Source organism: Modestobacter sp. I12A-02662 (genome assembly GCF_041028325.1).
Classification (GTDB): Bacteria; Actinomycetota; Actinomycetes; order Mycobacteriales; family Geodermatophilaceae; genus Modestobacter.
This window is the reverse complement of the sequence record NZ_JABGDE010000003.1, coordinates 228,733-285,829: the sequence shown is the minus strand read 5'-3', so window position 1 is coordinate 285,829 and position 57,097 is coordinate 228,733. Positions and strand designations below refer to the sequence as shown.

The window sequence follows — 57,097 nt, the reverse complement described above, 5'->3', positions numbered from 1 at the left end:
GAGCTCGTAGCGCCCGCCGGCCAGGTACCGCAGCACCAGCGCCAGCCCGGCGACGAGGCCGCCGGCGAAGCCACCGCCGGGCTCGTTGTGCCCGCTGAACAGCAGGTAGAGGGAGAAGACGAGGATCGAGTGGAACAGCAGCCGGGTGATGACCTCGAGCACTACCGAGCGGCGCTGCGGGTCCAGCGTGGCGGTGGCGGCGAGCCAGCGGCGCCGAGGAGCCCGACGGGGGCTGACGCCGTCGGGCCGCAGCTGGAGGTCCTCGGCCCGGTCGACCCCGCCGGTGCGGTGCCGCAGGAACACCAGGCTGGCAACCCCCGTCGCGGCGACGACCAGCAGCGAGATCTCCCCGAGGGTGTCCCAGGCGCGGATGTCGACCAGGGTCACGTTGACCACGTTCTGCCCGCCGCCGTACTCGTAGGCCTCCTCGGGGTAGTCGACGGAGACCGGCGTGGCCGTCCGGACGGCCATCGCCACCGCCCCGATCACGCCCATGAGCGCCCCGACCGCGACCGCGATCGCCCCGCGGGCGGCGCGTTCCCGCCCCCGGTGCCGCTCGGCGATGTCCTTGGGCAGCTTGCGCAGCACCAGCACGAAGACGACCAGGGTGAGGGTCTCCACCAGGAACTGGGTGAGCGCCAGGTCGGGTGCCCCCTGCAGCGCGAACAGCAGCGCGAGACCGTAGCCGGTGATCCCGACGACCAGCACCGCCGACAGCCGCTGCCGGATGCGCAGGGCCAGGGCCGCGGCGATGAGCATCACCGCCCCGACGAGCGCCTGCGCGGGGGTGTCCCAGGCCCGCCACTCCGCCGGCCAGGGCGCGCGGGTGACCAGGAGCGTGCCGGGCAGGGCCAGCAGGACGACGAGGATCGTGCCCAGGTAGGCCGGCAGCGAGCCCCGCTGGGTGGTGCCGGTGACCAGGACGGCGAGCCGGTCCAGGCCCTGCAGCACGTTCCAGTAGCCCTCGTCGGCGGAGGCGCCCACCGCCAGCCGCTCCTGCACCCGGGAGACCCGGGCCCGGACGGCGAACAGCCCGAGCCCCCCGAGCAGGGTCACCGCGGACAGCAGCAGCGCCGGCTGCCAGCCGTGCCACAGGCCCAGCTGCTCGGGCTCCGGGGCGAGCAGCGGGAGCGTGTCGGCGTAGCCGGCGACCAGCGGCTCCAGCGCCGGGCTGGCCGGGCCGGCGACGAGCCCGGCGAGCGCCAGCACGGCCGGGGCGGTGAGGAACAGCGGTCCGGGCGGGTGCGCGACCTCGGCCGGCGGGGTGCCGGGCTTGCGGGCGAAGGCACCCCAGAGGAAGCGGGCGCTGTAGGCCACGGTGAACGTCGACCCGAGGACCAGCCCGGCCAGCACGAGGGCGGCCGTGGTGCGGTCGGGCAGCCCGCCGTCCCACAGCGCCGCGAAGGCGGCCTCCTTGCCGACGAACCCCAGCAGCGGCGGGAGCCCGGCCATCGAGGCCGCAGCCGCCGTCGCGATCACGGCGAGGGCCGGCAGCTGCCGGCCCAGACCGGACACCCGGCGCAGGTCGCGGGTGCCGGTGGCGTGGTCGATGACGCCGACGGAGAGGAACAGGGTGGACTTGAACAGCGCGTGGGCGCAGGTCATCGCCAGCCCGGCGGCCGCGAGCTCCCGGCTGCCGCCGCCCAGCAGGACCATCAGGAAGCCCAGCTGGCTCACCGTGCCGAACGCGAGCAGCAGCTTCAGGTCGGTCTGCCGCAGCGCCCGCCAGCCGCCCACGAGCATCGTGGCCAGCCCCAGGCCGATCAGCACCGGCCGCCACCCGGGCACCTCGGCCAGCCCGGGGGCCAGCCGGGCGACCAGGTAGATGCCGGCCTTCACCATCGCGGCGGCGTGCAGGTAGGCGCTGACCGGGGTGGGGGCCTCCATCGCGGCGGGCAGCCAGAAGTGGAAGGGCACGAGGGCGGACTTCGTGACCGCACCGGCCAGCACCAGCAGCATCCCGGCGGTGACCGCCGGGCCCGTGCCCGGGTCCGCGACCACCTCCGACAGCAGCCAGGAGCCACTGGCCTGGCCGAGCAGCAGCAGACCGACCAGCATCGCCAGCCCGCCCGCGGTGGTCAGCACCAGCGCCTGCGTGGCGGCGCGCCGGCCGGCCAGTCGGGCGCCGTCCCCGCCGATGAGCAGGAAGCTCAGGACCGTGGTGAGCTCCCAGAAGACGTAGAGGAGCAGCAGGTCGTCGGCCAGGACGAGGCCGAGCATGGCCCCGGCGAAGCCGGTCAGGCAGGCGGCGAACCGGGCGGTGCCCTCCTCGTCACGGCCCACGTACCGCGCGCAGTAGAGGAGGACCAGGGCCCCCACGCCGGTGACCAGCGCCGCGATGGTGAGCGAGAGCGCGTCCAGCCGCAGGGTCACCGCCAGGTCCAGCGCGGGGATCCAGGACGTCGTCTCCTCGACCACTCCCCCGGCGAGCACGACCGACAGCTGGACGAGGAGCCAGGCCAGCGCCGCGCCGGGCACCAGGGCGAGCACGAGGAACGCAGCGCGCCCCCACCACCGGACCAGCAGCGGCGCCCCCAGGGCGGCGATCAGGTGGAGGAGCAGCAGTGCGGTCACGGGTCTCCCGGAGGTGGGGCGGCGTGGCGGTGGGCCCATCCTACCAAGGCCGTTCGAATTGTTCGATTTGGACGGATCGTGCGTACGATGCCGGAGTGCGCCACAGCCCTTCGGGTGAGCACACCGTGCACCCACCGAGTGATCCCCGCGAGGCGGCCCTGCTCCGCGCGCTGGCCGCCGAGCTGGCCGGCGACGGCGCCCCCACCGCCGCCGACCCCGGCGGGGCGCTGCCGGGCCCGCTGCGGGAGGTGCTGGGCCTCGCCGCCGCCGCCCTGGCGGCGGGACGGCCGGTCACCCTGGCCTGCCACGAGCCGACGCTGTCCACCCAGGAAGCGGCGGACCTGCTGGGCATCAGCAGGCCCACGCTGGTGCGCCTGCTGGACGCGGGGGTGATCCCCTACGACCGCCCCGGCCGGCACCGCCGGGTCCAGCTGGCCGACCTGCTCGTCCACCAGCAGCGTTGCCACCACGCCGAGCGCGGCGGGGAAGCGGTCACCGACCGCCCGGGGTGACCGGCCCGCTCTCGTAGCCGGAACGCCACCGCCTCCACCCGTTCCCGCAGGCTCAACTTCAGCCGGCTGACCGGACCCTTTCCCCCGAATGCTTGTGCTCTGAGTCACCAGGCGACTCAGAGCACAAGCGTCCGCAGGTCATCCCTCGACCACCTCGGCGGCGGTCAGCCACTCGCTCTCCACCTGGTCCTTCTCCGCGACCAGCTCGCGCAGCCGGGCGTCCAGCTCGGCGACCTTCGCGTAGTCGGTGGCCGCCGCGGCGAGCTGGGCGTGCAGCCGCTCCTCCTCGGCGGTCAGCTTCTCCAGCCGGCGCTCCAGGCGGGCCACCTCCTTGCGGGCGGCGCGTACGTCCGCGGCGCTGTGCGCCGGGGCACCTCCCGCCGGCGGGACCGCGGAACCCCCCGGCGGAGCCAACCGGCCGACCGACGGCAGCGAGGCCTCCCCCGCCGCCCGCCGGGCCAGGTACTCCTCCACCCCACCGGGCAGCGCGGCCAGCGAGCCGTCGCCCATCAGGGCGACCACCGAGTCGCACACCCGGTCGATGAAGTACCGGTCGTGGCTCACCACCAGCACCGTGCCGGCGAAGCCGTCCAGCAGGTCCTCGAGCTGGGTGAGGGTGTCGATGTCCAGGTCGTTGGTCGGCTCGTCGAGGATCAGCACGTTCGGCTCGCCCATCAGCAGCCGCAGCAGCTGCAGCCGGCGGCGTTCACCGCCGGAGAGGTCACCGACCGGCGTCCACTGCCGGTTCGCGGCGAACCCGAACCGCTCGGCCAGCGAGGAGGCGGAGATTTCCTGCTTGCCGATCCGGGCGATCCGGGCGACGTCCTGCACCGCCTCGAGCACCCGGAGCCGGGGGTCGAGCTCGGTCACGTGCTGGGACAGGTACGCCGGCGCCACGGTCTGCCCGACCACCACCCGGCCGGAGTCCGGCTGGGACTCCCCGACGAGCAGCCTGAGCAGCGAGGTCTTCCCCGCGCCGTTCACGCCGACGATGCCGATCCGGTCGCCGGGACCGACGTGCCACGTCAGGTCGCGGAACAGCGTCCGCTCCCCGACCGCCTGCGGGTCGGCGGGACCGGCCGGGTCCCCGTCGTCGGACACCAGGTCGGCGCCGCGCACGGTGTACGTGACGTCCTCGACGTCGTACACGGTGCGGCCGAGCCGACGGGCGGCGAAGCCGGCCAGCTCCATCGCGGAGCGGGGCGGTGGTTCGTCGGCGATGAGCGCCTCCGCCGCCTCGATCCGGAACCGGGGCTTGCTCGTACGCGCGGGCGGGCCGCGGCGCAGCCAGGCCAGCTCCTTGCGCACCAGGTTTAGCCGGCGCTCTTCGGTGACCGCCGCGATCCGGGCGCGCTCGGCCCGGGCCAGCGTGTAGGCCGCGTAGCCGCCCTCGTAGGCGTGCACCGCCCCGTCGGCGACCTCCCACGTGGTCGTGCAGACCTCGTCGAGGAACCAGCGGTCGTGCGTGACGACGACGAGCGCCCCGACCCGGTTCTTCACGTACCCGGCCAGCCAGGCGACCCCCTCGACGTCGAGGTGGTTGGTGGGCTCGTCGAGCACCAGCAGGTCCAGCGGGCGGATGAGCTGGGCCGCCAGCGCCACCCGGCGGCGCTCTCCCCCGGACATCGTGTCGACCGGGGCGTCCAACCCCATCCGGTCCAGCTCCAGACCGGTCAGGACCGAGCGGACGGCGGGATCCGCGGCCCACTCGTGCTCGGCGGCGAACGTCGACACCGGGAGGACGACGTCGCGCACCGTCGTCCCGGGCGGCAGCGTGCCCAGCTGGTCGAGCACGCCCATCGCCAGGTCGCCGCGGCGGGTGACCCGGCCGTCGTCCGGGTCCTCGGTGCCGGTGAGCACGCGCAGCAGCGTCGACTTCCCGCCGCCGTTGCGACCGACCACGCCGATCCGCTCGCCGGCGGCGACACCCAGGGAGACGTCGTCGAGGACGACCGTCGTCCCGTGGGCCTTGGACACCCGCTCGAGGTTGACCAGGTTCAGCGGAGCGCTCATGAGGTCGCCCAGTCTTTCATGGCCCCCTTGCAGGGCCCCGCCGCGAGCCTGCGAGCGGTGGGGGGCAAGGGGGTCCTTCGTCAGGCCAGGCGGGTGACCTCGACCGTCACCGAGGAGCCCTCGCTCCTCGGGCCCGAGAAGATCCCCTTCAGCGGCGGGACGTCGGAGTAGTCCCGGCCGCGGGCCAGCGTCACGTGCCGGGGGCCGATCTCCACCACGTTGGTCGGGTCGTAGCCGGACCAACCGCCGTCCCACCACTCCACCCAGGCGTGGCTCTCCCCGGTGACCGCCTCCCCGATGCCGGCGTCCCGCCGGGGGTGCAGGTACCCGGAGACGTACCGGGCCGGCAGGCCGATCGCCCGCAGCAGCCCGATCGAGACGTGCGAGATGTCCTGGCAGACGCCCTTGCCGTGCTCCCATGCCTGCATCGCGTTGGTCTTCACGTTGGTCGAGCCGGTCAGGTACTCGATCCGGTCGTGCACGAACCGGCAGACCTGCCGACCGGCCTCCCGGGGTCCGGCGTCCCCGACGAACTCCCGCACCTCCTGCACGACCGGTGCGTCCATCGTGGTGAGCCGGGTCGGGCGCAGAATCTCCCCGAACCGGTCCTGGACGTCGGGCACCGCGAGCTCGGCCCAGCTCAGCGGGTCGGCGACGTGCACCTCCGGCCCGGCCTCCACCACCGAGGTCGCCTTCACCACGAGCTCGGTGTGCGGGCCGTGGGTGTCGAAGGCGGTGACCGTGGAACCCCAGTAGTCCCGGTAGGCGAGCACGGTCGCGGTCGGCTCGATCTCGACCCGGGAGCGAAGCGTCGTCTGCCGGCTGCTGTTCTCCGGCGTCATCCGGGCCTCGTTGTAGGAGGAGCGGACCGGACCGCCGTACCGGAACTGCGTGCGGTGCACGATCTGCAGCCGCCAGCGGTCGCTGGGCACCCGCACCCTGCTGGGCTGGAACTGGTTCTGGGACTGCGGCACGGCCGTCACCCCACGCTCTCCGGCACCCAGATCTGCGGTGCCTGCTCGGTGAAGAAACGACTGGTGACCGCCTCGCTGGCCAGCGAGCAGGTGCGCTGGAGCTCATCCAGCCGCACCGGCAGCGACGCCAGGATCTCGTCGGTCTGCATGAACTCGAGCATCGTGCGGGCCCGGCCGACGATCCGGTGCGCCTCGCCGGCGACGCCGATCCGGTGCCCCTCCCGCACGTTCGCCCGCTCCAGCTCGGCCAGGCACGCCTCGGCCTGCTCCAGCGCGGCGAACACCGAGCGGGGGAACAACCGGTCCAGCAGCAGGAACTCCGCCGCCCGGCTGGAGTTGACCGCACCCCGGTAGGTGCGCAGGTAGGGCTCGTAGGCGCCGGTGGAGCGCAGCACCAGGGTCCAGGACGGCGCGGCGTCGCCGGCCAGCACCCGGGTGGAGAGCATCCGGGCGGTCATGTCCACCCGCTCCAGCGACCGGCCGAGGATGAGGAACAGCCAGCTCTCGTCCCGGCTCATGGTGGCGTCGGCCAGCCCGAACACCATCGCCGACCGCTCGCGGACGAACCGGAACAGCGAGTGCGGCCCGTAGCGGCGGGCCATCGTGCGTTGCTGCGGCAGCGCGTTGTGGGTGACGTTCAGCGACTCCCAGATCTCCGCGGAGAGCACCTCCCGGGCGCCGCGGGCGTTCTCCCGGGCGGCCGACAACGCCCCGACGATGGAGCTGGGGCTGCTCCGGTCGAAGGCCAGCGTGGCCAGCACCCGCTCGGTGTCGGCCGCACCGTCGGCACTCGGGTGGCCCATCAGCCCGAGCAGGTTGGCGCAGGCCCGCCGCTCGTCGATCCACGGGTCCTCGACCAGCCGCTGGGTGTGCACGTCGAGGATGCGTGCGGTGTCGTCGGCCCGCTCCACGTAGCGGCCGATCCAGAACAGCGACTCCGCGATCCGGCTCAGCACGGCGCGCCTTCGGGTGCGGCCATGTTGGCCAACATGGCCCCTTGCTGCTGTTGCTGGGACTGGGCAAGGGCGTTGTCGTTGGGCGGCCCCGGATCCTGCGCCGGCGGCTCCACCGGCAGGTCGGCGGTGGTGAACTCGATCCGGGTCACGTCGTGCTCGGGCGCCGCCTCGGCCGGCCGCGGCGGGCTGATCACCCAGGTGTCCTTCGAGCCGCCGCCCTGGCTGCTGTTGACCACCAGCTCGCCCTCCGGCAGCGCGACCCGGGTCAGCCCACCGGGCAGCACCCACACGTCGGACCCGTCGTGCACGGCGAACGGTCGCAGGTCGACGTGGCGGGGGGCGATCCGGCCGTTGATCAGCGTCGGGGACGTCGACAGGCCGATCGGCTTCTGCGCGATCCAGTCCCGCGGCGCGGCCCGCACCTTGACCCCGAGCTCGGCGAGCGTCCGCTCGTCGGCCCGGGGCCCGATGACGATGCCCTTGCCACCGGACCCGTCGACCGGCTTGAGCACCAGCTGGTCCAGGTTGGCCAGCACCCACTCGACGGTGCCGGGCTCGTCGAGCCGGTGCGTCTCGGCGTTCTGCAGCACGGGCTCCTCGGCCAGGTAGTAGCGGATCAGGTCGGGCACCCAGGTGTAGAGCAGCTTGTCGTCGGCGACGCCGTTGCCCACCGCGTTGGCGATGGTGACCCGGCCGGCCCGCGCCGCGTTCAGCACCCCGGCGCAGCCGATCACCGAGTCGGAGCGGAAGTGCACGGGGTCCAGGAAGTCGTCGTCGATGCGGCGGTAGATGACGTCGACGCGCTGCTGGCCGGTCGTCGTCCGCATGCTCACCTGACCGCCGGAGCACACCAGGTCGCGGCCCTCGACCAGCTCGACGCCCATCTGCCGGGCGAGCAGCGCGTGCTCGAAGTAGGCCGAGTTGTAGACCCCCGGCGTCAGCAGCACGACGGTCGGGTCGCCCACGCCGCTCGGTGCCGACGCCTTGAGCGCGGCCAGCAGCCGGCTCGGGTAGTCCGCCACCGGCTGCACCCGGTGGTCGCCGAACAGCTCGGGCAGCACCTGGCTCATTGCCGCCCGGTTGGTGATCACGTAGCTGACCCCGGACGGCGAACGGAGGTTGTCCTCGAGCACCCGGAAGTCGCCTGCCTCGTCGCGGACGAGGTCGATGCCGGACACGTGCACCCGCACGCCGTTGGGCGGGACGAGCCCGTGGGCGGCGCGGTGGAAGTGCGCGCTGGTGGTGACCACGCTGCGCGGCACCACCCGGTCGGTGAACACCTCCCCCGCGCCGTAGACGTCGGCCAGGAACGCCTCCAGGGCCAGCACGCGCTGCGCCACCCCGCGCTCGATCACCGCCCACTCCTCGTGCCCGATGACCCGCGGCACGATGTCGAGCGGGAACGGCTGCTCCTCGCCGGCGTGGGCGAACGTCACCCCGGCGTCCCGGTAGGTCTGCGAGAGGACGTCGGCGCGGGCGGCGAGCTCCTCCCCCGACATCGGCTGCAGCGAGCTGAACAGACCGGTGTAGGGGGCGCGGGGCCGGCCGGGTGCCGCGAACATCTCGTCCCACTGCTGCCCGAGGGGGTAGCCGTCGAAGAGGTCCGCCATGCGACGAACCTAGACACGCCGTGTGTCCCGCGCGTTTCGGCGCGGCCGGCCCGCGACCTCGCCGTGACCTGGCCCGCGCCCGACCCCGGCGGGACGCGGGTCAGGCGTCGGCGCGCAGGGCCTGCCAGCGGGCGCGGCGGGCGGCCTGCTCGTCCGGGTCGGGGACCGGCAGGGAGGCCAGCAGCCGCTGCGTGTACGGGTGCTGCGGCGCGCCGAGCACCTCGGCGCCGGTGCCCTCCTCGACCAGCTTCCCGCGGTAGAGCACCGCGATCCGGTCGGCGAGCAGGTCGACGACGGCCAGGTCGTGGCTGATGAACAGCGCCGCGAAGCCCTTTTCCCGCTGCAGCTCGGCGAACAGCTCCAGCACCCGGGCCTGCACCGACACGTCGAGCGCGGAGGTCGGCTCGTCGGCGATGAGCAGCTCCGGGTCCAGCGCCAGGCCACGGGCGAGGCTGGCCCGCTGCCGCTGGCCGCCGGAGAGCTCGTGCGGGTACCTGTCGCCGAACGACCTGGGCAGCTGGACCGCCTCGAGCAGCTCGTCGACCCGGGCGCGCGCCGCGCGCGGGTCCCGGGCCCGCTTGTGCACCACCAGCGGCTCGGCGACCGCCTCGGCGATGGTGAGCAGCGGGTTGAAGCTGGACGCCGGGTCCTGGAACACGAACCCGATCCGCTCGCGCACCGGGCGGAAGGCCTTCTCCTTCATCCCGACCATCTCGGTGTCCAGCACCTGCAACGAGCCGCCGCTGACCTTGGTCAGCCCCGCGATGGCCCGCCCGATCGTCGTCTTGCCGCTGCCCGACTCGCCCACCAGCCCCAGGACCTCGCCGGGGCGGATGTCGAAGCTGACCCCGTCGACGGCCACGAAGTCCGGCTGGCGCAGCCGGCCGGGATAGACGATGCGCAGGTCCCGCGCGGTGACGGCCGGGGCCGAGGCGGCCCAGCCGGGCTCCCGCCGCGCGGCCCGCTCGCGGGCGCGCTCCAGACCACTGCCCAGCTTGGGGACGGCGGCCAGCAGCTGCTGGGTGTAGGGCTCCCGCGGGGCGCTGAACAGCGTCCGGACGTCGGCCTGCTCGACGACCTCGCCCTGGTACATGACCGCGACCCGGTCGGCCAGGTCGGCGACCACGCCCATGTTGTGGGTGATCAGCACGATGGCGGCGCTGAAGTCGTCCCGGCACCGGCGCAGCAGGTCGAGGATCTCCGCCTGCACCGTGACGTCGAGGGCGGTGGTCGGCTCGTCGGCGATGATCACGCCGGGGTCGAGCACCAGCGCCTGGGCGATGACGATGCGCTGCTTCTGCCCGCCGGAGAACTGGTGCGGGTAGTGGTCGACGCGGGTCTCCGGCTCCGGGATGCCGACCCGGCGGAGCACGTCGATGGCCTTGGCCCGGGCCTCCTTCTTGCTGAGCTTGCCGTGCGCGCGCAGCCCCTCGGCGATCTGCCAGCCCACCGGGTAGACCGGGTTGAGCACGGTCGAGGGCTCCTGGAAGACCATCGCGGCGTCCTGGCCGCGGACCTCCCGCAGCTGCGCCCCGGTCAGCGGGACGACGTCCCGCGCCTGCGTGCCGTCCTTGCTGGTGAGGACGACGGCGCCGCGGATGGCCGCGGTCTCGGGCAGCAGGCCGAGGATGGTGCGCGCGGTGACGGTCTTGCCGCTGCCGCTCTCCCCGACCACGGCGAGCACCTCGCCGGCGCCGACCTGCAGGTCCACGCCCTTGACCGCCGTCACCGGACCGGCGTCGGTGGCGAAGGTGACGCGCAGGTCCTCGATCTCGACGACGTTCCTCATCGGGCTCCTCCGCCGCTCTCCAGGTCGTCGACCCCGCCCGGGGCGTTGAGCGTGCCGCCGGGCACCACGGCCACCTCCGCCATCCCGACCGGGGCGCCCTGCGCCGACACCCGGCGGCGGGTGCGCAGCCGCGGGTCGGCGAGGTCGTTGAGGCTCTCGCCGACCAGGGTCAGCCCGAGCACGACGAGCACGATGCCCAGGCCGGGGAACAGCGAGGTCCACCAGATGCCGCTGCTGACGTCGGCGATGGACCGGTTGAGGTCGAAGCCCCACTCCGCCCCCGAGGTCGGCTCGATGCCGAAGCCGAGGAAGCCCAGCCCGGCCAGGGTGAGGATCGCCTCCGACGCGTTGAGCGTCAGGATCAGCGGCAGCGTGCGAGTGGCGTTGCGCAGCACGTGCCGGAGCATGATCCGCCGGTTGCTGGCGCCGATCACCCGCGCCGACTCGACGAAGGCCTCGGACTTGATCCGCACCGTCTCCGCCCGGATCACCCGGAAGTACTGCGGGATGAACACGACGGTGATGGAGATCGCCGCGGCGAGGATGCCGCCCCACAGGCTGGACTGCCCACCGCTGATCACGATCGCGACGATGATGGCCAGCAGCAGCGTCGGGAAGGCGTAGACGGCGTCGGCCACGACCACCAGGACCCGGTCCAGCCAGCCACCGAAGTAGCCGGAGACCAGCCCGAGCAGCACCCCGGCCACGATCGACAGCGCGACGGCGACCACGATCACGTACAGCGCCGTCCGGGAGCCCCAGATGACCCGGGACAGCACGTCGTAGCCGCCGACCGTCGTCCCGAGCAGGTGGTCCCCCGACGGGGGCAGCTGGGCGCCGAACGGCCCCTCGGCGTCCCGCAGCTGGCCGTACTCGTAGGGCGCGAGCAGCGGCGCGAAGACAGCGGTGAGCACGAAGACGCCGGTGAGCACGAGGCCGGCGACGAGCATGCCGCGCTGCAGGCCGACGCTCTGCCGCAGCTGCTGCACGACCGGCAGCTGGCGCCAGGTGCGCCGGCGCGCGGCGGGCGCCGCGGTGGTGGCGGTCGCCATGTCAGTACCTCACCCGGGGGTCGATCAGCGCCGCGATGACGTCGACGATGAAGTTGGTGACGGCGACGATCACGGCCAGCAGCGCCACGATCCCCTGCACGGCCACGAAGTCACGGGCCTGCAGGTACTCCGACAGCTGGAAGCCCAGCCCCTTCCACTCGAAGGTCGTCTCGGTGAGCACCGCGCCGACGAGCAGCATGGCGATCTGCATGCCGATGACCGTGATGATCGGGATCAGCGCCGGCCGGTAGGCGTGCTTGCGCAGCAGGCGGTACTCCCCCACCCCGCGGGAGCGGGCCGCCTCGACGTAGCCGCTGCCGAGGGTGCCGATCACGTTGGTGCGCACCAGCCGCAGGAAGACCCCGGCGGTGAGCAGCCCGAGCGCGATGGACGGGAGGACGGCGTGCTGCAGGACGTCGCTCACCACCTCGCCGTTGCCGGTGCGGAGGGCATCGATCAGGTAGATGCCCGTCGAGCTGTCCAGCTGCTGGAGCTCGATCTCCGACCGGGTGGACGCCCGGCCGGCGACCGGCAGCCAGTCCAGCTGCACGGCGAACACCAGCTTGAGCAGCAGTCCGGCGAAGAAGACCGGGGTGGCGTAGCAGAGGATCGCGAAGACCCGCAGCGCGGCGTCGGGCAGCCGGTCGCGCAGGTAGGCGGCGAGCTGGCCGAGCGGGATGCCGATCAGGAACGCCACGACCAGCGCGTAGACCGTCAGCTCCAGGGTCGCGGTGCCGAAGGTGGTGAGCACCTCGGTGACCGGGCGCCGGTCGCTGAGCGTCGTCCCGAAGTCCCCCCGCACGACGCCGCCGAGGTAGTCCAGGTACTGGCTGAGCAGCGGCCGGTCGTAGCCGGCCTCGCGGATGCGTTCCTGCAGCTGGTCGGCGGGCAGCCGGCCGCCGAGCGCCGCGGTGATCGGGTCACCGGTGGCCCGCATCAGGAAGAAGACGGTCGTCACCAGGATGAAGATCGTCGGGAAGATCAGCAGGAAGCGGACCAGGAGGTAGCTGCCCAGCCCGCCGCCGCGGCGTCGCCGGGCCGGCGTACCCAGGCCCGCCGGCTCGGTGGAGCTCGCGGTGAGCTCCGTGGTCGTGGTGGTCATCTCTCCCAGTCCATCACCGGTGGCCCGCCGGGGGCAGGCCGGGACGTGCGGAGCCCCGGGTGACCCGCTGCGCGCAGGTCACCCGGGGCCGTGTGCGAGTGGTGCCGTCAGCCCTTGGCGAGGGCCCCGTAGCGGAACTTGAACGACGGGTCGAGGGTGTCCTCGGCCCCGGTGACGTCGGTCCCGGTGACGGCGACCTGGGCGCCCTGCAGGTAGGGCACCGTCGACAGGTCGTCGGCGACGAGCTCCTGGATCTGCTCGATCAGGGCCTGGCGCGCGGCGGGGTCGGCAGTGGTCGCCTGCTGCAGGATCAGGTCGTTCACCTGCTGGTTGCTGTAGTGGTTGCCGAGGAAGTTCTCCCTGAGGAAGAACGGCGTCAGGTAGTTGTCGGCGTCGGAGTAGTCCGGGAACCAGCCGAGCTGGTAGGCCGGGTAGACGTCGGCGGTGCGCTGCTCGGAGTACTGGGTCCACTCCGTCGTCTGCAGGTTGACCGCGAACAGCCCGGTGGACTCCAGCTGGTCCTTGATCAGCGCGTACTCGTCACCCGACGACGGGCCGTAGTGGTCGTTGGAGTACTGCAGGTTCAGCTCCACCGGGGTCTGCACGCCGGCGGCCTGCAGCCGCTGGGCGGCCTTGTCGGCGTCGGGCCCGCCGTTCCCGTCGCCGTACTTCTCCTGCAGCGGCGAGATCGCTCCGGTCAGGCCCTCGGGGACGAAGGAGTACAGCGGGGTGAAGGTGCCCTTGTAGACCTGGTCGGCCAGCTCCTGCCGGTCGATCAGGTCCGCGACGGCCTGCCGGACGGCCTGCGCCTTGACCGGGTCGGCCTCGGGCGTGGTGCCGCCGAACGGCTGGGTGTTGAAGTTGAAGACGATGTAGCGGATCTCGCCGCCGGGGCCGTCGACGACCTTGACCTGGTCGTTGCCGCGCAGGTCCTCGACGTCGGTGGCGGTGAGGCTCCGGAAGGCGACGTCGATGTTGCCCTCCTGCACGTCCAGCTTCAGGTTCGAGGCCTCGGCGTAGTACCGGACGTTGACCTCGGCGGTCTTCGGCGCGCCCAGCAGCCCCTGGTAGTCGGGGTTGGCCTCGTAGCTGACCAGGTTGTTCAGGTCGTAGCTGGTGATCGTGTACGGGCCGGCGAACGCCTGGCCGTCGACGATCTCCTGGTCCGGCGTCAGGGCGTCCGCGGCGAAGACGTCCTCGTCCACGATCGGGCCGGCCGGGCTGGAGAGGATCTGCGGGAAGACCTGGTCGTCGGGCGACGTCAGGTTGAACACCACGGTGGTGTCGTCCGGGGCGTCGACGCTGGCCAGGTTGTACAGCAGCGAGGCCGGGCCGTTCTCGTCGTTGATCGCGACCATGCGGTCGAAGGAGAACTTGACGTCCGACGCGGTCAGCTCGTTGCCGTTGGCGAAGGTCAATCCGGGCTTCAGGGTGACCGTGTACTGCGTGGGCGAGGTGAACTCGGCCGACTCGGCGATGTCCGGCTCGACGTCCGGGCTGCCCAGCGGGGTGTTCATCAGGAACGGGTAGACCTGGTTCATCACGGCGAAGGAGCCGTTGTCGTACGAACCGGCCGGGTCGATCGTGGTGACCTTGTCGCTGGTGCCGATGACGAGCGAGCCGCCACCGCCCCCGCTCTCCCCGCCGCCGCCGGAGCCGCCCTCGTCGCTGCCACCACCGCACGCCGACAGCGCCAGCGCCGTCGCCGTGATGCCGGCCGTCGCGGCCAGCAGTCGCCGGCCGTTCCTGGACCCGGAGTTCATCCGCCACCTCGTTCTCGTACAGGCGGCAGGCGGGCGCACAGGGCCCCGTCGCAGCAGCCGCCTGTGGCCATTGGGTGATCGACAGCTAACACCAGGGTTCCCACCAGGTGAGAACCCGGGCGGTGACCGTGACTGACTTGTGATCGGTGGGTGGCCGAACTCCCCCGCGCCGGGTCAGAACCGCCCGCCGCCGCCACGTCGGCCGCGGCTGCCGGACCCGCCGAAGCTGCCGCCGCCGCCCCGCCGGCCTCCGCCGCCACCACCGAAGCTCCCACCACCGAAGCCCCCGCCGCCGTAGCTCCCTCCGCCGAAGCCGCCCCGGCCCACCGACCCGCGCGGCCCGCCGAGCAGGATCCCGCCGAGCACCAGGCTGCCGAGGTCGACGCCCGGCCGGCCGCCGTAGCCGCCCCCGTAGCCGGGCGGGACCGGGCCGGGGCCCCAGCCGGCACCGCCGGACCAGCGGTCGACGTCCTCCCGGGCCAGGTCCAGGGCCTGCTGGGCGAGGGTGACCGCCGTCTGCGCCTCACGCAGCGCGGCCTCCGGCTCGGCCGGGCCGGTGGCGACGGCGGCGTCCAGCCGGCGCTGCGCCTCGGCGAGCCGGGTGCGCGCCTCCGGGCCGACGGCGCCCCGCCGGGTGCCGATGAAGTCGCCCGCGGCATCGATGGCCGCCCGGGCGGTGAGCAGGGTCTGGTCCAGCGCGGCGGCGGCCCGGCGGGCGCGGGTCTGGGCGTCGCGCGCGCCGGCCAGGGCGGTGTCCAGCGCGGCGTCGGCCTCCTCCAGCCGGCGGAGCGCGGCGAGGGGGTCGGGGCGCTGGTCGGCCGCCGGCTCGGCGGTGGCGGCCAGCGCCGCCTCGGCGCGGGCGACGAGCGGGGCCAGTCCGGCGGTGTCACCGGCGGCCTGGCCGAGCAGCGACCGGGCCTCGGCGAGGTCCTGGTCGGTCTCCGCCCGGACGGCGTCGATGCGCTGCGCGGCGCCGTCCAGCTCGGCGGCCAGCCGGCCGATGGCGTCCAGCAGGGTGCGGCTCTGGGCGACGGCGTCCTCGGCGACGCGCAGCGAGCCGACCGCCTTACCGGCCTGCCCTGCCTGCACGTCGGACCGCGCGTCCGCGATCTCCTGCTCGGCGGCCGCGAGCCGCGCCCGGGCCTGCTCGACGTTGTCGGCCACCGGCGCGAGCGCGGAGTCCGCCCAGCGCTCGCGCAGCGCCGCCAGCCGCCGCTCCTCCTCCGGCACCCGGGCCTGCAGCGCGTCCACCTCCGGGGCCAGCCGGTCCAGCGCCTGGGGCGCGGTGCGCTCGAGGTCGCGGAGCTCGTCGAACGCCGCCGCCTGAGCGTCGAGCCGGGCGTCGGCGGACTCGGTGAGCCGCAGCGCCTCGGCGAGCATCCGACGTTGGGTGGCCTCGTCCTCGGGGATCTCGTCGTCCAGCTGCTGGCGGAGGGTGAAGGCCTGGTGCAGCTCGGCCTGGGACTGGGCCAGCGCCTCGGCGAACCCGGCGACCTGCTCCTCGCCGTACTGCGCACGGGCGAAGTCCAGCTCGAGCTGGCTGGTGCGGCTGGCCTCGTCGAGGTCGAGCAGCGCCTGGCTGGTGCGGAAGGTGAGCTGCTCGGTGGTCTCGTCGGGGAAGGGGTCCGCCGCCCGGGCCGCGGCGACCTGCTGCTCCGCGGCCTGCTTGCGGCGCTTCCGACTGCGGACGAGTGCGTACCCGCCGCCGCCGACCAGCGCGATGGTCGCGAGCACCCCGAGCGCCGCGCCACCGCCCTCGGAGCCGTTCCCGGCACCGCCGGCGGGGTTCCCGCCCAGCCCGTCGGCGAGGGCGACCACCGAGGCGTCCCAATCCCCCGCGGCGAGCTCGGGTTCCACCTGGGAGCTGATCACGTCGGCGATCTCGTCGTCGGTGGGACCGACGGCGGCGCCGGGGTCCCAGCCGTAGGCCCGGTCCTCGATCGCCACGGCGAACAGCAGGTCGTTGCCACCGAGCCCGGACAGCTCGGCCGTCTCCTGGGCCCACGTGGTGCCGTCGGTCCCGTCGAAGCTGTCGACGAAGACGACGAACAGCTGGACGTCCCCCTCGGCCTGCAGCTCCTCGATCTGCTGCTCGTGGCTGCTCTCGTCGTCCAGGGCCCCGGCCGTGTCGGTGACCGGCCCGGTGAGCGCGAAGGGCTCGTCGGCGGCGGCCGTGCCGGTGAGGAGCAGCGGCACGGCGAACGCGGACAGGACGGCGGACGACCGGACGAGGCGGGACATGCCGCCCATCGTCGCCGATCAGGCCGGAGCCGGGGCGGTCGGTGCTGCCACGGCGTGCAGCCGCCGCTTGGCGACCGCGATCGGCACCTGCCCGACCAGGGCCGGGATCAGCCAGAAGACCGGGTTGCCCGTCTCGGCGATCAGCACCCCGGTCACCAGGGCGATGTACGAGCCGCCGAGCAGGTGCGGCTGCCAGCTCCGCCATCCGGACCAGCTCCGCCGGCGGGCCAGCGCACCGGTGACCGCCAGCGCCTCGGTCGCCACCGCGACCGGGACCAGCCACGTCAGCCCCGGTCCGGTGACGGCGAGGAAGCCGGCGGAGAGCGCGACCGACCCGACCGCTGCCTGGTAGGCGCCCGCCAGGCCGCGCGCCGGCAGGCCGCGCCGGCGGGCCACCAGCCAGGCCGGCCCGAGGAGCAGGCCGGCCGTGCCGAGCAGGACGTGCAGGGACAGGACGGTGCCGCGCACGGCGACCACTCCCTCCGGCGGGGCCGCGGACCGGCCAGGTGCAGGAGCCGGGCCGTGGAGACCCCGTCCGCCCGGCGGGTGCACCGAGCCTGTCCCCGGCCGGTCACCGGCGACAGGTGCCGGATGTCAGCAGCCGGCGGGCCGGATGTCAGGCCGGGGCTCAGCCGTCCTGCGGCTGCATCACCGAGAACGACGCGCCCCACGGGTCGGCGACCACGGCGAACCGGCCGAAGGGCGTGTCCTCGGCGGCCATCAGCACCTTGCCGCCGCCGGTCTCGACGGTCCGGACCGCCTCGTCGGTGCTCGCCACGGAGAAGCAGGCCCCCCAGCCGCGCGGCAGACCCGGGGACAGCCCGCCGAGGCCACCCAGGGGGCGGTCCTCGGTGGCGAACACGGAGTAGCCCTCGGCGTCGGGGATCTCCTCCCAGCTGAACCCGAAGACCGCGGAGTAGAACTCGCGGGCTGCGGCCTGGTCGTCGACGGCGGCCTCGTTCCAGACCAGCGATCCCGGCTCGTTGTAGATCTCCACGCCGGTGGTGAGGCCGGCCTGCCAGAGGCCGAACGGGTTGCCCTGCGGATCGGCGGCGATCGCCATCCGGCCCATCGGCCCGACGTCCATCGGTGGCGTGATCACCGACCCCCCGGCTCCGGTGATCCGGGCGGCGGTGGCGTCGGCGTCGTCCGTGGCGAAGTACGTGGTCCAGCGGGGCGGGTCGTCCGGGTCCATCTGCGGCCCGAGCCCGGCCGCCTTCCGGCCGCCGGACAGCGCCATCAGGTAACCGCCGTACTCGGGGTCGCCGCCCTCGTACGTCCAGCCGAGCAACGAGCTGTAGAAGTGGCGTGCCGCCTCGATGTCGGGCACACCCAGGTCGACCCAGCAGGGGGTGCCGGCCGGCCAGGCGGTGTCTCGGGTGGGCATGTGTCCTCCTCGTCGAGGATGTGCACTCGGCCGGACGGCCGAGGGAGCGACCGTGCCACCGGCCACCGACGGTTCCGGCCGCCGGGCGACACGACGTCTGCACGCCGTGCCGCTGGGTAGGCCACCGTGCACCGACCGCACTCCCCACCCAGGAGCAGCCCGTGCCCGAGCCCGATCGTGTCCGCGCCAGCGACCTGCCACCGGGCGCCGTCCGGCCTGCCGGGCCCTGGGCGGTGGCCAACGCCGACGGCCGGCTGGTCGCGGTCTCCCGTCGCTGCCGCCACCAGCTCGCCGACCTCGCCCAGGGCAGCGTCGACGCGGAGAACTGCCTGGTCTGCCCCTGGCACCAGAGCCGCTACGACCTGCACACCGGCGAGATGGTGTCCGGGCCGCGCGGCTTCCTCGGCTACCACGGCCCGGCTCCGGGCTACTCCGGCCTGGTCAAGCTGTTCGGCCAGGTGGTCCGGCTGCGCGTCCGCCGCGCCCTGCGCCGCGGCGACGACGTCGTCGTGGAGGAGTGAGACGAGCTCCCTGGTCCCGGCCGGAGCGGCCTCCCTGCAGGGGCCCGACCGCGAGCGTGCGAGCGGTTGGGGGTAGGGAGGTCCTCAGGCGATGCGGCGGCGGCCCTCGAACGCCCGGCCGAGGGTGACCTCGTCGGCGTACTCCAGGTCACCACCCACCGGCAGCCCGCTGGCCAGCCGGGAGACCGCCATCCCCAGCGGGCCGACGAGCCGCGCCAGGTAGGCGGCGGTCGCCTCGCCCTCCAGGTTGGGGTCGGTGGCGATGATCAGCTCGGTGACCGTGCCGTCCATCAGCCGGGTCATGAGCTCCTTGACCCGCAGGTCGTCGGGGCCGATGCCCTCGATGGGGCTGATCGCCCCACCGAGCACGTGGTACCGGCCGCGGAACTCCCGGGTCCGCTCGATCGCGACGACGTCCTTGGGCTCCTCGACGACGCAGATGACGTCGGTGGCCCGCCGCGGGTCACGGCAGATGCGGCACTGCTCGCCCTCGGCGACGTTGAAGCAGGTCACGCAGAAGCGGACCTCCGCCTGCACCCGCTGGAGCGCGGCGACCAGCCGGCCCACGTCGGCCGACTCGGCGGCCAGCAGGTGGAAGGCGATGCGCTGCGCGCTCTTGGGACCGACGCCGGGCAGTCGCCCGAGCTCGTCGATGAGGTCCTGGACAGCGCCCTCGTACACGGTGCTCCTACGGCTGGGCGGGGCACGGGGCCCCGCGTGGTCAGAGGCCGGGCAGGCCCAGCCCGCCACCGAGGCCGCCGGCGAGCGGGCCCATGGTGCGGGAGGCGAGGTCGTTGACACCGCGCTGGGCGTCCCGGATGGCGGCGATGACGAGGTCCTGCAGGGTCTCGACGTCGTCGGGGTCGACCGCGGCGGGCGCGATGGTCAGCGCGGTGATCTCACCGCTGCCGGTCATCGTGGCGCTGACCAGCCCGCCACCGGCGGTGCCGGTGACCTCCGCCGAGGCCAGCTCCTCCTGCGCGGCGGCGAGCTGCTGCTGCATCTTCTGGGCCTGCTTCATCAGCTGCTGCATGTCGGGCTGGCGTCCGGGTCCGGGCATGTACCGAGAGTAGGCGCTCGGGACGACGCCCTGCCCGGGACGCGACGTGCCGGGCGTGGGTCAGCTGTCGATCGGGCGGGCGCCCAGCTGCGCGCGCAGCAGCGCCAGGGCCGCCTGCTCGGCGTCCACCACGGGCGCGGCGTCCTCGGCGCCGGGCGCGGCGTCGCGCTCGGCGAGCAGCTCGGCCGCCTCGGCCCGCTCGGCCTTCTCGACCGCCGCCCGCGCCGCCTCCGGCGTGACGGTCGGGCCGGCGGCCGGCTGGCCGGGCTGGTCGACGACGACCTGCACCTTCCACCGGACGCCGAGGAGCTCCTCCAGCGACTGGCGGACGACGTCCTTGTTCAGGTCGTCACCCAGCATCTTGGCCAGCGCCGGGGACGTGGCCGCCAGGGTGAGCACGCCGTTGGTGACGTCGTGCACCTGCGCGCTCTTGAGCAGCGCCTCGGTGGTGCGCTTGTGCCCGCGCACCACCTTCATCAGCTCCGGCCAGATCCGCCGGACGTCGGCCGTGGTCAGCTGCCCGTCGCCCGCGGCCGGCTCGGGGGTGGCCGAGACGACCGGCGTGGGTTCCCCGCCCCGCGGCTGCGGCGCGCTCTCCGCCGCGGCCCGAGGCGCGGCCGGCGCCGACCGGGGTGCGGGGGCACTGGCGGGCGCGGAGGGCCGGGCGGGCTGCGGCCAGTCCTCCTCCTCGTCGCTCGGCTCGGGCGGCAGGGGGATGTCCGGCTCGTCGGCGGCCACCCGGGGACGGCGCTGCTCGGGGGCGGGCGCGGGCTCAGCGGCCGCCGCGCCCGCCGCGGCGGGGGCCGGGCGGGCGGGCTCGGCCGGAGCGACCGGGCGGGCGGGCGGGCCCGAGCCCGGGCGCACGGTGACCGGCCAGCCGTCGTCACCCTCGGGTGCCGGAGGCGACGCCGGCGTCCCGGGTCCGGTGGGCCGGCCCTCCTGCTGGGGTGCCGGAGCAGCCGCCGGGGCGGGCGCCGGAGCCGGCCCGGCCGCCGGGGCCGTGGCTGGGGTCTGGCCGCGCTGCGAGGGCCGCACGTACGCCCCGCGCGAGCCGGACGGCGCCGGCGCAGCGGGTTCGGCAGCCACCGCGGGGGCCACCGCGGTGGCCGGCTCGCGCACCGGCTCCCGGACCGGCGCGGCCACCGGCGCGGGCTCCGGCCGGCCGGCGTGCTCGCCGGCGATCGACATCCGGCGCTCGAGCCGCTCGAGGCGCTGCAGCGTCGCCGCCGCCGAGCCGTCCACCGCGGGCAGCAGCATCCGCGCGCAGACGAGCTCCAGCAGCAGCCGCGGCGCCGTCGTCCCGCGCATCTCGGTGAGGCCCTCGTGCACGGTGTCGGCCAGCCGGGACAGCGTGGCCGCGCCCAGCGCGGAGGCTTGGCGGGTCATCAGGTCCAGCCGGTCCGGCGGGCAGTCGAGCAGCCCGTTGCCGCCCGCCTCCGGCACGGCGTTGAGCACGATCAGGTCGCGCAGCCGGTCGAGCAGGTCGGTGGCGAAGCGCCGCGGGTCGTGCCCGGCCTCGACCACCCGGTCGACCGCCTGGAACACCCCGGGGGCGTCGGAGGCGGCGAGCGCGTCGACCGTCTCGTCGAGCAGCGCGTCGTCGGTGACGCCCAGCAGGCCCACCGCATCGGCGTAGGTGACGCCCGCGGACCCGGCGCCGGCCAGCAACTGGTCGAGGATGGACAGCGAGTCCCGCACCGAGCCGCCGCCGGCCCGCACGACCAGCGGGAACACGGTCGGCTCGACCTGCACGCCCTCGGCGGCGCAGGTCTTCTCCAGCAGCCCGCGCAGCGTGCTCGGGGGCACCAGCCGGAACGGGTAGTGGTGGGTGCGCGACCGGATGGTCGGCAGCACCTTCTCCGGCTCCGTCGTCGCGAAGACGAAGACCAGGAACTCCGGCGGCTCCTCGACCACCTTGAGCAGGGCGTTGAAGCCCTGCGTGGTGACCATGTGCGCCTCGTCGACGATGTAGACCTTGTAGCGGCTGTGCACCGGCGCGAAGAACGCCTTCTCGCGCAGGTCGCGGGCGTCGTCGACACCACCGTGGCTGGCCGCGTCGATCTCCATGACGTCGATCGAACCGGGCCCGTCGGGGGCGAGCGAGACGCAGGACCCGCAGACCCCGCAGGGGGTCGACGTCGGGCCCTGCTCGCAGTTCAGCGAGCGGGCCAGGATCCGCGCCGAGGACGTCTTGCCGCAGCCCCGCGGGCCGCTGAACAGGTAGGCGTGGTTGATCCGCCCGCTGTCGACCGCGTTCATCAGCGGGGCGGTGACGTGCTCCTGCCCGACCACCTGGGCGAAGGTCGCCGGGCGGTACTTCCGGTAGAGCGCCAGAGCCACGCAGCGAGGTTACTCAACCGGGCTCGGCCCCCGTCCCGCGCGGAGGCGCGCGGCGAGCCTCGGGACGAGGCCGGGGGGAGGATGAGGGACCCCCCGCACACCCGCCAGAGCCCGCTTATCCTTGCTGCCTTCCGGCCCTGGGGAGGTTCACAGGATGACGCCGTACGAGGGGTCGGCCTCCACTGTAGAGGACGCCGGCAGCCGGGAAGTCGGGTGCCGTCCGCGGACGGCCTCGCTAGGCTCCTCCGCCATGACCGGGTGCCTCCTCGTCCTGCCCCCGCCGCGCTCCTGACCGGAGCACCGCCGGGCTGACCGCCTCCCGCCGACCGGCGGGGGCTCCTGCGCCGTGTTCCGGACCGCGTCCCCTCTTCCGGAACCACCCAGGAGCGTCATGTCCACCCGCACGACCCCCACGCCCACCACGTCCGCCCGTGGCTTCATCCTCGTCGTCCTCGCCGCGCTGTGCTGGGGCACGTCCGGCGTCTGTGCCGACGTCGTCGCGCGGCGCACCGGCCTGGACCCCCTCGACATCGCCTGGCACCGCATGGCCGTCGGCGCAGCCGTGCTGCTCGCCGCCCACCTGGCGGTCCGCCGCCGCGCCGCGGCCGCGGTGCTGCTCCCCCGCGCGGCCCGCGGCCGGCTGCTGCTGGTGGGCGCCGGGCTGGCCACCTACCAGTGCGCCTACTTCGCCGCCGTCCCCGCCGCCGGGGTGAGCATCGCGACACTCGTCGCCCTCGGCCTGGCTCCTCTGCTGGTGGCCGTGGGCACCACCGTCCTCGGCCACGGGCGGCCGGACCGCGCCACCACCGCCGCGCTGGGCGTGGCGCTGGCCGGGCTGGTGCTGCTGGTCGGCGTCTCCGCGGGCGGGGACGCCGGTGACGCCGTCCTGCTGGGGGCGCTGTCGGCGGCCGGCTGCGCGATCGCCTACGCGGGGGTGGTGATCGCCTCCTCCGGCGTGCCGGACGGCGTGCCGACGACGACCGCCGGGTTCGTGATCGGCGCGGTGCTGCTGACCGGGGTGGCGCTGGTGGCGGGGCTGGACCTGACCGGCGACCCGCTGAGCCTGGCGCTGCTGCTCTACCTGGGGACGGTGCCCAGCGCGCTGGCCTACGGGCTGTTCTTCGCCGGGGTGCGGGTGGTGCCGGCCGCGGTGGCCTCGATCGTGACGCTGCTCGAGCCGCTCACGGCCACCGCCCTGGCCACCGTGCTGCTGGGCGAGCGGCTCTCCCCGGCCGCGCTGGCCGGGGGGGCCCTGATGCTCGGCGCCGTGACGGCGCTCTACCTGCGGAGGATGGGAGATTCGAACTCCCGAGGGCTTGCACCCAACCCGCTTTCCAAGCGAGCGCCATAGGCCACTAGGCGAATCCTCCAGTGCGGGGCAGTCTACCGGGCAGACCCGCACGAGTCAGCCGCGCCCCCGGGCCTCGCCCGGCCCGGACGTCGCGGTGGTGGTTGAGTGACCGGGGACGGCGACCGCCGAAGAGACCCAGCGACCGGGAGGACGGACATGAGCGAGCCCGAACAGGTGCGCCCCGAGGTCGTCGCGGCGATCGTCGCGGCGCTGCGCGAGACCGACCCGAGCAACCTCCCCGCCGACGCCACGCGCGCGGAGAAGGACGCCGCGAAGGACGCGTACCTGTCGGCCATGGTCGCGGACCGCGCGCAGCGGGACCGGCAGAGCCGCGCATGGGAGCTCCTGCTCACCCGCGGGCACGAGGACCCGCCGAGCTGGGCGCAGCTGTTCGACGAGCTGCCGGACAGCTCCATCCCCGAGCTGGGCGAGCTGTACGACGCGCTGCCCGAGGGGGCCCAGGCCGAGTACGCGCGCCGGTTCGGGGCGCCCGTCAACGCCTGACCCAGCGGCGCGCCGGTGCAGAGGGGACGACGCCGGTGACGGTGCCTGGCGACCGGGTGGCCGACCGCTACCTGCTGCGCTCCCGCCTGGGCGGAGGGGCGATGGGTGCGGTGTGGCTGGCCCGCGACGAGCTGCTGGGCCGCGACGTCGCGGTGAAGCAGGTCCTCATCCCGGCGGGCAGCGACGCGGAGGTGACCGCGGGGCACCGCGAGGCGGCGATGCGCGAGGGGCGGATCGCCGCCCGGCTCAGCCATCCGCACGCCGTCTCGGTGTTCGACATGGTCGACGACGCCGGCACCCCGTGGCTGGTCATGGAGTACCTGCCCTCCCGCAGCCTGGCCACGGTGCTGCAGGAGGGGGGCACCCTGCCGGTCCCCCAGGTGGCGCAGATCGGCGCCCAGGTGGCCGACGCGCTGGTCGCCGTCCACGCGGCCGGCGTCGTCCACCGGGACGTGAAGCCGGGCAACATCCTCATCGGCGAGGGGCCGCGCAGCCAGGGCCTGGTGAAGATCACCGACTTCGGCATCAGCCGGGCAACCGGCGACGTCTCGCTGACCCAGACCGGCGTGGTCAAGGGGACGCCGGCCTTCCTCGCCCCCGAGGTGGCGCGCGGCCAGGACCCGGACGCGGCCAGCGACGTCTTCTCCCTCGGCGCCACGCTGTACGCCTGCCTCGAGGGCTCACCGCCGTTCGGCATGAGCGAGAACCCGCTGGAGATGCTCTACCGGGTCGCCGGGGGCGACTTCCAGCGGCCGCGGAACGCCGGCGTCCTCACCCGGCCGCTGATGAGGATGCTCAACTCCGACCCGGCGAAGCGCCCGACGATGCCCGAGGCCCGGGACCAGCTGGCGCGGCTGGCCGCCGGCCGGGACGGGGACGTCACCGAGGTGCTCAACGCGCGCACCGCCCTGCCACCGACCGTCACCGACCTCCGGTCCGTCTCCGGTGACGCGCCGCCCCCCACCACCACGCCCGCCGGTGGTCCGCCGACCGCCGTCGGGTCGCTCTCCCCCGAGGCCCCCGCCGGGTCTGCCCCGACGGCCGAGCCGCCCCGCCCGGCGGTCCCACGCAGCCCGGGCGCGCCGGCCCGCCGGCGTGGGGTGCTGGCCGCCGTGCTCACCCTCGTGCTGCTGGCCGGTCTGGTCACCGCAGGGGTCCTGTGGGTGAACCGGGAGCCCTCGGACGGGGGCACGCCCACCGCCCAGTCCAGCTCCGCACCGAGCACGCCGGGGCCGTCCACCGCGGCGCCGTCCAGCACGGCGGCGCCCTCGACGACCGAGGAGACGACCTCGCCGTCGGCGCCGCCGACCACCACCGAGCCGCCACCACCGCCCGCGCCGGCCCCGGACACGGCCGCGGAGGTGCAGGAGGCGATCACGAGCTACTACGCGCTCCTCCCGGACGACCCCGAGGCGGCCTGGGAGCGGACCGGGCCGCGGTTGCGCGCGCAGGTCGGCAGCCGCGGTGACTACATCGCCTTCTGGAACCGCTTCGAGTCGGTGGACCTCGGTGCGGTGCAGGCGCGGGACGGCTCCCTGGTGGCCACCGCGCCGGTCACGTTCGAGGACGAGGCCGGCGGTGTCAGCGCCGAGCAGCACGAGATCACGCTGGTCCGGGACGACGACGGCCGGCTGCTGATCGACTACGACCTGGCCGTGTGAACGACGACGGCGGCGCCCCGGAGTCGGGACGCCGCCGTCGATCTGCGGTGGCGGTGGGATTTGAACCCACGGAGGCTTGCACCTCACACGCTTTCGAGGCGTGCTCCTTCGGCCGCTCGGACACGCCACCGCCGACGAGACTACAGGCCGCGCATGGAGCGGAAGAAGGCGCGTAGCAGCGCGCCGGACTCCGCCGCGCGCACCCCCGCCACGACCTCGGGCCGGTGGTTGAGCCGGCGGTCGCGGACGACGTCCCACAGCGACCCCGCGGCGCCGGCCTTCGGGTCGTCGGCCCCGTAGACCACCCGCGCGACCCGGGCGAGCACGCTGGCCCCGGCGCACATCGTGCAGGGCTCGAGGGTGACCACCAGCGTGGCGCCGGTCAGCCGCCAGCCGTCGCCGTGCCGCCGGGCGGCCTCGCGCAGGGCCAGCACCTCGGCGTGCGCGGTCGGGTCGCCCCGCTTCTCCCGCTCGTTGGCGGCCTCGGCCAGCGCGGCGCCGTCCGGCCCGAGGACGACGGCGCCGATCGGCGTGTCGCCCCACTCCTGCGCCGCGGCCGCGAGCTCCAGCGCCCGCAGCATCGCCTCGTCGTCGGTCACCGGACCACCTGGTGGATCGTTGTGCTCTGAGTCGCCCGGCGACTCAGAGCACAAGCGTCCGAGGCACAGGTCACCGCAGCTCCACCCCCGTCAGGACCTCGAGCTCGATGAGGGCGGCGTCCGGATCGCCGACCTCGATCGTCCGCATCCCCAGCGCGCGGGCGGGCTCGAGGTTGATCCGCTTGTCGTCCAGGTACACGCACTCGGCCGCGGCGAGCGGCCGGCACACCGCCGCGGACAGCCGCTGCACGGCGCGCGCGTAGATCTCCGGCTCCGGCTTGCGCAGGCCCTCCACCGAGGACTCCACCACGGCGTCGAACAGCCCCAGCAGCTCCCCCAGCGGACCGGCCCGGTCCATCGGCGCGACGTTGTTGGACAGCATGCCCAGCGGCAGCCCGGCCTCGCGCAACCGCCGGGCCGCCGCGACCATCCCCGGCCGCAGCTCCCCGCCCAGGGTGGCGAGCACCCGGTCGGCGTCGACCGTGTGGCCGGCGGCCCGCGCCTCCGCCTCGTACGCGGCCCGGAAGCCGGCGACGTCCAGCTCACCGCGCTCGAGGCGGGCCCACGCGTTGGTGTCCGGGTGGGTGGTCTGCAGCCGGCGGATCAACCCGTCGGGGAGCCCGGCCTCGGCCTCGTACGCGGCGTAGGCGGCCATCGGGGTCTCGGTGAACACCCCGCCGAGGTCGAACACGACGGCGGTCACCGTGCGCACGCGGCCACCACCGCCCGCAGCTCCTCGCCGAACCCGATCCGCTCGGCGATCTGCAGCACCATCTCGTCGGCCCACAGGTCGTCCGCGCCGACCAGCCGGGCCAGCTCCTCGGCCGGCAGCCCGGCGTCGGCGAGGACGTCGAGGTCTCCCCCGGGCCAGCCTTCCTCGTCCTCGTCGAACGAGGCCTCGTCCACCGCGATGCCGTAGCGCTCGACCACCTCGGCGGCGAGCAGCCACTCCTGGAACGTCGCGTCGGAGATGAGCGCCCTCACCATGCCGCCGGGGCCGTGCCGCAGCACGACGAAGTACAGCCGGCTGTCGACCACGACGACGAACGGCCCCGGCCACTCGGCGGCGCCCGGCTCCCCCAGCGCCCGTTCGAGCACCGGCAGCTCGTCGGAGGCGTCGGCGGCCAGCAGCTCGCAACGCCACCGCCCGTCGGCGCGGCCGACGCGGACGGCGAAGCTCGGCAGCAGCGCGGTCATGCGGCGCGGGGAGCCGGCGGGGGCGTCATAGCCTCTGATCATGGCCGACGCCCCCGCGCAGGACAGCGCCGCCGTTCCACCCGGGCTGTTCGCCGCTCTCGCCGCCGACCCGCTGGCCGCGCACCTGGGCATCGCGCTGGAGGAGGTGCGGCCCGGCTACGCCCGCGCGGCGATGACCGTCGGACCGCAGCTGCTCAACGCCGTCGGCACCGCGCACGGCGGCGCCACGATGGCACTGCTGGACGTCGTGCACGCCGCGGTCAGCAACAGCCACGGCACCGTGGCGGTGGCCCAGGACGTGCACACCGAGTTCCTGACCCCCGGGCGGCCCGGTGACCGGCTGGTCGCCGAGGGCGTCGAACTGCACCGCACCGGCCGGACGGCGGTCTACCGGATCGAGGCGACGGCCCAGGACGGGCGGCGGGTGGCGACCGCGCTGGCCCGCGTCTTCCGGCTCGGCACCCCCTGGCAGGTGGGGGCGTGACCGCGTTCCCGGTGCCGACCATGCCCGCGCCGCCGGTGTCCGTGGTCGGGCTCGGCCAGCTCGGCGGCTCGCTCGCCGCCGCGCTCGCCGCGGCCGGCCGGGAGATCAGTGGCTGGGACGTCGATCCCGCGGCCCGGGACGCCGCCGCCGCACGCGGGGTCCAGATCACCTCGGAGGTGGGGGGCGTCGTCGTCCTCGCCGTCCCGCTGCCGGTGCTGGACCGGGCGCTGGACGACCTCACCGTCGCCCCGGACGCCACGGTCACCGACGTCGGCTCGATCAAGGTGCCGGTGCTGGCCGCCCTCGGCCCGCGGTTCGGCGACCGGTACGTCGGCGGTCACCCCATGTGCGGGACGGAACGGTCCGGCCACGCGGCCACCGACCCGTCCCTCTTCACCGGAGCCCGCTGGGCGCTGTGCCTGGAGCCGGGCACCGACCTGCGGCGCTGGCTGCGGGTCGCCGAGGTCGCGCTCGCCGTGGGCGCCGAGGTCGTGCCGGTGACCGCCGCCGAGCACGACGACGCCGTCGCCGCGATCAGCGCCGTCCCCCACCTGCTCGCCGCCGCACTGGCCGCCGCCGCGGAGCGGGCGGGGCCGCTCGCCCTCGCGCTGGCCGCCGGCAGTTTCCGGGACGGCACCCGGGTGATCGGCAGCGACCCCGCGTTCGTGACAGCGCTGGTCGAGGGCAACGCCGGGCCTGCCGCCGCGGCGCTGGACCGGGTGCGCGCCCAGCTCGACCGGCCGGTCGCCGAGCTCGTCGCGGCGGGGCACGCGGCGCGGACGGCGCTGGGCGACCCGGCGGACCGGCGGCCGGTCCGGGTGCCGCTGGACCGGCCGGCACTGCTGGCGCTGGGCCGCGCCGGAGGTGCGGTCACCCGGCGCCTGGCGGCCTTCGTGGAGGGCTGGGTGCCCGGCTCCTCCGGACACCAGGCGTGAGGACGGCGGGCTCGGGGCAAGGCACGACCCGACGACCCGACGGGAGAGGGAGCTGATGGACGACAAGGAGATCCGCGGCCGCATCGAGGAGCTGGTGGAGGAGGAGCACCGGCTGCGCGACAGCGGCGAGCACACCGAGGAGCAGCGCGCCCGCCTGCGGCAGATCGAGGAGGACCGCGACCAGCTCTGGGACCTGATCCGCCAGCGGGACGCCAAGCGGCAGTACGGCGAGGACCCGGACGAGGCCCAGCCGCGCCCCGAGCCGCAGGTGGAGAACTACCTCCAGTAGCCGGCCGGGCCCGCACCGCCCGCACAACTTCGGGCCCGAAGTGTTGCCCCCTGGCCTCCGGGTAGGGGCTCCGCTGATCCGGGGGTGCCGCCCGCGGACGGGGACGCGACGAGGAGCAGGCCGATGGTGGTGCGGGGCGCACGGGAGATCCGCCGGGCAGTGGTGACCGGGGGTGCCGGTTTCCTCGGCTCCCACCTGTGCGAACAGCTGCTCGACCGGGGCGTCGAGGTGGTCTGCCTGGACAACTTCCTGACCGGCTCCCCGGGCAACGTCCTGCACCTGGTGGAGCACCCCGGGTTCCGGCTGATCCGCTGCGACGTCACCGACTACGTGCACGTCCCCGGCCCGGTCGACCTGGTGCTGCACTTCGCGTCCCCGGCCAGCCCGCTGGACTACCTCAGGATGCCGATCGAGACGCTCAAGGTCGGCAGCCTGGGCACCCTGCACACGCTCGGCCTGGCCAAGGAGAAGAACGCCCGGTACGTGCTCGCCTCCACCTCCGAGGTGTACGGCGACCCCCTGCAGCACCCGCAGCGGGAGGACTACTGGGGCAACGTCAACCCGGTCGGCCCACGCGGCGTGTACGACGAGGCCAAGCGGTTCAGCGAGGCGCTGGCCACCGCCTACCGGACGTCGCAGGACACCGACACGGCCATCGTCCGGATCTTCAACACCTACGGCCCCCGGATGCGCCCGGACGACGGTCGCGCGATCCCGGCCTTCGTCGGGCAGGCGCTGTGCGGCCGCCCGCTCACGGTCGCCGGCGACGGCTCCCAGACCCGCTCGATCTGCTACGTCGACGACACCGTGCGCGGCATCCTGGCCCTGGCGTCCTCCACCGAGACCGGGCCGATGAACATCGGGAACCCCGACGAGCTGTCGGTGCTGGAGCTGGCGCACCGCATCCTCGAGCTGACCGGCTCGGACTCCGAGATCAGCTTCATCGACCTGCCGGTGGACGACCCGAAGGTGCGGCGGCCCGACACCTCGCTCGCCGAGCAGCGGCTGGGCTGGCGTCCGGCGGTGCCCTCGACGGAGGGGCTGCGCCGCACGGTCGAGTGGTTCGCCGCGCAGCGCGAGTCGCTCGCCGCCCGCGCGGGTTAGGGCACCCGGACGAGGAGGCCGGCCAGGGCGTCGACCACCTCGTCGACGGCGACCCGCGCGAGCGCGGGGTCCAGCTCGGTGCCCCACGGGTCACCGGTGCCGTCGCCGTGCCACAGCACGACGTGCTGCGCGCGCGGCGGCGGGCCCCACAGCGCCGGGGACACCGGGCCGAAGAGCACCACCGACGGACGTCGGTAGGCGGTCGCCAGGTGCGCCACCCCCGTGTCGCCGCAGACCACCACCCGGGCAGCGGCGACGACGGCGGCGAGCTCGAGGGACGTCGTCGTCCCGGCCAGCACCGCCTCCTCCTCCAGCCCGGCCAGCTCGGCGACCTGCCGGGCGAGGTCCCGCTCGGCCGGTCCGCCGGTGACCACGACCCGCTCCCCCGCGGCGGTCAGGTGGCGGGCCACTGCCGCGAAGCGCTCGGCCGGCCAGCGGCGGCCGGGGAAGGCGGCCCCCGGGTGGACCACCGCGACGTCCCGCACCGGCGGCTCCACGTCCGGCACCCGCAGGTCGAGGGCGTCGGGGTCGCAGTCGACGCCCAGGCCCTCGCTCACCAGCCGGCACCAGCGGCGGACTTCGTGCTCGTCGGGGTACCAGGTGGGTCCCGGGTAGCCGGGGCTGTCGAAGGTGAGCAGCCGCCGGGGGTGCAGCCCGGCGACGACGACGTGCGAGGCCGGGCCCTTGCCGTGCAGGTCGACGGCGAGCTCCGGTGGCGGCCCGGGCCAGTCCAGCGGCTCGAGCTCGACCGCCGGCAGCACCTCGTCGACGGCGTCGATCAGCCCGGCGAGCGGCGCCAGCGCCCGGGTGGTGGCCAGCACCAGCCGGTGCCCGGGCACCGCCGTCCGGATCGCGCGGATCGCCGGCACCCCGGTGAGCAGGTCCCCCAGCCCCAGCGGCCGCAGCACGACGGCCGTGGGTGAGGTGCTGGAACGGCCCTGCTGCAGGGGCCCACGGCGAGCTTGCGAGTCGTGGGGGGCAGCGGGGTCCTTCATCACACCCGGGAGCGCTCGACCAGGGCGGTGGTCGAGCGGCCGGGCAGGTACGGCAGGACGACGGCCTGCCCGCCCCACTGCCGCAGCACCGCGGCCTCGGGCAGGTCGGCACCCGCGTAGTCGCCGCCCTTCGCCCAGACGTCGGGCCGGAGCCGGTCGAGCACCTGTGCCGGGGTGTCCTCGTCGAAGACGACGACGGCGTCGACGAACTCCAGCGCCTCCAGCACCCGCGCGCGGTCCGCGGCGGTGACCAGCGGCCGCGAGGGGCCCTTGAGCCGGGCGACCGAGGCGTCGGAGTTGATGCACACGACCAGGCAGTCGCCCAGCCCCCGGGCGGCCCGCAGGGTGGCCACGTGTCCGGCGTGCAGCAGGTCGAAGCACCCGCCGGTGGCCACGACGGTGCCACCCGCGGCGCGCACCCGGGCGAGCACCCCGTCGACGCCCCTCGCCGGCCCCACCTCGGCGGCCGGCACGGCGTCCCAGGAGGTGGCCCCGCCCCGGGCGACGAACGCGCCGGCGGCGGCGACGGCGACGGTGACCGCCTCACCGGTCACGGCCCCGCCGGCGAGCGCGACGGTGACCGCGGCGGCGAAGGAGTCCCCAGCACCGCACGGGTCGCCCCCGGTCACCGGCGTCGCCGGCACCACCAGGGGCGCGCCCTCGCCGTAGGACAGCAGGGCACCGCGGGAGCCGAGGGTCACGGCGACCGCGCCGACACCCCAGTGCCGGATCAGCGCCTCGGCCCGGGCGCCCACCGCGGCCAGGCCGCTGCCCGCGACGTCGGGGACGACCCGGGCGGCCTCCGCGCCGTTGGGCGTGACCAGCCGGGTGGAGGGCACCGGGTCCGCGCCGCGGGGGTGCGGGTCCCAGACGACCGGGCCGCGGGCGGCCGCCAGCGCCTCCCGGACGTCGGGGGCCGACGTCGTCCCCCGGCCGTAGTCGGCGACGAGCACGGCGGCCGCGTCGCGGATGGCCGCGGCCGCCTCGGCGGGCAGGGCGCCGAGCTGGGCCGCCGGCGCACCGCTGTCCAGCCGGACGACGGAGTGGTCGCCCACCCTCACCCGCTGCTTGACCGCGGTGCCGCCGGTGGCCGGGACCGCGATCAGCCGCACCCGGCCGTCGAGCAGCGCCCGGAGCCGCTCGGCCCCCTCGTCGTCGGTCAGCGGGGCCACCAGCACCACCTCGGCGCCGGACTGGGCGGCCAGGACGGCGGCGAGCGCGGCACCGCCGGGGCGTTCCCGGCGCTCGACGTCCTCCACCACCGGCACCGGCGCGTCCGGCGTGAGCCGCGACGCGGTGCCGACCAGGTCGACGTCCAGCAGGGCGTCGCCCACGACCACGACGGACGGACGCATCACTTGATCACTTCCACGTGGTTGGTCGACGAGATCCGCGGCGACTCGGCGAGCACGGCGGCGTCGAAGGCGGCGCACAGCAGGTGCAGCGCGACCAGGTGGCACTCCTGCACGGTCGCCGTCCACGGCGAGTCGATGCAGACCGCGTCGTGGGCCACCGCCGCCAGCGGGTTGGGGGCCGGGCCGGTCATCGCCAGCACCGTGATCCCGCAGTCGCGGGCCCGCCGGGCCGCGGCCACCGCGTTCGGCGACCGGCCGGACGTGGACAGCAGCACCAGCACGTCCCCGGGGCGGCCGTGCGCCTCGACCTGCCGGGCGAACAGCTCGTCGGCCGGGTAGTCGTTGGCGATCGCAGTGAGGCTGGAGGTCTCGGCGGTCAGGCAGATCGCGGAGAACGGCGGGCGGTCCGCGCGGTACCGGCCGACCAGCTCGGCGGTGAGGTGCTGCGCCTGGGCGGCGCTGCCCCCGTTGCCGGCGGCCAGCAGCCGGCCCCGGCTCGCGCCGCAGAGCACGTCGGCCAGCAGCCGCCCCCACCGGTCGAGCGTCTCGACGTGCCGGGACAGGTCCCCGAGCGCGGCGGTCAGCGAGGCGACGTGGTCGTGCCCGGTCAGGTGGGTGCAGGTGTCCGGTGAGACGACCTCACGGGCGGACGGGACGGCGGTCACGACGGACTCCTTCATCGGGCGACCTCCACCGGAGCACGGGCGGAGAGGACCTGGCGGTAGACGGCATCGGTGTCGGCGACGACGCGGGACCAGCGGTACCGGCTGCGGGCGCGCTTGACGCCGGCCGCGCCGTAGGCGACGCGGCGGGTCCCGTCGGCCAGCAGGGCGGCCAGCACCGCGCCGAGCCGCTCGGGGTCCCGCGGTGGCACCAGGTCGCCGGTCTCGCCGTCGACGACGCTGTCGACCAGCCCGCCCACCGCGGTGGCCACCACGGGACGCCCGCAGGCCATCGCCTCGAGCGGGGTGATGCCGAACGGCTCGTACCAGGGGACGGCGAGCACGACGTCGGCCGAGCGCACCCAGGCGGGCACGTCGGCGCGGGCGACGGCGCCGGTGAAGACCAGCCGGTCGGCGACGCCCAGCTCGTCGGCGATCCCGCGGAGCCGCTGCACCTCGGGGTCGTCGTCCAGGTCGGCCACCGGCGGGCCGCCGACGACGACCAGCTCGGCGTCCGGGACGGCGGCCAGCGCGCGGACGGCGTCCTCCTGGCCCTTGCGCTCCACCAGCCGGCCGAGCACGAGCAGCCGCGGCCGCCCCGACGACGGCGCCACCGGCCCGCGCGGGGTGAACACGGCGGTGTCCACCCCGCACGGGACGATCGAGACCCGGTCGCTGGACAGCCCCAGCCGGCGCAGCTCGAAGACCTCGTCGGAGCAGGTGGCGACCACGTGGTCGACGTCCCGGCACAGCCCGCGCTCGAGGTCGATCCGCTGCTCGGGCGAGGTGTCGGCGTCGCCCTGGTGCCGGCGCTTCACCGAGCCCAGTGCGTGGAAGGTCTGCAGCACCGGCACCCGGGCCGGCAGCGCGGCGGCGGCCTGGACCGAGGCCAGCCCGCTCATCCAGAAGTGCGCGTGCACCACGTCCGGCGGAGCGGCCGTCCACTCGGCGGCGAGCACGTCGGCGAACGTGCCCATGTGCTGCAGCAGCGCGTCCTTGGGCAGCTGCCGGGCGGGGCCGGCGGCGACGTGCGCGACCTCGTAGCCGTCCGCGGTGAGCACCCGGGCGGGCAGGTCGGGGTCGTCCCGGCGGGTGTGCACGGTGACCTGGTGCCCGCGCTGCGCCAGACCCGCGGCCAGCGCCGCGACGTGCACGTTCTGGCCGCCGGCGTCGACGCCGCCGAGCGCGGCGAGCGGGCTGGCGTGCTCGCTGACCAGGCTGATCCGCAGCCGCGCGGACCCGGACGGGTCGGCGGGCCGGCGGGCCGGCCGCAGGGGCGTGGTGGTCATCTCGTCACCTCTCCGAGGAGGGCATCCCAGTCGGCCAGGAAGCGTGCCAGGCCGTACCGCTCCAGCGCAGCGGCCCGGGCCGCCTTTCCGGCCAGCCGCGCCGCGTCGGGGTCGGCGACGAACTCCCGGACGGCGGCGGCCAGCCGCTCGGGGCGGGTGGAGAGCACCCCGGCCTCGGCCGGCACCGCCTCCACCGCCTCGGTGGTGGCCAGCCCGACGACCGGCATGCCCAGGTGCATCGCCTCCAGCAGCGACAGGCCCAGCGACGTCCACCGCACCGGGTGCACGTACACGCGGCGGCGGGCCAGCTCGGCGTGCATCGCGGCCTGCGGCGGGTCGTCGTGCAGCCCGACCCGCTCGGGGTCCAGGCCGTAGCGCTCGTGCAGGCCGGCCAGGCCCATCCCGAAGACGTCCAGCGGCGCGGCCGAGGCCAGCAGCGGCAGCAGGTCACCGCCGGTGTACCGGCCGCGGCGGACCGGCTCGTTGACCACCACCGCGGCGCGCGCCAGCTCCCCCGTGTAGCGCTCGCCGGGGTCGACGATGCCGTGCTCGATCACCGCGGTGGGCGCCGAGCCGTTGTCGTAGAAGAGCCGGTTGAAGTGGGTGACGTGGGCGATCGGGATGTCCTGCTGGTCGGCCAGCGGGTGCCGGGTGTTGGGCACGGCGCCGTCCGGGGCGTTGTGCTCGAGGAACACCGCGGGCAGGTCACGGCCGGGTTCGCGGCCGAGCCACTCGCGGACCAGCTCCAGGTCGCGGGTGCGCTGCAGCACGACGACGTCGACGTCCTCGGCGCGCAGCCGGTCGGGGGTCACCTCGCGGGCGGCGGCCGGCCAGTCCCAGGTCCGCGCCCGGCCGAGCCCGTCGGGCCCCCGGTCGGGCGTGACCGGCAGCAGGTACTCGTGCCGGCCCTGCACGAACGCCGTCGTCCAGGAGCCGTGCACGTGCCACAGCAGGACCTTCACGCGGCCACCACCTTCCCGACGGCGGCGACCACGTCGGCCGCCGTCACGGAGGACAGACAGGGGTGCCCCGGCACCGGGCACTCGCGGGCCCGGGTGTCGCGGCAGGGTGCGGACTGGTCGCCGAGCAGGACCGTCGGGACGCCGTAGGGCGCCCACCGGACCGCCGGGACGACCGGGGAGAACAGCGAGACGACCGGCGTGCCCACGGCGGCCGCCAGGTGCGCGGGGCCGGTGTTGCCGACGACGACGGCCGCGGCGCCGTCGAGCAGCGCCGCCATCTCGGCCAGGGTGGTGGCCCCGCCCAGGTCGGTGCCGCGGCTGCCGGCGACCGCGGCGGTGAGCTCGCACTCCCCCGGGCCGCCGGTGACCAGCACCTCCCAGCCCGCGTCGGCGAGCGCCTCGACGGCCTCCGCGCAGCGGTGCGCCGGCCAGGCGCGCGCCGGCACCGAGGCGCCGGGGTGCAGGACGACGTAGCCGGGGTCCCGGCCGGCCGGCGGCAGCGGACGGCGGACGGCGAGCCGCCCGTCGTCGCCGTCGGGGAGCTCGAACCCGGCCGCCCGGGCGAGGGACAGTGCCCGCTCGGGCTCGGGCAGGTCGTCGTCGACCCGGTGCCGGACGTCGAGCAACGACCCCGGGTAGTCGACGCTGATCGCCGCCACCCGCCCGACCGCGGCGGTGCGCAGCACCAGGGCCAGCGGCAGCGGCGACTGGTGGAAGCTCGTGCTGATGACCGCCTCGGTCACCCCCGCCGCACGGACCCGCTCGGTGAGCGCGGCGAGGTCGGCGGCGTCCACCGGTCGCGGGCTGCCGTCGATCCACGGGCAGTGCCAGGTGAGCACCTCGTCGACGCCGGGCAGCAGCTCGGCGGCGGCGGTGCCCTGCGGGCTGGCGAGGAAGACCACCCGGTCCGCGGCGGCCGCGACCGCGCGGACCAGCGGGCCCTGCAGCAGCACGTCCCCGGCGTTGTCCAGCCGCGCGACGAGCACGACCCGCGGACTTTGGGGCGGCAATGGCCCCTCGGCCGAGTAGCCATCACCGCCCCAGAGGCCGGTGGGGGCGGTCACCAGGTGCCGGCCAGGACGTCGTCGACCGCCTCGGTCAGCGTGGGGGCGCGATGGGCCGCGGCAGCGACCTCCTGGGGACGGGTCACCGGCGTGGGTACCAGGATGCCGTGCGCACCGGCGGCGGCGGCGGCCTCGACGTCGGCACCGATGTCCCCGATGACGACGCAGCGCGCCGGCTCGACGTCGAGCTCGGTGCAGGCGGCCTTGACCATGCCGGGCGCGGGCTTGCGGCACCCGCAGCCGTCCTCGGGCGCGTGCGGGCAGACCTGCACGGTGTCGAGGGGCCCGAGCAGCTCGGCGACCCGGGCGTTGACCGCGTCGGCCTGCTCCCGGGTGATCAGCCCGCGGCCCACGCCGGACTGGTTGGTGACCAGGCCGATGCGCACCCCGCGGGCGCGCAGCGCGTCCAGCGCCTCGCGGGCGCCCTCGACCGGGCGGACCTTGGCCGGGTCGCCGTTGTACGGCTCGTCGTGCACGAGGGTGCCGTCCCGGTCGAACAGGACCAGGTAGGGGAGCCCGCGCCAGCGGGTGACCGCGCGGTGCCGGACGGCGCCGCGCAGGAAGTGCCAGGTGGCCAGCGGCGGGATGAGCGCGCTGGTCGTGAGCATGGTGGTGACCTCGGCGCGGTCGCGGGGACCGGGCGCGATGCGGGCCCAGGCGAACTCCGCGGTGCCGGCGACCCAGCCCGCCGCCGCGGCCGCGGCGGCCCGCGGCCTCCCGGCGGCGGCGAGGCCCAGGGCCGCGAGCGCGGCCGCGGTGACGGCCAGGTGCCCGGGCCGGCGGCCCACCGCGGTGTCGGCCCGCTCCCGCCAGGTGCGGCCGTGCAGGCGCCGCATGAGGACGTCGTCGGCATTGCCGGCCTGGACGCGGAGTGAGACCCAGCGGTCGGTGGGGCGCACCGGGTGGGTGATCCACCGCTCGCCGCGGGTCAGCCGCGAGCCGGTGTCCATCACCCGCAGAGCGAGGTCGGAGTCCTCCCGGAAGGCGCGCGGGAAGCGCTCGTCGAACCCGCCGACGGCGGCCAGGGCGGCCCGGCGGTAGGCCAGGTCGGCGGTGATCCAGCTGCTGGTGGCCAGCCCGGCGGTGCCGCGCTCCCAGTCGGTGGGGCGGCGGTGCTCGGGCAGCGGGACCCGGACCCGTCCCTGGCTGCCCGCGACGTCGGCGGGCAGCGCCGCGAGGTCGCCGGCCAGCCGCTCGTACCAGTCCGGGTCCGGCACGACGTCGTCGTCGAGGAACGCGACCCAGTCGGTGCGGGCGGCGCGCCAGCCCAGGTTGCGGGCGGCGGCCGGTCCCCGCCCACCGGTGCAGACCACCCGGAACGGCGGCAGGCCGGCCCGTTCCGCCTGCAGGGGCGCCCCGCTCGGCCGGTCGTCGACGAGCACGATCTCGGCCGGCCGCGGGCCGCGGCCGGCGGCGAGCGCGTCGAGGAGCACGCCCAGCGACGGCCGTCCGATCGTCGGCACGACCACCGTGCACGCCCGCAGGTCACCCGTCATGCCCGCGTCGGTGCCCGGATGATCGTCGGCGAAACACTACGGGCTTGAAGTTTCACCCGATCGGCGTCCCGCCCGCCTCCTCAGCGGGGGCGGCGGGCCGCAGCGGAGACCCGGGCCAGGGCGTCGGTGACCACCCCGGCGTCGTCCCCGAGCAGCGTGAGCAGGTGGGCGACCAGGTCGTCGTGCGTTCCCCGGGCCGCGCGCACCCGCTCGCGTCCGACGTCGGTGAGCCGGGCGTGCAGCAGCCGGCGGTCGGCGCCCCGGCGCTCGCGGACGACCAGCCCCTCCTCCACGAGCCGGTTGACCGTGCTGGTGATGCCCGGCCGGGACAGCCCGACCGCCTCAGCCAGGTCGCCCATCGAGGCCTGCTCGTCGGGCGCCTCCGCGATCCGCCGCAGCACCTCGAAGCCGGTCAGCGACAGCCCGTGCTGGCGGTGCAGGGCCGAGTCGACCCGGCGGGTGATCCGGTCGTGCACCTGGACGATGCGCAGCCACGACTCCGGGGCGCTGGGGCCGGCGGCGGCCAGCCCGCTGACGTCCCGGGGCACGCCACGCGGTGGGGCGCCGTCCTGCAGTCGGTCCATGTCCATGTCCTGGTCCATCGTGTCCCTGTCGTCCGGTGGCGTCGGCGGGGAGGGGTGGGGTGGGGCGCTGCGCCCGGCTTCAGACGCCCGAGGTCGGCTCCCGGGAACGCCGGGCGGCCGTCAGGCCGAGGACTCCGCCGGCGCCCAGCAGGCTCACCACGGCGACGGTGGTCGACGGCGAGCCGGCCGGGCCGGGCCGCGGCTGGGCACGGGCGGTCACCTGCAGGTCGATGGCGGTCGTCGCCGCCGACTGCCTTCCGACGAGCTGCACGGTCGCGGCGCCGAGCTCGGCGCCGCGGGGGATCTGCACGACCGCCTCGACGCCGCCGTCGGACCCGGCGGTGACCGTGGTGAGCGTGCGGTGGGCGTCGGCCAGGGAGACGATCACCCGCTCCCCCGGCGTGAAGCCGGACGCCCGCACGGTGAGCACCCCGCCCGGTGCGACGGCGGCGACGGACGCCTGCCCTGCCGGTGTCGGCGAGGCGTCGCCGGCCGACGCGGACGTGCCGGACGGGTCCGTGTCCGGCGCGGTGGGGTCCGGCGTGCTCGGGACCGGCGGCGTGCCGGCGGACTGTGCCGGTGGGTCGGGAGTGCCCGAGGGCGCCGGGACGCGGGTGTCCGCGGGCTCCGGCACGGAGGCTGCCGGCAGCCCCGCGCCATCGATGCCCGTGCCCGCGGCGGAGACGGCCGTCGCGGCGCAGTCCTCGACGCTGGGCCGGGTGTAGGTGCCCTGCTCGAGCGGCTCCTCCGGGGTGCCGTCGAGGTCGGCGACGGTGACCGACACGTCGACGGTCTCCCCCCAGTCGACGTCCCGGCTGACCAGCTCGACCTGCTCCCCCGGCCCCAGCTCGGCGGCGGCCAGCTCCTCGGTGCCGTCGAACCACAGGGCGACCCGGTGGCCCTCCTCGCCGTTGGTGACCACCGCGCGCAGCACCCCGGGGCCGCAGCTGGGGCCGTGCGTCACCGCCACGGTCGGCCGCCGCGGGTCCTCGATCGCCGCGGCCGGCCCGGCCAGCGCGACCCCGGCGGCGAGCAGCGCGCAGACGCCGGCGAGCACGGTGCCCAGGGAGGACGCCGCGCGGGCTGACGGTGTCGTCGTCGGCACGGCTTCCCCCGATCTCGCGCGCCCGGCGGACGGCGTTCCTGCAGCGTCCGCCGTGTCTGCCCAGGAACCGCCCCCATCATGTCCCGGCGCACCGACGAGTTGCGGGTGCGTCACTCCTGCCCCATCCGTCTCGGACACGGCGGATCCGGCTCAGCCCACCAGGCTCCGCAGCTCGTCGACGCACAGCACGACGAACAGCACGGTGGCGCCGGCGAGGAGCAGGTTGGACAGCCAGCCGCTGCGCCACTCCTCCGGCGTGCGCCGCCCGTTGAGCAGGTAGAGGAGCGTCCCGGCCAGGAACGGCATGAAGAACGCGCCGAACGCGCCGTAGGCGACCACCAGCGCGAAGGGGCGGTCCAGGAAGAGCAGGACCATCGGCGGGAACGTCAGCCAGAGCAGGTAGGCCCGGTAGGGCCAGCTGCGCTCCGCCGCGCCCTCGGTGAGCTGCCCGCGGGCCTCCCGCCGGGTCCTGACGAAGTCGGTGACCATGAGGCTCACCCCCTGCCACACGCCCAGCAGCGAGGAGAAGGAGGTGGCGAAGAAGCCGACGAGGAAGAGCGTGGCGACGACCGGGCCGTACCGGTCGCGCAGCACCTCGTCGAGGTCCAGCAGCCCCCGGTCGCCCTCCGTGAGGGCGATGCCGGTGGCGTGCAGCAGCTCGGCTCCGACGATGAGCATCGCGACGACGAAGACGCCCGTGGTGATGTAGGCGACCCGGTTGTCCAGCCGCATGACCCGCATCCACGAGGCGTCCCGCCAGCCCTTGGCGTTCACCCAGTAGCCGTAGGCGGCCATGGTGATCGTGCCGCCGACACCGCCCACCAGGCCGAGCGTGTAGACCGCCGACCCCTCCGGCAGCCGCGGGACCAGCCCCGTCACGACCTCGCCGAGGTCCGGCGTGACGATGACCGCGAGGCCGACCACGATCACGAACATCACGCCGATGAGGGCGGTCATCGCGCGCTCGAACAGCCGGTAGTTGCCGAACCAGACGAACGCCAGCCCGACGACGCCGCTGATCATCCCCCAGCCCCAGATCGGCAGCGCCGGGAACATCGCGGCCAGCGGCAGCCCCGAGGAGGTCATCGCCGTCGCGCCGTAGACGAAGCCCCAGATGACGACGTAGAGGACGAAGTAGACCGACGTCCACGCGCCCAGCGACCGCCACCCGGCGAACATGGTCGACCCGGTGGCCAGGTGCCACCGCCCGACCGCCTCGGCCATGGCGATCTTCACCAGGACGCCGAGGACGACGGCCCAGAGCAGCGTCGTGCCGAACCGCGACCCGGCGATGAGGGTGGCCACCAGGTCACCCGCGCCGACGCCGGTGGCCGCGACCACGATCCCCGGTCCGACGAGGCGCCAGCGGCGCGCCGGCTCCTGGACCCGCGGCGCCGCGTCGACCTGCTGGGCAGGTGGGTCCTGGCTCATCGCCGGCCTCCGGGGATGGGGTGCTCCGGTCAGCCTAAGCGGCAGAGATGCAGGTCACTACGGTGAACCGGTGACCTCAGCAGCGGGGACGGGGCGGCGTCGGCAGGACGCCGTCTACCGGGCGGGCGTGTACGGCCGGCACCCGCGGCTGCCCACGAGCTACCGGGCGCTGGCCCGCGCGGCCGCCCGGCGGCTGGACGCCCGCGCGCACGGCTACGTGGCCGGCGGCGCCGGGGACGAGGACACCCAGCGCGCGGACCGGGCCGCGTTCGACCGGTGGGCGGTCGTCCCCCGAGTGCTGCGGGACGTCAGCCGGCGGGACACCTCCGTCGAGCTGTTCGGACGGCGGCTCCCGGCACCCCTGCTGCTCGGGCCGGTGGGCGCGCTGGAGCTCGTGCACCCGGAGGCGGACCTGGCCGTCGCGCGGGCGGCCGCCGAGCTGGGCGTGCCGATGGTCTTCTCCAACCAGGCGTCGGTGCCGCTGGAGACCACCGCCGCCGCGATGGGCGACGCCCCGCGGTGGATGCAGCTGTACTGGTCGACGTCCGACGATCTGGTCGAGAGCCTGCTGGGCCGGGCGGAGGCCGCCGGGTGCGAGGCCGTCGTCGTCACCCTCGACACCACCATGCTCGGCTGGCGGCCGCGCGACCTGGACCTCGGCCACCTGCCCTTCGCGCTGGGCAAGGGCATCGCGCAGTACACCTCCGACCCGGTGTTCCGCCGGCTCGTGGCGGAGCGCGCCGCGGCGGCGGAGCCCCGCGACCCGCAACCGCGACCCACCCTGGCCGCGGTGCGCGCCCTGGTCGGGATGGCCCGGGCCTGGCCCGGCCCGCTGCGGGAGAACCTGCGCTCGCCGCTGCCCCGCGCCGCCGTGGAGACGTTCCTGTCGATCTACTCGCGGCCCTCGATCACCTGGGCGGACCTCGCCTGGCTGCGCGAGCGCACCCGGCTGCCGATCGTGCTGAAGGGCGTGCTGCACCCCGACGACGCCCGGCAGGCGCTCGACGAGGGGGTCGACGGGCTGGTGGGGAGCACCCACGGCGGGCGGCAGGTCGACCGCTCGATCGCGGCGCTGGACGCCCTGCCGGGGGTGGTGGACGCCGTCGGGAGCCGGGTGCCCGTGCTGTTCGACAGCGGGGTGCGCAGCGGCGCCGACGTCCTGGTGGCGCTGGGCGCCCGGGCGGTGCTGCTGGGCCGGCCCTACCTCTGGGGTCTGGGCCTGGCCGGCGAGGCCGGCGTGCGGCAGGTGGTGGCCGACGTGCTGGGCGAGTTCGACCTGACCCTCGGGCTGACCGGGCACACCGCCGTCGATCAGCTCACCCGCGAGGTGCTCGTCCGCCGCCCCTGACCGGGGACGGCCGGTCCGGCCCCGCGCGTGGCGACTCGCCGACTCCCACTTGACCCGCCGATGTGCCTTGAGTCACAGTCTGTCCGGGCGGGGGCAGCCGGCTAAGAATGGCCCCTCCAACGCTGGAGCGGACCGACCAACGCGGCCAGACCGCCAGGACCGGCCCCCCGCCCGCCAAGCTCCCGCCGCGGTACCGCACCCGGCGGCCCGGAACACGAACGGCCCCGCCCTCCGAGGAGGGCGGGGCCGTCGCTGTCTCAACCAGACGTGCGCCCGAAGGGACTCGAACCCCTAACCTTCTGATCCGTAGTCAGATGCTCTATCCGTTGAGCTACGGGCGCGTGGTACGTGTTCAGTTGTCGCGCGGAGGCTCCGGGATTTGAACCCGGGATGGGGGGTTACCCCAAACCGCATTAGCAGTGCGGCGCCATAGACCGGACTAGGCGAAGCCTCCCGGGGTCCGAGTCCCCTCGGAACCACCGAGTGAGAAGGTACCAGCCGCCTGGGCGGGACCCCCGGGGTGGGGGTTCCGGGAGTCCCTCCCTCCGTCAGGCGGCGACGACGTCCCGCCGCGGCGCGCTGGGCAGCGCCGGGCGACGGCCGGGCAGGAGCGTGATCCCGACCGCCACCGCCGCGGCTGCGGTGGCCATGACCAGCGCGCCGGCCACGCCCGCCGAGCTCTCGATGAGGGAGCCGCTGACGGCGGCACCGATCGCCGAGGCGCCGAACGAGACGGTCGACAGCCAGGTGAAGGCCTCCGTGGTCGCCGACGCCGGGGCGATCGAGCCGACCAGCGAGCTCTGCACGGTGAGCGTGGGGGCGATCGCCGTCCCGCCCAGGAACAGCAGGATCCCGAGCAGCCACGGGCTGGAGACGGCGGCGAGCGGCGCGAGCCCCAGGGTGATGCCGAGCATCCCCCAGCGGTACTGCCGTGGCAGCGAGGTGCTGATCACCCGGGCGCCGAACCAGAGGCCGCCGCCGGCCGAACCGAGCGACCAGACCGCGAGCAGGAGGCCGGACATCCCGGGCGAGCCGGCCGCCTCGGCGAAGGCGGGGACGGCGACCTCGAGCGCCCCGATGCCGACCATCAGGGCGGTGCCGCTGAGCAGGATGCGCGGCATGCCCGGCGCGGTCACCGTCGCGAACAGCGGACGGCGCTCCGCGGGAACCGGCACCCAGGCCCGCATCGGCCGGCTGCTCGCGATGCCCAGCGCACCGGCCACGCCCAGCGCCCCGGCCACGGCCAGCGCGACGGACGGGCTGGCCAGGAAGCTGAGCGCGGCGACCGCCGTCGGCCCGGCGACGAAGACGAGCTCGGTCGAGATGGCGTCCAGCGCGTAGGCCCGCGGGCGGACGGCGGGATCGACGCGGGACCACAGCGCGCGGACGGTCCCCGAGACCAGCGGGTTGCTGACGCCGACGCCGGCCGACGCGGCGAGCATCGCCCACACAGGGGCGTCGCTCAGGACGACGACCGCCGCCACCGCCAGCAGCAGCGGGTACACGACGGACTGCACGAGGAGGATCGGGCGCGGGCTGCGCCGGTCGGCCAGCCGGCCGAGCACGGGCGCCATCAGCGCGGTCGCGACGCCGAAGGTGGCCGAGACTCCGCCGGCCACCGCGAACGAGCCGGTGCGCTCCTGCACCATCAGCAACAACGCCAGCGGCACCATGGAGGAGGGCAGGCGGCCGGCGAACCCGGACAGCAGCAGCACCGGAGCGGACGGCAGCCGCCACACGGTGAGGTACGAACGCATGACTGTGCTCACTTCGAGTTGTGCGATGGGGAATCTGTAGGCGGTGAACGCGCGTTGACTGCCTACAGATTCCGGAGGTTACGGACCGATGGGGTAGGGAGTCAAATGGACTACGACACCTACGGGTCGACGGCTGTCGAGCTGGCCATCGACCTGGCCAACGCAGACGCGCAGGTAGCGGGCTGGGTGGAGGCGTTCCTGGACTCCCACGGCGAGTGGTTCACCGAGGGGACGGTGACCGAACTCTCCCCGCAGCAGCGGGAGGCGGTGGCCCGGACGTCGGCCCTCGTGCGGGACGTCGCCGTCGCGCAGAGCGAGCCGGAGGTGATGGACCGGCTCAACGCGCTGCTGGCCCTGGCCTCCCCCCGGCCCTACGCCACCACCCACGACGGCGAGCTGCACCTGCACTACGCCCGGCCGGACGCCGAGGTGGTCGAGCAGCTGACGACGACGGTCGCGATGGGGCTGTCCCAGGTGGTCGTCCAGCACGGCTGGCGGCGACTGGGCGTCTGCTCGGCGGAGGGGTGCGGGCACGTGTACGTGGACACCTCGCGCAACGCCAGCCGCCGCTACTGCTCCAACACCTGCGCCAGCCGCTCCACCGTCGCCGCCTACCGGGCCCGCCAGCGGACCTGACGGTCGGCGCGGCGTGGACTAACGTCCCGTCGTGCCCTCGCCCCGCCACTGGGACGCGCTGCTGCTGGCGCACATCGGCCGGCTGCCGACCACCCGGGTCGACCGCTGGCTGCGGGAGCTCTCCCACGTCGCCGACCACGGCAAGCTGTGGATGCTCCTGGGCGGGGTGCTCGCGCTGCGGCGCGGGCAGCCGCGGCGGTCCGCGGTCCGCGGGCTGGGCTCGCTGATGGTGTCGAGCGCGCTGGTGAACGCCGTCCTCAAGCGGTTGTTCGGGCGCGTGCGGCCGGACCTCACCGCCGTGGCGAGCTCCCGGGCGCTCCGGCGGGCGCCGAACACGCTGTCGTTCCCCAGCGGGCACTCGGCCTCGGCGGCGGCGTTCGCCACCGGGGTCGCGCTGGAGAGCCCCGTCGCGGGGGCGCTGCTGGCGCCGCTGGCGGCGGGGGTGGGCTACTCGCGGGTGCACGTGGGCGTGCACTACCCGGGCGACGTCGTCGTCGGCATGGCCGTCGGGAGCGCGGTGGCGCTGGCCAGCCAGCACTGGTGGCGCGTGCGCCCGACCGAGCCGGCGCGGGTGCGCCCGGCCTTCGACGCGCCCGCCCTGCCCGACGGCGAGGGGCTGGTGGTCGCGGTCAACCCGCGGTCCGGGCGGGAGGACTACGACCCGGCGGCCGACATCGCCGAGCTGCTGCCCAGGGCGGAGGTGCTCCAGATCAGCGCGGAGGCCGGCGTCACCGAACTGCTCGGCGAGGCGGCCCGCTCGGGACGGGCCCGGGCACTGGGGGTGGCCGGCGGCGACGGCAGCGTCGCTGCGGCCGCAGCGGTCGCCCTGGAGCACGGGTTGCCGCTGGCCGTCGTCCCGGCCGGGACCCTCAACCACTTCGCCCGCGACCTCGGCGTGGCGACGCCGCCGGAGGCAGCCGACGCGGTGGTGCACGGGAACGCGGTGCAGGTGGACGTCGCCGAGGTGAACGGTGTGCCGTTCCTGAACACGGCGAGCATCGGGAGCTACCCGGAGATGGTCCGGCGTCGGGACCGGTTGAGCGGGCGGCTCGGCAAGTGGGTCGCGTTGAGCGTGGCGGCGGCGCAGGTGCTGCGGCACGGGTCGCCGGTCGAGCTCGAGGTCGGTGGACGGCGGATCTCGGCGTGGGTGCTGTTCATCGGCAACGGCCGCTACGTGCCGCGGGGACTGTCGCCGGCGTGGCGACCGAGCCTGGAGGACGGGGTGCTGGACGTGCAGTACCTGCGGGCCGACCTCCGGTTCGGGCGGACGCGCGCGGTGCTGGCCACCCTGCTCGGGGTCGGCGACCACAGCCGGACGTACGCCGATCTGCAGGCGCGTGAGCTGCACGTGCGGTCGCTGTCGGGGCCGCAGCAGGTGGCCTACGACGGCGAGACCGGGGAGTCGGCCACGGAGTTCGTGTTCCGCAAGCGGGAGCGGCTGACCGTCTACTGCCGGCGCTGAGGGGCTGTCCACAGAGGGCGCGGACGGAGGGCGCAACGAGCCGCTGACCTGCGTAGTCTCCGGGGACTTTCCTGAGGGGCTGCTGGGAGGACGACGGATGCGTTTCGCGCGGGTGGCGGCTGCGGCTGTGGCTGGAGTGGCCCTGCTCGCAGGGTGCTCGGAGGGGCAGCAGGCCAACGAGACGCTGCCGTCGACCAGCAGCACGGCCGCCCCGTCGAGCGACGCACTCCAACCCCTGGGCCCGCCTGAGTTCCCCGTCCCAGACGCGGCGCGCGAACAGACACCCAGCGGTGTGGCCGCGTTCGCCGCCTACTACCTCGACCTTTCCGACTTCTTGCTACCAAGTCTCGATTCACAACCGCTACGAGAACTGAGCCGCCAGTGCGAAGTCTGCGACCAACTGGCTGATGGCTACGACGCCGACCGTGCGGCGGGATACAGATATGAGGGCGGTGGACTTACCGTTACGTCCACCGGCACTGCCACTGTAGAGGGAACTCATGGGGAGCTCTCGTTTGTACTCAGACAGGAACCCGTGGCTGTCTATGACGCTAATGGTGACGAAATAGTCGAGAGGCGCAGTGATTCCTACGAGCTCACCGGGGGCATGACCCTCGACTGGGACAGCACACGCACTTGCTGGATTGTCACTCAACTCGTCGCTGAGCGACTTCTGTGATACGGCGACTACTCGTCCTGTGCTGCGTCATCGTTCTGGCGATAGGCGCACCATCCTTAGCCACCGCTGCACCATGCGGACTACGGGGCTGCGAGGGCTCACCGACAGTGGGCGTAGGCGATGGCGAATTGAGCGCTTCCTACTTTGAGGTTTCGGGCGAGCAAGCCCGAGCAAGCAACGAGTTACCACCTGGCCCGCCGAGCTATCGGTGGCGCTTGCGCACACAGTGCCAAGTGAGCGATTCAAATGTTGGCGCATGCGATGGCTCAGCAGTCTCCTGCATCCCAGTGCCCGGAAGGCTGATCGGCTACTACATCGTTCAGCGACAACGACTAGTGCTGCCAAACCAGGAGCCGGTCGACGGCCAAACGCCGCCCGCTAACCTTCCGGTGGGATCGCCGTACGGGGCCTATACAACCGTATTCGCTGGCTGTGTTGACGTCACGGACCTGGACCCGCCGCCGTCGCCGGAGGAGGTGTTCCGCTACTTCCAGGAACTACCTCTCCCGCAGCTCACGACCCGCCAGCAGCCTCCGGGCAACGCCCTGGTCGGACTGCCGGTCATCTTCTACACCGACGACCCCACCGAGCAGACCTTCACCGTGGACATCCGCGGGTTCACCGTCGTCATCGTCGCCCGGGCCACCGCCTTCTCCTGGGACACCGGGGACGGGACCGTGCTGACCACCACCGAGCCGGGCGCCGCCTACCCCCACCAGACGATCACCCACGACTACGCCTCGGGCAGCTACACCGCCTCGCTCACCACGACCTGGGGCGCGACCTACACCGTCGACGGCGGAGTCCCGGCCACGGTCCCGGGGACGACCACCACCGCCGGCCCACCGGTGACCTTCACCGTCCTCCAGGCCCGCACGGTGCTCACCAACCCCTACGACTGACGCCCGTCGTGACCGCTCACCGCCCCGCGCGCCGCTCCTACACCGCGTGTCACTTCAGTTACGGAGTGAAGTTGGAACGACAACGGCGATCGGCGGACGTTGGCAGAAGGTGTGCCCCGAACACACACGCGTGGGCAGACTTCTCCGACTACAAATGAGCCCATGATCTTCGCGGTTGTCGGGATTGCCTGGATGGTCATGGCGCTGGCCATGGGCAGCCTCCTCGGACGCTCGGTGGCGACCGCCGACCGCCGCGAGGGCTCCACCCACGCCGTGACCTCCGTGGACACGCCCCTCTACGTGGCGGACATCCTCCGCGCGCAGCGCAGCGCCGCGTAACAGCTGCGCCACCCGGCCGCCTCGCACGGTGGCCGACGCCCGTGGCCGCCTCCCCGGCGCACCACCGGCACACCGTTTGACCAGGCGGTGCTCGTCACACCTCACTACGGTCCCAAGGCAGGAGCTGTCCGGCGCTGGCCAGGCACCGCTCCCGCCGACGTCACCGATGGGAAGAGGTCTGAAGATGCTGGTCCGCCGGATCGCCCGGCCGTTGCTCGCCTCGTCGTTCATCTACGGGGGCATCGACACCCTCCGCAACCCGCAGACCCGCGTGCCCGGCGCGGCCCCGATCGTCGAGCAGATCACCGACGTCGCCGAGAAGCAGCTGCCGATGCAGGTCTCCCGGGACGTCGAGCAGTGGGTCAAGATCGACGCCGCCGTCAAGGTGGGCGCCGGCTCGCTCTTCGCGCTCGGCAAGTTCCCCCGCCTCTCCGCGCTCCTGCTCACCGGCTCGGTGGTGCCGACGACGCTGGCCGGCCACCGCTTCTGGGAGCACGACGACCCCAAGGAGCGGTTCGGCCAGCTCTCCCACTTCCTCAAGAACCTCGGCCTGCTCGGCGGTCTGCTGATCGCCACGGTCGACACCGAGGGCAAGCCGTCGATGGGCTGGTGGGCGAAGCGCACCGCCGCCAACGCCGCCGCGGCCGCCGAGGCCAGCTACGAGCGGGCGTCCAAGAAGGCCGTCAAGGCCCAGAAGCGGGCGGCCAAGCAGGCGAAGAAGATCAAGTCCTGAGCGACCGGCTCAGCCCCGCGGGCGCGCTCCGGAGGATCGCCTTCCTCCTGGAGCGTGCCCGCGAGCCGTCCTACCGGGTCCAGGCGTTCCGGACCGCCGCCACCGTGGTCGCCGGCCTGGACGACGCCGACCTGGACCGCCGGGTCCGGCTCAGGACGCTCACCGACCTCAAGGGGATCGGCGACAAGACCGCCGCCGTCGTCACCGAGGCCCACCGCGGCGAGGTCCCCGCCTACCTCGCCCGGCTCGAGGAGCAGTACGCCGAGCTCGCCCCGCTGGCCGAGGAGGCCGCGGCCCTGCGCGCCGCGCTGCGCGGTGACCTGCACGCACACTCCGACTGGTCCGACGGCGGCAGCCCGATCCGGGAGATGGCCGAGACTGCCATCGACCTCGGCCACGAGTACCTCGCCCTCACCGACCACTCCCCCCGGCTCACCGTCGCCAACGGGCTGAGTCCGGAGCGGCTGGAACGGCAGCTGGACGTGGTCGCCGCCCTCAACGCGGAGCTGGCCCCCTTCCGCATCCTCACCGGCATCGAGGTCGACATCCTGGTCGACGGCACCCTCGACCAGACCGACGAGCTGCTCGGCCGCCTGGACGTCGTCGTCGCCAGCGTGCACTCCGACCTCCGGGCACCGCGCACGCAGATGACCGAACGGATGCTCGCAGCGGTCGGGAACCCGCACACCGACGTCCTCGGGCACTGCACCGGCCGGCTGGTCATCGGCCGGCGGCAGCGCAACGGCAGCCAACGACCCCGCCCGGAGAGCGAGTTCGACGCCGACGCCGTCTTCCGCGCCTGCGCCGCCGCCGGGACGGCGGTCGAGATCAACTCCCGCCCCGAGCGCCTCGACCCGCCGCGCCGGCTGCTCACCCGCGCCGTCGAGCTGGGCTGCGAGTTCTCCATCGACACCGACGCGCACGCCCCCGGCCAGCTCGACTGGCAGGACAACGGGTGCACCCGCGCGGTCGAGTGCGGCGTCCCGGCCGAGCGGGTGGTCAACACCCGGCCGGCCGACGAGCTACTGGCGCGCACGCACCGCTGACCGGGGCGGCAGCTGCCACTGCGCGCCGAGCACCCGGTCCAGCTCCGGGTCGAACCGGTCCAGCCCACCGCCCGGGTAGGCCGTCAGCTCGCCGAACCACACCTCGCCCGCCACGTCGTACAGGTCCACCCGCACGAAGTCGAACGCCCGCCCCAGCTGTTCCGCGGTCCGCACCATCGCGGGCAGGCTCGCCGGCGGGGGCGTCACCGGCCCCGCCGCCACCGCCTCGTCGACGTCCACCGGCTGCCAGTCAGGGGTGTACAGCCGCCGGCGGTGCGCGCCGAACCGCCCGGAGTCCACCTGCACCAGCCGCACCCGGCCGCCGAACACCATCAGCTTGTGGTCCGCGGGCACCTCGCCGTCGGCGCCCAGGAACTCCTCCACGAGCAGCAGCCGCCGCGCCTGGCTGTACACCCACTCCCCGCGCGAGCGGTACAGCGGCTCGTCCAACCAGTCGCGGGTGACGTGGCGCAGGTGCGCGACGTCGGGCGCCCCGGTGCCGACGTGCACCCTCATCGTCCCGTGGTTGGGCTTGAGCACCCAGCGCTCCGGCAGGACGGCGCCGGCCAGCTCCGCCACGTCCGTGCCGGTCCACAGCACGCGCGGCACGTGCACCGAGGGCAGCACCTCGAGCGCGTACTCCTTCATCGCCAGCTTGTCCCCGAGCTGCCCGATCAGCGGCCGCCGGTCGTGCACCACGCGCCAGTTCACCTTCTCGGTGAACGTGCGGGGCGGCCGCGCCGGCCAGCGCCCGTGCGCCCGCCGGAAGAGGACGGCGCGCTTCAGCGGCAACGGCAGCCGGAGGACGGCGGCCTCCGGGATCCGCGAGCGCACCAGACCTCCTCCCCCGCCCACCCGGGCCGGGGGCGGTGTGTCCAGTCTGACCGGCACGCTCCGCCGCCGGCTCCTATGGTCGGACGGGTGACCACGGCAGGAACCCCCCACTGAGCCCCGACGACCACCGGACCGGCCCTGCCCGCGTGGGCTTCCTCGCCAAGGACCCGTGGAACCCGCCCATCCGCCGGGAGCAGATGCTCGCCCGGGAGCTCGTGCGCCGCGGCACCGCGGTCCAGTTCGTGCAGGCGCCCGCGGACGTCCGCCGGACCCGCACCGACCCCGCCAACTGGTGGCGGCACCTGCACCGTGCCCACTGGGCCCCGGCCGCGCCGGGCGTGCGCGTCACCGAGCGGTCCACCGTGCTCCCCGGCTCGCGCGGCGGCCCGGCCGAGCGCCTGGACGCGGCCACGCTGCGCGGGTTCCTGCGCCGGTCCGGCTGGGAGCAGGACCTGACGGTGGTGATGCTGCCCTGGGAGTGGCGGGCCACCCGGGCGCTCGGCGGCCGGGTGGTCTTCGACTGCACCGACGACTGGGCCCGGCTGCTGCCGGCCGCCCGCGGGCTGCCCGACCAGCTCCGCCGCATCGCCGACGAGGCCGACGAGGTCGTGGTGGTCAACCGGGTGCTGGCCGACCTCTTCCCCGGGCGGGACCCGGTCGTGGTGCCCAACGGCACGGACGAGGCGCTGGTGAGCGCGCCGCAGACCGCGGAGCGGGCCGAGCGGTCGGCCGTGTACGTCGGCAGCATCGCCGCCCGGTTCGACGTCGACCTGGTCCGCGCCGTGCTCCGCGCGCTGCCCGACTGGACGCTGGACGTGCACGGGCAGCTGGTCTTCCCGCAGCGGGAGCGCGCTGCGGCGCAGCGGTTCCTGGCCCTCCAGCAGGAGTTCCCCGGGCGGTTCCGGTACCGCGGCCTGGTCCACCGCGACCAGCTGGCCGCGGTGCTCGACACCGCGACCGTCGCGCTGGTGCCCGACGTCGCCAGCCGCGCCTGGGGCCAGTCCTCGATGAAGACCTACGACTACTGCTCCCGGGGCCTGCCGGTCATCTCCACCGCCGGCCACCTGGAGCACTCCAGCGACGTCCCCCCGCACACGTACGTCGTCACCGGCCCGGCGGAGATGGCCGCGGCCGTGCAGGCGGCCACCGACGAGCCGGTCAGCTGGGCCAAGGAGCGCGTCGACTGGGCCACTGCCCGCACCTGGGACCGGCGGACCGACGCCTGGCTGGCCGCGTCGATGACACGCCCGGTGGTCACCCGAACGGATGATCACTCACTGTCATGAGGTGACCACCCAGAGCTGAAGACAGCGGTCGGCATGACCAACGACACAGCGGAGCGCGCCCGTCCACGCCACCAGGGGATTGTCCGGGTGCACCCGTGCACCTCGGCCGGCACGCGCGCATCCGGCGCCTGTGAGTTCCGATATCCCCTGGTCAGAGACGGGAACTCGGGGCAGCATGTCCGCGTGGACCATCGACCCGGCGGAGCTGTGCCCATTTCCTGCGGGGGCAGCGGCGCCCGGTCGGTGGGTCCGGGTGCGGTCACGGGGAAGGGTGTCCGGGCCGACCCCCCGGACCCCACGACACGGTGATCCCTGGGCGAAGTACTCCACGTTCCGCTACCGGACAGGGCACGCTCGTCCCTGCGTCGGCGCTCACCTGCCGTGTGCGGTGCGGCCGGACACGGCACGCCACACCTGCCACGACATCGAGGACAGGAAGACCAGCATGAGAAGCACCCAGCAGCCCGCCAGCACGGACGGGTCCGCCCCGACCGACCAGGAGAGCCGTCGCGGCGCAGGCGCGAGCCTCCTGTCGACCCTGCTCCGCGCCGCCGTGCCGGTCGCGCTGATCACCTTCCTCGCCTACACGCTGGCCTACAGCTACAGCGAGCGGGAACCCACGGAGTACGAGGCGACCTCGCGGGTCGTGCTGTCCGCCTCGACCAACTTCTCGCCGATCTCGACGTCGTTCAGCAACAGCAGCCCCGACCGGTACGTGCAGAACCAGGTCGACATCATGACGACGATCGACGTCCTCAACCGGGCGGCCGCGATCCTCGCCGACGGCGTCCCCGGCGAGGACCTCCTCGGGGAGGTCGACGCCGTCCCCGCGGGCACCAGTGACGGCATCCTGGTCACGGCCGAGGCCGGCGACCCGGAGCTCGCCGCGCGGCGGGCCGACGCCGTGGCCGCCGCGTACGCGCAGTTCACCACCGACCAGGTCAACGTCCTGGCCGAGCAGGCAGTCGCGGTGAGCGCCGGCGACGAGGTGCTCATCCAGGACATCCGCGCCCGCGCCGCGACCTTCGGCGACGGCGTCACCGTCATCCAGCCGGCCCGGATCCCCAGCGACCCGGTCTCCCCCACGCCCCAGCGGGACGCCTACCTCGCGGCCGCAGCAGCTTTCCTGCTCTCGGCCGGCCTGGCGCTGAGCCTGCGGGGCCGGCGGCGGCCGGCCGGACCCGAGGAGCTCGCCGCCGAGGCCGGCGGCCCGTTCCTGGGTGAGGTCCCCGTCCGTTGGTTCGGCTCCTCCGCCGCCCCGGTCCAGCCGGGTCCGGGGTCCTACGCCATGGCGCTGCAGGCCCTCCGCTACCGGATGGACGACGAGGAGTCGCCGTCGGTGCTGCTCAGCGCGATGAGCCGCGAGACCAGCGCCGCCAGCGCGCTGCTCGGCCTGGCCGCCGCCGACGCGGCGCAGGGCCGGTCGGTCGTGATCGTCGACGCCACGCCCGACGGGCACCTGCTCCGCCGCGCCGGGGTGCCGGCGCCCGCCCTCTCGCTGACCGCGGCCTGGGCCGCCGGCACCGACTTCGGTGCGGCACTGAGCACCGTCCCCGCCCTGGCCGGGCCGCACGGGGGCCGGGTGCGGATCGGACGCGACGACGCTGCCTCGGCCGAGGTCCTCCGCGGGGTGCTGACCACGCTGTCGGACTCGGCGGACCTCGTCCTCGTCGACGCCGGGCCCGCTGTCAGCGAGGCCGCCGCCTTCAGCCTGCTCAGCGAGGTCCGCGGTGCCGTCGCCGTGGTGCACGGCAAGCGGGGCAGCAAGGAGCTGCGCGAGTTCCGTCGCCGGCTGGCGCTGGCCGGCGGCGAGTGCGCCGGCGTGCTGGTCACCCGGCGGACGTGGCTGCCCTCGCTCGGCGGGACGGCGGGCCGTTCGGTCGCTCCGCAGCAGGGCTCCCGTCCGGAGCCGCGGGAGCGGCGGGACTCCGGCCCGGCCGCCCGTGCCGACGCACCGCGCGACTCCGGTCAGCCGGTCGCCGACGACGGTGGGGCGCCGGGCGCCGACCCCGTCCCCGGGTCCTCGGTCCCGGCCGGCCGCCCTTCGTGACCACCGACACCCCGAGGGACGACACCTCGTCCCCCGTCCCTGGAGGAACCCCCGTGGCAGACAACGACGAGCACGACCGCGCGGGCGGCCGCGTCCTGGCGATCGGCCTCGACGCTGCCGAGTCCTCGCTGATCAGGAGCCTCATCGACGCCGGTGAGATGCCCGCGATGAAGGCCCTGCTCGACCGCGGCTCGTGGAGCCGGGTGACCGGGCCGACCGAGTGGAGCAGCGGCTGCGTGTGGCCGAACTTCCACACCGGCTGCCAGGCCTGCGACCACGGGCAGTACTCCATCTGGAACTGGGACCCGGCGCAGATGCGGCTGGCCTACACCGACGAGGAGCGGCTGACGCCGTTCTGGAAGCGGCTCCGTGAGGAGGGGACGAGCGTCGGCATCATCGACGTCCCCTTCTCGCCGTTCCTGGGGACGACGCCCGGCTTCGACGTGCACGAGTGGGGCGCGCACTCCCGGGTCGACGGCCGGGTCCGGGTCTCCCCCGGGCTCGCCGAGGAGGTCACCACAGGCCTCCCCGAGCACCCGTTCACCGACCCGCTGGCGCAGGTGCCGGTCGAGCCGGACCAGTACGCCGGGTTCCTCGACGAGTGCATCGAGGGCGTGCGGCTGCGCGGCGAGCTCGCCACCCAGCTGATCCGCCGGGACCAGCCGGACCTCTCCCTCGTCGTGTTCGAGGAGGCGCACCACGCCGGCCACTTCCTGTGGCACACCGTGGAGCCGGAGCTGCCCATGTACGCGGACTTCCCGCCGGTCGCCGTCCCGGAGCGGACGCTGGCCGACCTGTACCGGGAGCTCGACCGGCAGGTGGGCCGGATCGTCGAGGCCGCCGGCGCCGACACGACGGTGCTGGTGTTCGCGCTGCACGGCATGGGGCCCTCCCGCGGCCTGCCGCCCGTGGTCGAGCCGCTGCTCGAGGGCCTCGGCATGACCCACGTCCAGGAGGGGGTCAGCCGCCGCTCGGCGCTGGCCACCATCAAGAAGCACATGCCCGGCCCGCTGCGCGACCTCTACCGCAGGTCGGTGCCGCTGGCCAAGCGCAGCCAGTGGGGCCAGGACAGCGTCATGCCCGCCTACGACTGGTCGCGGACGACGGCGTTCGCCCTGCCCATCGAGCAGTACGGCATCGTGCGCATCAACCTCGCCGGCCGCGAGGCGCAGGGCATCGTCCCGCCCGAGCAGTACGACCAGGTCTGCGACGCCCTCGAGAAGGAGTTCCTCGCGCTGACCACGGCCGACGGGCGCCCCGTGGTGTCCGACGTGGCCCGTCCGCCGCGGGGCGCGCACGCCGCCGGTCTCCCGGACATGATCGTGCACTGGCACCCGGCGGCCTTCGAGTCCCCGGCGGTCGTCAACGGCGTCGAGCACCCCAACATCCGGCGTGAGCAGACCGGCCAGCACCGCTGGGACGGCTTCTGCATCGCCACCGGTCCGGCGGCGCAGGCGATCGGCGACACGATCGCCACGGAGGAGCTCCACCGGGTCGTGGTGGGAGCACTCGGCCGATGATCCTCGACTTCGGGGACCCCTCGGTCGGCACCGACCACGAGGCGGACGTCTGCATCGTGGGCACCGGCCCGGCCGGCCTCGCGATCGCCCGCCAGTTCCTGGGCACCTCGACGAGGGTCCTGCTGGTGGAGAGCGGCGGGCTCGTGCCCGACGCGGAGACGACCCGGCTCAACGACGGGGACAACGTCGGGCTCCCGATGAGCCTGCGCGAGGGCCGGGCCCGAACCTTCGGTGGCACCGGCACGGTGTGGCCGGGTCAGTGCATCCGGCTGGACCGCCTGGACCTCGAGGTCCGGGACTGGGTCCCGGACAGCGGCTGGCCGCTGACGATCGAGGAACTCGACCCGTTCTACGACCGGGCGGCGGCCTGGCTCGGCATCCCGGACAAGGCGGCGGACGAGCAGGCCTGGCGCCGCTTCGGCCTGGTCCCGCCCGCCTTCGACGGCGACCTCCTGTACCACCGGTCGTCGATGTACAGCAGCCACCCGGACGTCGGTGCCTTCTACCGAGCGGAGTTCGAGCGCGCGGACAACGTGCAGGTGCTGCTGCACGCGACCGCCGCCGGGATCCGCACGGGCCCGGACGGTGCCACGGCCGAGGAGCTGGAGCTCCGTTCCCTCCCCGGCCGGACCGGCCGCGTGCGGGCCCGGACGTTCGTGGTCTGCGGCGGCGGGATCGAGAACGCGCGGCTGCTGCTGCTGTCCGGGCTCGGCGGCCGGCTCGGCGCGCTCGGGCGCTACCTGCAGGACCACCCCACCGTGTGGGTCGACGTCCTCAGCGAGCGGCCGGAGGCGCTGCAGCAGTTCTACGGGCGGCTCGGCCGCGGGAGGGTCCGGTACGTCCCCCGGATCCGGCTGGGCTGGGGCATCCAGCGCCGGGAGCGGGTCCTCAACACCATCGCCACGCTCGTCTACCAGCACGCCGTCACCCCCGGGGTGGCCACCGCGCGGGAGCTCTCCAGCGCGGTGCAGGGCAGGCGTCGCCCCACCGGTGTCGGCCTGGCCGACCTGCGTGCGGCCCTGCGTGAGCTGGCCCCGGTCGTGACCGCGGGTTTCCGGCGGTTCGCCCAGGGCCGGCCGAGCGCCGCGCCGGTCGAGCGCATGCAGGTCCAGCTGCTGCTGGAGCAGGCCCCGAACCCGGACAGCCGGATCACCCTGTCGGAGGAGCACGACGACCTCGGGCTGCCCAAGGCGAGCGTCGACTGGCGCCTGACCGAGCTGGAGCGCCGCACGGCACGGGTCATGTTCGACACGCTGGACGCCGAGCTCCGCCGGCTCGGCCTCGGTCACCTGGACGCCACGGACTGGCTCGACGCCGAGCAGTGGACCAAGGAGGTGGAGGACGCCTACCACCCGATCGGCACCACCCGGATGTCCACCGACCCGGCGACCGGCGTCGTCGACCGGGACCTGCGGGTCCACGGGGTCGGCAACCTTTACGTGTGCGGCACCTCGGTGTTCCCGACCAGCGGCTACGCCAACCCGACGCTGACCATCGTCGCCCTGGCGATCCGGCTGGCCGAGCACCTCGCGGCACGGCCGGCG

At 74.9% G+C, this 57,097-nt stretch carries 50 protein-coding genes, 4 tRNA genes, 1 other RNA gene and 1 pseudogene (2 of these 56 running past the window's edge); 21 read left to right on the top strand and 35 right to left on the bottom strand.

From position 1 onward, the window contains the following. A protein-coding gene (locus tag HL189_RS04160; protein WP_369132440.1) for a Na+/H+ antiporter subunit A crosses the window boundary here: on the bottom strand, positions 1 to 2,574 show its 5' portion. Its footprint begins 303 nt before the window's first position; the window shows 2,574 of its 2,877 coding nt (coding positions 1–2,574); the start codon lies at positions 2,572 to 2,574; its stop codon lies beyond the left edge, outside the window. Positions 2,575 to 2,669: 95 nt separating this feature from the next. Between HL189_RS04160 and HL189_RS04155 the strand changes: the two genes are divergently transcribed. Then, positions 2,670 to 3,086 (top strand): helix-turn-helix domain-containing protein, encoded by a 417-nt coding sequence (locus tag HL189_RS04155; RefSeq protein WP_369132439.1) that lies wholly within the window; start codon positions 2,670 to 2,672, stop codon positions 3,084 to 3,086. A 138-nt stretch (positions 3,087 to 3,224) separates the two neighbouring features. On the opposite strand, the gene HL189_RS04150 is transcribed toward HL189_RS04155, so the two are convergent. The 11 genes from HL189_RS04150 to HL189_RS04100 all read right to left on the bottom strand — a co-directional run bounded on the left by HL189_RS04150 (position 3,225) and on the right by HL189_RS04100 (position 17,973). Beyond that, a complete protein-coding gene (locus HL189_RS04150; RefSeq protein ID WP_369132438.1) occupies positions 3,225 to 5,099 on the bottom strand; it encodes an ABC-F family ATP-binding cassette domain-containing protein in 1,875 nt (624 codons plus the stop codon). Positions 5,100 to 5,179: 80 nt separating this feature from the next. Continuing rightward, positions 5,180 to 6,073 (bottom strand): transglutaminase N-terminal domain-containing protein, encoded by an 894-nt coding sequence (locus tag HL189_RS04145; protein ID WP_369132437.1) that lies wholly within the window; start codon positions 6,071 to 6,073, stop codon positions 5,180 to 5,182. 5 nt (positions 6,074 to 6,078) lie between these two features. Continuing rightward, positions 6,079 to 7,029, bottom strand: a complete 951-nt coding sequence (locus HL189_RS04140) for an alpha-E domain-containing protein (RefSeq protein WP_369132436.1) — start codon at positions 7,027 to 7,029, stop codon at positions 6,079 to 6,081. Further along, positions 7,023 to 8,639 (bottom strand): circularly permuted type 2 ATP-grasp protein, encoded by a 1,617-nt coding sequence (locus HL189_RS04135; RefSeq protein WP_369132435.1) that lies wholly within the window; start codon positions 8,637 to 8,639, stop codon positions 7,023 to 7,025. Before HL189_RS04135 ends, HL189_RS04140 begins: the two co-directional genes overlap by 7 nt. 100 nt (positions 8,640 to 8,739) lie before the next feature. Beyond that, the gene (locus HL189_RS04130; protein ID WP_369132434.1) at positions 8,740 to 10,428 is read right to left on the bottom strand and encodes a dipeptide ABC transporter ATP-binding protein; all 1,689 of its coding nucleotides are present in this window, start codon (positions 10,426 to 10,428) and stop codon (positions 8,740 to 8,742) included. Next, positions 10,425 to 11,480, bottom strand: coding sequence for an ABC transporter permease (locus HL189_RS04125; protein ID WP_369132433.1), 1,056 nt, complete (start codon positions 11,478 to 11,480; stop codon positions 10,425 to 10,427). The genes HL189_RS04130 and HL189_RS04125 overlap by 4 nt, the downstream gene beginning before the upstream one ends. A gap of 1 nt (position 11,481) precedes the next feature. Further along, on the bottom strand, positions 11,482 to 12,582 hold the full coding sequence (locus HL189_RS04120) for an ABC transporter permease (protein ID WP_369132432.1): 1,101 nt from the start codon (positions 12,580 to 12,582) through the stop codon (positions 11,482 to 11,484). Between the two features lie 107 nt (positions 12,583 to 12,689). Then, entirely contained in the window at positions 12,690 to 14,345 is a 1,656-nt protein-coding gene (locus HL189_RS04115; protein WP_369132431.1) for an ABC transporter substrate-binding protein, read from the bottom strand. A gap of 174 nt (positions 14,346 to 14,519) precedes the next feature. Then, on the bottom strand, positions 14,520 to 16,586 hold the full coding sequence (locus tag HL189_RS04110) for a TPM domain-containing protein (RefSeq protein ID WP_369132430.1): 2,067 nt from the start codon (positions 16,584 to 16,586) through the stop codon (positions 14,520 to 14,522). 18 nt (positions 16,587 to 16,604) lie between these two features. Then, positions 16,605 to 17,054 (bottom strand): hypothetical protein, encoded by a 450-nt coding sequence (locus tag HL189_RS04105; RefSeq protein ID WP_369132429.1) that lies wholly within the window; start codon positions 17,052 to 17,054, stop codon positions 16,605 to 16,607. 160 nt (positions 17,055 to 17,214) lie between these two features. Beyond that, entirely contained in the window at positions 17,215 to 17,973 is a 759-nt protein-coding gene (locus tag HL189_RS04100) for a VOC family protein (RefSeq protein ID WP_369132428.1), read from the bottom strand. Between the two features lie 161 nt (positions 17,974 to 18,134). On the opposite strand from HL189_RS04100, the gene HL189_RS04095 reads away from it, so the two are divergent. Continuing rightward, positions 18,135 to 18,494 carry a Rieske (2Fe-2S) protein gene (locus HL189_RS04095; protein WP_369132427.1) on the top strand — a complete coding sequence of 120 codons (360 nt, stop codon included), beginning with the start codon at positions 18,135 to 18,137 and terminating at the stop codon, positions 18,492 to 18,494. Positions 18,495 to 18,578: 84 nt separating this feature from the next. Here HL189_RS04095 and recR read toward each other — a convergent pair whose 3' ends face one another. The 4 genes from recR to ffs form a co-directional block, all read right to left on the bottom strand. Continuing rightward, positions 18,579 to 19,175: a recombination mediator RecR gene (gene recR / locus HL189_RS04090; protein WP_369132426.1), complete on the bottom strand. Its 597-nt coding sequence runs from the start codon at positions 19,173 to 19,175 to the stop codon at positions 18,579 to 18,581. A gap of 40 nt (positions 19,176 to 19,215) precedes the next feature. Then, a complete protein-coding gene (locus tag HL189_RS04085) occupies positions 19,216 to 19,554 on the bottom strand; it encodes a YbaB/EbfC family nucleoid-associated protein (protein ID WP_369132425.1) in 339 nt (112 codons plus the stop codon). Between the two features lie 60 nt (positions 19,555 to 19,614). Further along, the gene (locus tag HL189_RS04080) at positions 19,615 to 21,894 is read right to left on the bottom strand and encodes a DNA polymerase III subunit gamma and tau (RefSeq protein ID WP_369132424.1); all 2,280 of its coding nucleotides are present in this window, start codon (positions 21,892 to 21,894) and stop codon (positions 19,615 to 19,617) included. Positions 21,895 to 21,975: 81 nt separating this feature from the next. Next, positions 21,976 to 22,071, bottom strand: an RNA gene (gene ffs, locus HL189_RS04075) — signal recognition particle sRNA small type. A 214-nt stretch (positions 22,072 to 22,285) separates the two neighbouring features. Between ffs and HL189_RS04070 the strand changes: the two are divergent. After that, positions 22,286 to 23,113 (top strand): annotated as a pseudogene (locus HL189_RS04070) (DMT family transporter); the annotation flags it as partial. Positions 23,114 to 23,179: 66 nt separating this feature from the next. Here HL189_RS04070 and HL189_RS04065 read toward each other — a convergent pair. Next, positions 23,180 to 23,264, bottom strand: a tRNA-Ser gene (locus tag HL189_RS04065). Positions 23,265 to 23,401: 137 nt separating this feature from the next. On the opposite strand from HL189_RS04065, the gene HL189_RS04060 reads away from it, so the two are divergent. Beyond that, complete coding sequence (locus HL189_RS04060; RefSeq protein ID WP_369132423.1) at positions 23,402 to 23,749, top strand: hypothetical protein; 348 nt, start codon at positions 23,402 to 23,404, stop codon at positions 23,747 to 23,749. 35 nt (positions 23,750 to 23,784) lie between these two features. Continuing rightward, complete coding sequence (locus HL189_RS04055) at positions 23,785 to 25,410, top strand: protein kinase (protein WP_369132422.1); 1,626 nt, start codon at positions 23,785 to 23,787, stop codon at positions 25,408 to 25,410. 45 nt (positions 25,411 to 25,455) lie between these two features. On the opposite strand, the gene HL189_RS04050 is transcribed toward HL189_RS04055, so the two are convergent. The 4 genes from HL189_RS04050 to HL189_RS04035 form a co-directional block, all read right to left on the bottom strand. Further along, a tRNA-Ser gene (locus HL189_RS04050) sits at positions 25,456 to 25,540 on the bottom strand. 10 nt (positions 25,541 to 25,550) lie between these two features. Further along, positions 25,551 to 26,009, bottom strand: a complete 459-nt coding sequence (locus HL189_RS04045) for a nucleoside deaminase (protein ID WP_369132421.1) — start codon at positions 26,007 to 26,009, stop codon at positions 25,551 to 25,553. A 70-nt stretch (positions 26,010 to 26,079) separates the two neighbouring features. Next, complete coding sequence (locus HL189_RS04040; protein WP_369132420.1) at positions 26,080 to 26,721, bottom strand: HAD-IA family hydrolase; 642 nt, start codon at positions 26,719 to 26,721, stop codon at positions 26,080 to 26,082. Further along, entirely contained in the window at positions 26,709 to 27,248 is a 540-nt protein-coding gene (locus tag HL189_RS04035; protein ID WP_369132419.1) for a tRNA adenosine deaminase-associated protein, read from the bottom strand. The genes HL189_RS04040 and HL189_RS04035 overlap by 13 nt, the downstream gene beginning before the upstream one ends. On the opposite strand from HL189_RS04035, the gene HL189_RS04030 reads away from it, so the two are divergent. The 4 genes from HL189_RS04030 (at position 27,247) to HL189_RS04015 (ending at position 30,018) form a co-directional block, all read left to right on the top strand. After that, positions 27,247 to 27,690, top strand: coding sequence for a PaaI family thioesterase (locus HL189_RS04030; RefSeq protein ID WP_369132418.1), 444 nt, complete (start codon positions 27,247 to 27,249; stop codon positions 27,688 to 27,690). The two genes, HL189_RS04035 and HL189_RS04030, sit on opposite strands and share 2 nt — an antisense overlap. After that, positions 27,687 to 28,625, top strand: a complete 939-nt coding sequence (locus HL189_RS04025) for a prephenate dehydrogenase/arogenate dehydrogenase family protein (RefSeq protein ID WP_369132417.1) — start codon at positions 27,687 to 27,689, stop codon at positions 28,623 to 28,625. The genes HL189_RS04030 and HL189_RS04025 overlap by 4 nt, the downstream gene beginning before the upstream one ends. 55 nt (positions 28,626 to 28,680) lie before the next feature. Continuing rightward, entirely contained in the window at positions 28,681 to 28,914 is a 234-nt protein-coding gene (locus HL189_RS04020; RefSeq protein WP_369132416.1) for a DUF2630 family protein, read from the top strand. Between the two features lie 123 nt (positions 28,915 to 29,037). Further along, the gene (locus tag HL189_RS04015; protein WP_369132415.1) at positions 29,038 to 30,018 is read left to right on the top strand and encodes a UDP-glucuronic acid decarboxylase family protein; all 981 of its coding nucleotides are present in this window, start codon (positions 29,038 to 29,040) and stop codon (positions 30,016 to 30,018) included. Here HL189_RS04015 and HL189_RS04010 read toward each other — a convergent pair. The 10 genes from HL189_RS04010 to HL189_RS03965 all read right to left on the bottom strand — a co-directional run bounded on the left by HL189_RS04010 (position 30,015) and on the right by HL189_RS03965 (position 40,961). Further along, positions 30,015 to 30,926: a glycosyltransferase family 9 protein gene (locus HL189_RS04010; RefSeq protein ID WP_369132414.1), complete on the bottom strand. Its 912-nt coding sequence runs from the start codon at positions 30,924 to 30,926 to the stop codon at positions 30,015 to 30,017. The two genes, HL189_RS04015 and HL189_RS04010, sit on opposite strands and share 4 nt — an antisense overlap. Positions 30,927 to 31,012: 86 nt before the next feature. Next, on the bottom strand, positions 31,013 to 32,368 hold the full coding sequence (gene rfaE2 / locus HL189_RS04005) for a D-glycero-beta-D-manno-heptose 1-phosphate adenylyltransferase (RefSeq protein ID WP_369132627.1): 1,356 nt from the start codon (positions 32,366 to 32,368) through the stop codon (positions 31,013 to 31,015). After that, complete coding sequence (locus HL189_RS04000; RefSeq protein WP_369132413.1) at positions 32,368 to 33,033, bottom strand: SIS domain-containing protein; 666 nt, start codon at positions 33,031 to 33,033, stop codon at positions 32,368 to 32,370. The genes rfaE2 and HL189_RS04000 overlap by 1 nt, the downstream gene beginning before the upstream one ends. A gap of 11 nt (positions 33,034 to 33,044) precedes the next feature. Then, on the bottom strand, positions 33,045 to 34,319 hold the full coding sequence (locus tag HL189_RS03995; protein ID WP_369132412.1) for a glycosyltransferase: 1,275 nt from the start codon (positions 34,317 to 34,319) through the stop codon (positions 33,045 to 33,047). Next, entirely contained in the window at positions 34,316 to 35,281 is a 966-nt protein-coding gene (locus HL189_RS03990; protein WP_369132411.1) for a glycosyltransferase, read from the bottom strand. Before HL189_RS03990 ends, HL189_RS03995 begins: the two co-directional genes overlap by 4 nt. Next, positions 35,278 to 36,267 (bottom strand): glycosyltransferase family 9 protein, encoded by a 990-nt coding sequence (locus HL189_RS03985; RefSeq protein ID WP_369132410.1) that lies wholly within the window; start codon positions 36,265 to 36,267, stop codon positions 35,278 to 35,280. The genes HL189_RS03990 and HL189_RS03985 overlap by 4 nt, the downstream gene beginning before the upstream one ends. 74 nt (positions 36,268 to 36,341) lie before the next feature. Next, positions 36,342 to 37,841: an HAD-IIIA family hydrolase gene (locus tag HL189_RS03980; protein WP_369132409.1), complete on the bottom strand. Its 1,500-nt coding sequence runs from the start codon at positions 37,839 to 37,841 to the stop codon at positions 36,342 to 36,344. 80 nt (positions 37,842 to 37,921) lie between these two features. Continuing rightward, entirely contained in the window at positions 37,922 to 38,425 is a 504-nt protein-coding gene (locus tag HL189_RS03975) for a MarR family winged helix-turn-helix transcriptional regulator (RefSeq protein ID WP_369132408.1), read from the bottom strand. Between the two features lie 79 nt (positions 38,426 to 38,504). Further along, positions 38,505 to 39,530 (bottom strand): hypothetical protein, encoded by a 1,026-nt coding sequence (locus HL189_RS03970; protein ID WP_369132407.1) that lies wholly within the window; start codon positions 39,528 to 39,530, stop codon positions 38,505 to 38,507. 150 nt (positions 39,531 to 39,680) lie between these two features. Then, positions 39,681 to 40,961 (bottom strand): Nramp family divalent metal transporter, encoded by a 1,281-nt coding sequence (locus tag HL189_RS03965; protein ID WP_369132406.1) that lies wholly within the window; start codon positions 40,959 to 40,961, stop codon positions 39,681 to 39,683. Positions 40,962 to 41,031: 70 nt separating this feature from the next. Here HL189_RS03965 and HL189_RS03960 point away from each other — a divergent pair, with 70 nt between their 5' ends. After that, positions 41,032 to 42,309, top strand: a complete 1,278-nt coding sequence (locus HL189_RS03960; protein WP_369132405.1) for an alpha-hydroxy-acid oxidizing protein — start codon at positions 41,032 to 41,034, stop codon at positions 42,307 to 42,309. A gap of 268 nt (positions 42,310 to 42,577) precedes the next feature. Here the strand turns inward: HL189_RS03960 and HL189_RS03955 are convergent. The 3 genes from HL189_RS03955 to HL189_RS03945 all read right to left on the bottom strand — a co-directional run bounded on the left by HL189_RS03955 (position 42,578) and on the right by HL189_RS03945 (position 44,066). After that, positions 42,578 to 42,650, bottom strand: a tRNA-Arg gene (locus tag HL189_RS03955). 23 nt (positions 42,651 to 42,673) lie between these two features. Further along, positions 42,674 to 42,763: transfer RNA gene (locus tag HL189_RS03950), tRNA-Ser, on the bottom strand. A gap of 94 nt (positions 42,764 to 42,857) precedes the next feature. Next, entirely contained in the window at positions 42,858 to 44,066 is a 1,209-nt protein-coding gene (locus HL189_RS03945; RefSeq protein ID WP_369132404.1) for an MFS transporter, read from the bottom strand. A 105-nt stretch (positions 44,067 to 44,171) separates the two neighbouring features. On the opposite strand from HL189_RS03945, the gene HL189_RS03940 reads away from it, so the two are divergent. From HL189_RS03940 to HL189_RS03910, 7 genes are all read left to right on the top strand, one after another. Continuing rightward, positions 44,172 to 44,702 (top strand): CGNR zinc finger domain-containing protein, encoded by a 531-nt coding sequence (locus tag HL189_RS03940; protein WP_369132403.1) that lies wholly within the window; start codon positions 44,172 to 44,174, stop codon positions 44,700 to 44,702. A 31-nt stretch (positions 44,703 to 44,733) separates the two neighbouring features. After that, positions 44,734 to 46,164 (top strand): bifunctional phosphatase PAP2/diacylglycerol kinase family protein, encoded by a 1,431-nt coding sequence (locus HL189_RS03935; protein ID WP_369132402.1) that lies wholly within the window; start codon positions 44,734 to 44,736, stop codon positions 46,162 to 46,164. Between the two features lie 97 nt (positions 46,165 to 46,261). After that, positions 46,262 to 46,843, top strand: coding sequence for a DUF6318 family protein (locus HL189_RS03930; protein WP_369132401.1), 582 nt, complete (start codon positions 46,262 to 46,264; stop codon positions 46,841 to 46,843). 476 nt (positions 46,844 to 47,319) lie between these two features. Then, complete coding sequence (locus tag HL189_RS03925) at positions 47,320 to 47,745, top strand: hypothetical protein (RefSeq protein WP_369132400.1); 426 nt, start codon at positions 47,320 to 47,322, stop codon at positions 47,743 to 47,745. A 162-nt stretch (positions 47,746 to 47,907) separates the two neighbouring features. Next, positions 47,908 to 48,084: a hypothetical protein gene (locus HL189_RS03920; RefSeq protein WP_369132399.1), complete on the top strand. Its 177-nt coding sequence runs from the start codon at positions 47,908 to 47,910 to the stop codon at positions 48,082 to 48,084. Between the two features lie 184 nt (positions 48,085 to 48,268). After that, a complete protein-coding gene (locus tag HL189_RS03915) occupies positions 48,269 to 48,817 on the top strand; it encodes a DoxX family protein (protein ID WP_369132398.1) in 549 nt (182 codons plus the stop codon). Beyond that, positions 48,814 to 49,863 (top strand): PHP domain-containing protein, encoded by a 1,050-nt coding sequence (locus tag HL189_RS03910; RefSeq protein WP_369132626.1) that lies wholly within the window; start codon positions 48,814 to 48,816, stop codon positions 49,861 to 49,863. The genes HL189_RS03915 and HL189_RS03910 overlap by 4 nt, the downstream gene beginning before the upstream one ends. Here the strand turns inward: HL189_RS03910 and HL189_RS03905 are convergent. Further along, positions 49,840 to 50,697: an ATP-grasp fold amidoligase family protein gene (locus HL189_RS03905; protein ID WP_369132397.1), complete on the bottom strand. Its 858-nt coding sequence runs from the start codon at positions 50,695 to 50,697 to the stop codon at positions 49,840 to 49,842. The two genes, HL189_RS03910 and HL189_RS03905, sit on opposite strands and share 24 nt — an antisense overlap. 146 nt (positions 50,698 to 50,843) lie before the next feature. Here HL189_RS03905 and HL189_RS03900 point away from each other — a divergent pair, with 146 nt between their 5' ends. From HL189_RS03900 to HL189_RS03885, 4 genes are all read left to right on the top strand, one after another. After that, positions 50,844 to 51,983, top strand: coding sequence for a hypothetical protein (locus HL189_RS03900; protein ID WP_369132396.1), 1,140 nt, complete (start codon positions 50,844 to 50,846; stop codon positions 51,981 to 51,983). 445 nt (positions 51,984 to 52,428) lie between these two features. Further along, a complete protein-coding gene (locus HL189_RS03895; RefSeq protein ID WP_369132395.1) occupies positions 52,429 to 54,033 on the top strand; it encodes a hypothetical protein in 1,605 nt (534 codons plus the stop codon). 53 nt (positions 54,034 to 54,086) lie between these two features. Next, on the top strand, positions 54,087 to 55,553 hold the full coding sequence (locus HL189_RS03890) for an alkaline phosphatase family protein (RefSeq protein ID WP_369132394.1): 1,467 nt from the start codon (positions 54,087 to 54,089) through the stop codon (positions 55,551 to 55,553). Next, positions 55,550 to 57,097, top strand: partial view of a GMC oxidoreductase gene (locus HL189_RS03885; protein WP_369132393.1) — the 5' portion only. It continues 21 nt past the right edge of the window; the window shows 1,548 of its 1,569 coding nt (coding positions 1–1,548); it begins with the start codon at positions 55,550 to 55,552; the stop codon falls past the right edge of the window. Before HL189_RS03890 ends, HL189_RS03885 begins: the two co-directional genes overlap by 4 nt.

Excerpts from the sequence above, each read along its gene's own strand:
- HL189_RS04110 (WP_369132430.1), bottom strand. The coding sequence starts at position 16,586 with ATGTCCCGCCTCGTCCGGTCGTCCGCCGTCCTGTCCGCGTTCGCCGTG.
- HL189_RS03980 (WP_369132409.1), bottom strand. The coding sequence starts at position 37,841 with ATGACGGGTGACCTGCGGGCGTGCACGGTGGTCGTGCCGACGATCGGA.
- HL189_RS04115 (WP_369132431.1), bottom strand. The coding sequence starts at position 14,345 with ATGAACTCCGGGTCCAGGAACGGCCGGCGACTGCTGGCCGCGACGGCC.
- rfaE2 (WP_369132627.1), bottom strand. The coding sequence starts at position 32,368 with ATGCGTCCGTCCGTCGTGGTCGTGGGCGACGCCCTGCTGGACGTCGAC.
- HL189_RS04135 (WP_369132435.1), bottom strand. The coding sequence starts at position 8,639 with ATGGCGGACCTCTTCGACGGCTACCCCCTCGGGCAGCAGTGGGACGAG.
- HL189_RS04150 (WP_369132438.1), bottom strand. The coding sequence starts at position 5,099 with ATGAGCGCTCCGCTGAACCTGGTCAACCTCGAGCGGGTGTCCAAGGCC.
- HL189_RS03975 (WP_369132408.1), bottom strand. The coding sequence starts at position 38,425 with ATGGACCGACTGCAGGACGGCGCCCCACCGCGTGGCGTGCCCCGGGAC.
- HL189_RS03895 (WP_369132395.1), top strand. The coding sequence starts at position 52,429 with ATGAGAAGCACCCAGCAGCCCGCCAGCACGGACGGGTCCGCCCCGACC.
- HL189_RS04060 (WP_369132423.1), top strand. The coding sequence starts at position 23,402 with ATGAGCGAGCCCGAACAGGTGCGCCCCGAGGTCGTCGCGGCGATCGTC.
- HL189_RS04015 (WP_369132415.1), top strand. The coding sequence starts at position 29,038 with ATGGTGGTGCGGGGCGCACGGGAGATCCGCCGGGCAGTGGTGACCGGG.
- HL189_RS04125 (WP_369132433.1), bottom strand. The coding sequence starts at position 11,480 with ATGGCGACCGCCACCACCGCGGCGCCCGCCGCGCGCCGGCGCACCTGG.
- HL189_RS04085 (WP_369132425.1), bottom strand. The coding sequence starts at position 19,554 with ATGCCCGGACCCGGACGCCAGCCCGACATGCAGCAGCTGATGAAGCAG.
- HL189_RS04020 (WP_369132416.1), top strand. The coding sequence starts at position 28,681 with ATGGACGACAAGGAGATCCGCGGCCGCATCGAGGAGCTGGTGGAGGAG.
- HL189_RS04035 (WP_369132419.1), bottom strand. The coding sequence starts at position 27,248 with ATGATCAGAGGCTATGACGCCCCCGCCGGCTCCCCGCGCCGCATGACC.
- HL189_RS03930 (WP_369132401.1), top strand. The coding sequence starts at position 46,262 with ATGCGTTTCGCGCGGGTGGCGGCTGCGGCTGTGGCTGGAGTGGCCCTG.
- HL189_RS03915 (WP_369132398.1), top strand. The coding sequence starts at position 48,269 with ATGCTGGTCCGCCGGATCGCCCGGCCGTTGCTCGCCTCGTCGTTCATC.
- HL189_RS04030 (WP_369132418.1), top strand. The coding sequence starts at position 27,247 with ATGGCCGACGCCCCCGCGCAGGACAGCGCCGCCGTTCCACCCGGGCTG.
- HL189_RS03940 (WP_369132403.1), top strand. The coding sequence starts at position 44,172 with ATGGACTACGACACCTACGGGTCGACGGCTGTCGAGCTGGCCATCGAC.
- HL189_RS04130 (WP_369132434.1), bottom strand. The coding sequence starts at position 10,428 with ATGAGGAACGTCGTCGAGATCGAGGACCTGCGCGTCACCTTCGCCACC.
- HL189_RS03920 (WP_369132399.1), top strand. The coding sequence starts at position 47,908 with ATGATCTTCGCGGTTGTCGGGATTGCCTGGATGGTCATGGCGCTGGCC.
- HL189_RS03945 (WP_369132404.1), bottom strand. The coding sequence starts at position 44,066 with ATGCGTTCGTACCTCACCGTGTGGCGGCTGCCGTCCGCTCCGGTGCTG.
- HL189_RS04100 (WP_369132428.1), bottom strand. The coding sequence starts at position 17,973 with ATGCCCACCCGAGACACCGCCTGGCCGGCCGGCACCCCCTGCTGGGTC.
- HL189_RS04120 (WP_369132432.1), bottom strand. The coding sequence starts at position 12,582 with ATGACCACCACGACCACGGAGCTCACCGCGAGCTCCACCGAGCCGGCG.
- HL189_RS03995 (WP_369132412.1), bottom strand. The coding sequence starts at position 34,319 with ATGACCACCACGCCCCTGCGGCCGGCCCGCCGGCCCGCCGACCCGTCC.
- HL189_RS03965 (WP_369132406.1), bottom strand. The coding sequence starts at position 40,961 with ATGAGCCAGGACCCACCTGCCCAGCAGGTCGACGCGGCGCCGCGGGTC.